The 56920-nt window shown below is 65.3% G+C and carries 53 protein-coding genes (1 of these 53 cut by a window edge); 38 read left to right on the forward strand and 15 right to left on the reverse strand.

Annotated features, from left to right (window positions below; genetic code table 11):
• From DY468_RS10800 to DY468_RS10815, 4 genes are all read left to right on the forward strand, one after another.
• Positions 1 to 887, forward strand: an 887-nt coding sequence (locus DY468_RS10800; RefSeq protein WP_164604815.1) for an NAD(P)/FAD-dependent oxidoreductase, incomplete at its 5' end; no start/stop codon positions are given.
• Positions 888 to 1027: 140 nt separating this feature from the next.
• Positions 1028 to 2242: an OpgC domain-containing protein gene (locus tag DY468_RS10805; protein WP_283808763.1), complete on the forward strand. Its 1215-nt coding sequence runs from the start codon at positions 1028 to 1030 to the stop codon at positions 2240 to 2242.
• Between the two features lie 57 nt (positions 2243 to 2299).
• A complete protein-coding gene (locus DY468_RS10810; RefSeq protein WP_164604816.1) occupies positions 2300 to 2767 on the forward strand; it encodes a nuclear transport factor 2 family protein in 468 nt (155 codons plus the stop codon).
• 18 nt (positions 2768 to 2785) lie between these two features.
• Positions 2786 to 3334 carry a TetR/AcrR family transcriptional regulator gene (locus DY468_RS10815; RefSeq protein WP_164604817.1) on the forward strand — a complete coding sequence of 183 codons (549 nt, stop codon included), beginning with the start codon at positions 2786 to 2788 and terminating at the stop codon, positions 3332 to 3334.
• 238 nt (positions 3335 to 3572) lie between these two features.
• Here DY468_RS10815 and DY468_RS10820 read toward each other — a convergent pair whose 3' ends face one another.
• On the reverse strand, positions 3573 to 4361 hold the full coding sequence (locus tag DY468_RS10820) for an SDR family NAD(P)-dependent oxidoreductase (RefSeq protein ID WP_164604818.1): 789 nt from the start codon (positions 4359 to 4361) through the stop codon (positions 3573 to 3575).
• A 214-nt stretch (positions 4362 to 4575) separates the two neighbouring features.
• Between DY468_RS10820 and DY468_RS10825 the strand changes: the two genes are divergently transcribed.
• Positions 4576 to 4752 (forward strand): DUF2934 domain-containing protein, encoded by a 177-nt coding sequence (locus tag DY468_RS10825; RefSeq protein WP_164604819.1) that lies wholly within the window; start codon positions 4576 to 4578, stop codon positions 4750 to 4752.
• A gap of 587 nt (positions 4753 to 5339) precedes the next feature.
• Here DY468_RS10825 and DY468_RS10830 read toward each other — a convergent pair.
• Entirely contained in the window at positions 5340 to 7139 is a 1800-nt protein-coding gene (locus tag DY468_RS10830) for a di-heme-cytochrome C peroxidase (RefSeq protein WP_246700946.1), read from the reverse strand.
• Between the two features lie 476 nt (positions 7140 to 7615).
• On the opposite strand from DY468_RS10830, the gene DY468_RS10835 reads away from it, so the two are divergent.
• From DY468_RS10835 to DY468_RS10945, 23 genes are all read left to right on the forward strand, one after another.
• On the forward strand, positions 7616 to 8320 hold the full coding sequence (locus DY468_RS10835) for a TetR/AcrR family transcriptional regulator (protein ID WP_164604820.1): 705 nt from the start codon (positions 7616 to 7618) through the stop codon (positions 8318 to 8320).
• Between the two features lie 142 nt (positions 8321 to 8462).
• A complete protein-coding gene (locus DY468_RS10840) occupies positions 8463 to 8930 on the forward strand; it encodes a DUF2852 domain-containing protein (protein ID WP_110788215.1) in 468 nt (155 codons plus the stop codon).
• Between the two features lie 146 nt (positions 8931 to 9076).
• Positions 9077 to 9544: a carboxymuconolactone decarboxylase family protein gene (locus tag DY468_RS10845; RefSeq protein WP_164604821.1), complete on the forward strand. Its 468-nt coding sequence runs from the start codon at positions 9077 to 9079 to the stop codon at positions 9542 to 9544.
• Complete coding sequence (locus DY468_RS10850; protein WP_164604822.1) at positions 9528 to 10433, forward strand: sigma-70 family RNA polymerase sigma factor; 906 nt, start codon at positions 9528 to 9530, stop codon at positions 10431 to 10433. Before DY468_RS10845 ends, DY468_RS10850 begins: the two co-directional genes overlap by 17 nt.
• 305 nt (positions 10434 to 10738) lie before the next feature.
• A complete protein-coding gene (tolQ, locus tag DY468_RS10855; RefSeq protein WP_107343274.1) occupies positions 10739 to 11449 on the forward strand; it encodes a protein TolQ in 711 nt (236 codons plus the stop codon).
• Positions 11450 to 11483: 34 nt separating this feature from the next.
• Positions 11484 to 11954 (forward strand): biopolymer transporter ExbD, encoded by a 471-nt coding sequence (locus DY468_RS10860; RefSeq protein WP_164604823.1) that lies wholly within the window; start codon positions 11484 to 11486, stop codon positions 11952 to 11954.
• A gap of 50 nt (positions 11955 to 12004) precedes the next feature.
• A complete protein-coding gene (gene tolA / locus DY468_RS10865; protein WP_164604824.1) occupies positions 12005 to 12988 on the forward strand; it encodes a cell envelope integrity protein TolA in 984 nt (327 codons plus the stop codon).
• A gap of 70 nt (positions 12989 to 13058) precedes the next feature.
• Entirely contained in the window at positions 13059 to 14393 is a 1335-nt protein-coding gene (gene tolB, locus DY468_RS10870; RefSeq protein ID WP_164604825.1) for a Tol-Pal system beta propeller repeat protein TolB, read from the forward strand.
• 173 nt (positions 14394 to 14566) lie between these two features.
• Positions 14567 to 16897, forward strand: a complete 2331-nt coding sequence (locus tag DY468_RS10875) for a putative bifunctional diguanylate cyclase/phosphodiesterase (RefSeq protein ID WP_164604826.1) — start codon at positions 14567 to 14569, stop codon at positions 16895 to 16897.
• A gap of 196 nt (positions 16898 to 17093) precedes the next feature.
• Complete coding sequence (locus DY468_RS10880) at positions 17094 to 17843, forward strand: N-acyl amino acid synthase FeeM domain-containing protein (protein ID WP_164604868.1); 750 nt, start codon at positions 17094 to 17096, stop codon at positions 17841 to 17843.
• 329 nt (positions 17844 to 18172) lie between these two features.
• Positions 18173 to 18670: a peptidoglycan-associated lipoprotein Pal gene (gene pal / locus DY468_RS10885; protein ID WP_164604827.1), complete on the forward strand. Its 498-nt coding sequence runs from the start codon at positions 18173 to 18175 to the stop codon at positions 18668 to 18670.
• A 155-nt stretch (positions 18671 to 18825) separates the two neighbouring features.
• Positions 18826 to 19863: a tol-pal system protein YbgF gene (ybgF, locus tag DY468_RS10890; protein WP_164604828.1), complete on the forward strand. Its 1038-nt coding sequence runs from the start codon at positions 18826 to 18828 to the stop codon at positions 19861 to 19863.
• 53 nt (positions 19864 to 19916) lie between these two features.
• Positions 19917 to 20954 (forward strand): tRNA lysidine(34) synthetase TilS, encoded by a 1038-nt coding sequence (gene tilS, locus DY468_RS10895; protein ID WP_164604829.1) that lies wholly within the window; start codon positions 19917 to 19919, stop codon positions 20952 to 20954.
• A gap of 230 nt (positions 20955 to 21184) precedes the next feature.
• Positions 21185 to 23101, forward strand: a complete 1917-nt coding sequence (ftsH, locus tag DY468_RS10900) for an ATP-dependent zinc metalloprotease FtsH (RefSeq protein ID WP_164604830.1) — start codon at positions 21185 to 21187, stop codon at positions 23099 to 23101.
• A 163-nt stretch (positions 23102 to 23264) separates the two neighbouring features.
• Positions 23265 to 24947, forward strand: a complete 1683-nt coding sequence (locus DY468_RS10905) for a glycosyltransferase family 39 protein (protein ID WP_164604831.1) — start codon at positions 23265 to 23267, stop codon at positions 24945 to 24947.
• Positions 24948 to 25048: 101 nt separating this feature from the next.
• Complete coding sequence (locus DY468_RS10910) at positions 25049 to 25801, forward strand: AzlC family ABC transporter permease (protein WP_164604832.1); 753 nt, start codon at positions 25049 to 25051, stop codon at positions 25799 to 25801.
• Entirely contained in the window at positions 25794 to 26111 is a 318-nt protein-coding gene (locus DY468_RS10915; RefSeq protein WP_164604869.1) for an AzlD family protein, read from the forward strand. Before DY468_RS10910 ends, DY468_RS10915 begins: the two co-directional genes overlap by 8 nt.
• Positions 26112 to 26297: 186 nt before the next feature.
• On the forward strand, positions 26298 to 26972 hold the full coding sequence (locus DY468_RS10920) for a TetR/AcrR family transcriptional regulator (RefSeq protein ID WP_164604833.1): 675 nt from the start codon (positions 26298 to 26300) through the stop codon (positions 26970 to 26972).
• 111 nt (positions 26973 to 27083) lie between these two features.
• The gene (locus DY468_RS10925; RefSeq protein ID WP_164604834.1) at positions 27084 to 28577 is read left to right on the forward strand and encodes an FAD-linked oxidase C-terminal domain-containing protein; all 1494 of its coding nucleotides are present in this window, start codon (positions 27084 to 27086) and stop codon (positions 28575 to 28577) included.
• A 168-nt stretch (positions 28578 to 28745) separates the two neighbouring features.
• A complete protein-coding gene (locus DY468_RS10930) occupies positions 28746 to 29987 on the forward strand; it encodes an FAD-binding protein (RefSeq protein WP_164604835.1) in 1242 nt (413 codons plus the stop codon).
• Positions 29984 to 31297, forward strand: a complete 1314-nt coding sequence (glcF, locus tag DY468_RS10935; RefSeq protein ID WP_164604836.1) for a glycolate oxidase subunit GlcF — start codon at positions 29984 to 29986, stop codon at positions 31295 to 31297. Before DY468_RS10930 ends, glcF begins: the two co-directional genes overlap by 4 nt.
• A 74-nt stretch (positions 31298 to 31371) precedes the next feature.
• Positions 31372 to 32295 (forward strand): hypothetical protein, encoded by a 924-nt coding sequence (locus DY468_RS10940; protein ID WP_164604837.1) that lies wholly within the window; start codon positions 31372 to 31374, stop codon positions 32293 to 32295.
• A gap of 465 nt (positions 32296 to 32760) precedes the next feature.
• A complete protein-coding gene (locus DY468_RS10945; protein ID WP_164604838.1) occupies positions 32761 to 33690 on the forward strand; it encodes a TorF family putative porin in 930 nt (309 codons plus the stop codon).
• A gap of 243 nt (positions 33691 to 33933) precedes the next feature.
• Here the strand turns inward: DY468_RS10945 and DY468_RS10950 are convergent, their stop codons facing one another.
• A complete protein-coding gene (locus DY468_RS10950; RefSeq protein ID WP_164604839.1) occupies positions 33934 to 35694 on the reverse strand; it encodes an ABC transporter ATP-binding protein/permease in 1761 nt (586 codons plus the stop codon).
• 332 nt (positions 35695 to 36026) lie between these two features.
• On the opposite strand from DY468_RS10950, the gene DY468_RS10955 reads away from it, so the two are divergent.
• The gene (locus DY468_RS10955; protein ID WP_164604840.1) at positions 36027 to 36440 is read left to right on the forward strand and encodes an META domain-containing protein; all 414 of its coding nucleotides are present in this window, start codon (positions 36027 to 36029) and stop codon (positions 36438 to 36440) included.
• On the opposite strand, the gene DY468_RS10960 is transcribed toward DY468_RS10955, so the two are convergent.
• The 4 genes from DY468_RS10960 to groES form a co-directional block, all read right to left on the reverse strand.
• The gene (locus DY468_RS10960; RefSeq protein ID WP_164604841.1) at positions 36437 to 37948 is read right to left on the reverse strand and encodes a phytoene desaturase family protein; all 1512 of its coding nucleotides are present in this window, start codon (positions 37946 to 37948) and stop codon (positions 36437 to 36439) included. The genes DY468_RS10955 and DY468_RS10960 overlap by 4 nt on opposite strands.
• A gap of 106 nt (positions 37949 to 38054) precedes the next feature.
• A complete protein-coding gene (locus DY468_RS10965; protein ID WP_164604842.1) occupies positions 38055 to 39245 on the reverse strand; it encodes a hypothetical protein in 1191 nt (396 codons plus the stop codon).
• Positions 39246 to 39622: 377 nt separating this feature from the next.
• Complete coding sequence (gene groL / locus DY468_RS10970; RefSeq protein ID WP_164604843.1) at positions 39623 to 41269, reverse strand: chaperonin GroEL; 1647 nt, start codon at positions 41267 to 41269, stop codon at positions 39623 to 39625.
• Positions 41270 to 41308: 39 nt separating this feature from the next.
• Entirely contained in the window at positions 41309 to 41605 is a 297-nt protein-coding gene (gene groES, locus DY468_RS10975; protein WP_013501087.1) for a co-chaperone GroES, read from the reverse strand.
• A 299-nt stretch (positions 41606 to 41904) separates the two neighbouring features.
• Here groES and DY468_RS10980 point away from each other — a divergent pair, with 299 nt between their 5' ends.
• Both DY468_RS10980 and DY468_RS10985 read left to right on the forward strand, forming a co-directional pair.
• Complete coding sequence (locus DY468_RS10980; protein WP_164604844.1) at positions 41905 to 42423, forward strand: hypothetical protein; 519 nt, start codon at positions 41905 to 41907, stop codon at positions 42421 to 42423.
• A 47-nt stretch (positions 42424 to 42470) separates the two neighbouring features.
• Positions 42471 to 43679 (forward strand): MFS transporter, encoded by a 1209-nt coding sequence (locus tag DY468_RS10985; protein ID WP_164604845.1) that lies wholly within the window; start codon positions 42471 to 42473, stop codon positions 43677 to 43679.
• A gap of 16 nt (positions 43680 to 43695) precedes the next feature.
• On the opposite strand, the gene DY468_RS10990 is transcribed toward DY468_RS10985, so the two are convergent.
• Positions 43696 to 44484, reverse strand: coding sequence for a protein phosphatase CheZ (locus DY468_RS10990; protein ID WP_164604846.1), 789 nt, complete (start codon positions 44482 to 44484; stop codon positions 43696 to 43698).
• A gap of 295 nt (positions 44485 to 44779) precedes the next feature.
• Here DY468_RS10990 and DY468_RS10995 point away from each other — a divergent pair, with 295 nt between their 5' ends.
• Positions 44780 to 45556: a L,D-transpeptidase gene (locus DY468_RS10995; protein WP_164604847.1), complete on the forward strand. Its 777-nt coding sequence runs from the start codon at positions 44780 to 44782 to the stop codon at positions 45554 to 45556.
• 83 nt (positions 45557 to 45639) lie between these two features.
• On the opposite strand, the gene DY468_RS11000 is transcribed toward DY468_RS10995, so the two are convergent.
• From DY468_RS11000 to DY468_RS11025, 6 genes are all read right to left on the reverse strand, one after another.
• The gene (locus DY468_RS11000) at positions 45640 to 46473 is read right to left on the reverse strand and encodes a DUF2076 domain-containing protein (RefSeq protein ID WP_164604848.1); all 834 of its coding nucleotides are present in this window, start codon (positions 46471 to 46473) and stop codon (positions 45640 to 45642) included.
• Between the two features lie 116 nt (positions 46474 to 46589).
• Positions 46590 to 47483 carry a ChbG/HpnK family deacetylase gene (locus DY468_RS11005; protein WP_164604849.1) on the reverse strand — a complete coding sequence of 298 codons (894 nt, stop codon included), beginning with the start codon at positions 47481 to 47483 and terminating at the stop codon, positions 46590 to 46592.
• Positions 47480 to 48526 (reverse strand): glycosyltransferase family 2 protein, encoded by a 1047-nt coding sequence (locus DY468_RS11010; RefSeq protein ID WP_164604850.1) that lies wholly within the window; start codon positions 48524 to 48526, stop codon positions 47480 to 47482. Before DY468_RS11010 ends, DY468_RS11005 begins: the two co-directional genes overlap by 4 nt.
• A 93-nt stretch (positions 48527 to 48619) precedes the next feature.
• On the reverse strand, positions 48620 to 49597 hold the full coding sequence (hisG, locus tag DY468_RS11015; RefSeq protein WP_164604851.1) for an ATP phosphoribosyltransferase: 978 nt from the start codon (positions 49595 to 49597) through the stop codon (positions 48620 to 48622).
• Complete coding sequence (locus DY468_RS11020) at positions 49594 to 50742, reverse strand: ATP phosphoribosyltransferase regulatory subunit (RefSeq protein WP_164604852.1); 1149 nt, start codon at positions 50740 to 50742, stop codon at positions 49594 to 49596. The genes hisG and DY468_RS11020 overlap by 4 nt, the downstream gene beginning before the upstream one ends.
• A gap of 142 nt (positions 50743 to 50884) precedes the next feature.
• Positions 50885 to 51640, reverse strand: a complete 756-nt coding sequence (locus DY468_RS11025) for a 16S rRNA (uracil(1498)-N(3))-methyltransferase (protein ID WP_164604853.1) — start codon at positions 51638 to 51640, stop codon at positions 50885 to 50887.
• 193 nt (positions 51641 to 51833) lie between these two features.
• Between DY468_RS11025 and DY468_RS11030 the strand changes: the two genes are divergently transcribed.
• Both DY468_RS11030 and ubiA read left to right on the forward strand, forming a co-directional pair.
• Complete coding sequence (locus DY468_RS11030; RefSeq protein WP_164604854.1) at positions 51834 to 52538, forward strand: hypothetical protein; 705 nt, start codon at positions 51834 to 51836, stop codon at positions 52536 to 52538.
• Positions 52535 to 53485, forward strand: coding sequence for a 4-hydroxybenzoate octaprenyltransferase (gene ubiA / locus DY468_RS11035; protein ID WP_164604855.1), 951 nt, complete (start codon positions 52535 to 52537; stop codon positions 53483 to 53485). The genes DY468_RS11030 and ubiA overlap by 4 nt, the downstream gene beginning before the upstream one ends.
• 36 nt (positions 53486 to 53521) lie before the next feature.
• On the opposite strand, the gene DY468_RS11040 is transcribed toward ubiA, so the two are convergent.
• On the reverse strand, positions 53522 to 54046 hold the full coding sequence (locus DY468_RS11040; RefSeq protein ID WP_164604856.1) for a DUF6101 family protein: 525 nt from the start codon (positions 54044 to 54046) through the stop codon (positions 53522 to 53524).
• A 299-nt stretch (positions 54047 to 54345) separates the two neighbouring features.
• Here DY468_RS11040 and DY468_RS11045 point away from each other — a divergent pair, with 299 nt between their 5' ends.
• The 4 genes from DY468_RS11045 to DY468_RS11060 form a co-directional block, all read left to right on the forward strand.
• On the forward strand, positions 54346 to 55743 hold the full coding sequence (locus DY468_RS11045; protein ID WP_164604857.1) for a TldD/PmbA family protein: 1398 nt from the start codon (positions 54346 to 54348) through the stop codon (positions 55741 to 55743).
• Entirely contained in the window at positions 55730 to 56539 is an 810-nt protein-coding gene (locus DY468_RS11050) for a 3'(2'),5'-bisphosphate nucleotidase CysQ (RefSeq protein WP_164604858.1), read from the forward strand. Before DY468_RS11045 ends, DY468_RS11050 begins: the two co-directional genes overlap by 14 nt.
• Positions 56540 to 56582: 43 nt before the next feature.
• Positions 56583 to 56831, forward strand: a complete 249-nt coding sequence (locus tag DY468_RS11055; RefSeq protein WP_164604859.1) for a DUF4170 domain-containing protein — start codon at positions 56583 to 56585, stop codon at positions 56829 to 56831.
• A gap of 69 nt (positions 56832 to 56900) precedes the next feature.
• A protein-coding gene (locus tag DY468_RS11060; protein WP_164604860.1) for a 3-deoxy-D-manno-octulosonic acid transferase crosses the window boundary here: on the forward strand, positions 56901 to 56920 show its 5' portion. It continues 1285 nt past the right edge of the window; only the first 20 of its 1305 coding nucleotides appear in the window; it begins with the start codon at positions 56901 to 56903; the stop codon falls past the right edge of the window.

Genomic DNA, 56920 nt, shown 5'->3' on the forward strand with positions numbered 1-56920 from the left:
GGCGGCCGGGGCAGGCGTCCCGCTTCAACAAGCGGATGGTCAATGCCTGCCTGCGAGCCCAGCATCAGCACACGCCGATCGAGCCGGGGCAGCTTCACGTCGCGATCATCGGAGCGGGTGCCACCGGCACCGAGCTCGCCGCCGAGCTGCATCACACCGCGCGCGAGATCATCGCCTACGGGCTCGACAAGATCGATCCGGAGCACGACCTCAAGATCGTGCTGATCGAAGCGGCGCCGCGGATTCTGCCGGCCCTGCCGCAGCGGATTTCGGACGCGACGCTCAAGCTGCTGCGCGAACTCGGTGTCGAGGTGCGCACCGGTGCCCGGGTCGCGGAGGTGCTCGACCACGCCGTGCGGCTCGCCGACGGCGAGGTGATCCCGTCCGAGCTGGTGGTATGGGCCGCCGGCGTGCGCGCCCCGGATTTCCTCGAGCAGATCGATGGGCTCGACACCAACCGTATCAACCAGCTCGTGGTCCGCCCAACGCTGCAAACCACACGAGACGACGACGTGTTCGGAATGGGGGACTGCGCTGCCTGCGCGATCCCCGGCTACGAGAACGGCGTTCCGCCGCGGGCGCAGGCGGCCCATCAGGAAGCGGAATTCATGCTGGAGCAGATCGAGAAGCGGCTGAAGGGCGAGCCGCTCGGCGAGTTCCGCTATCGCGATCTCGGCTCGCTGGTGTCGCTCGGCAAGTACTCGGCGGTCGGCAATCTGATGGGCTCGCTGGTCGGCAAGAGCTTTCTGATCGAGGGCTATTTCGCACGTTTCATGTACAGCTCGTTGTACAAGATGCACGAGGCGGCGCTCTACGGCCGTGGTCGCTCGCTGCTCAGCGTGCTGTCCGGCGCCACCCGACCGACCCCGACCGTGAAGCTGCATTAGCGGTTCGCTGGTTCCGCCCCGGCTTCTGCCGGACAGCCGAGTCCGCCCGTCATCGGTTAGATTGGCGGCGCAAAAGCTGATTCGAGCGCATGGGAGGGGGAGACGTGGCGAAGGGGGTGCGGTCTCGCGCGGTTGCGCTGATGGGGCAGGGCGAGCGCGACCTGCGACTCGACTTTCTGCGTGGCGTCGGTCAGTGGATGATCTTCGTCGATCACATTCCCTACAATTTTCTGAGCTGGTTCACGCTGCGCAACTACGGGTTCTGCGACGCCGCGGAATTCTTCGTCTACATCTCCGGCTATTCGATCGGCTTTGCCTACGGGCCGGCGGTTCGGTCCGGCGAAATGGTGGCCGCGGCCAAGCGGTTGTGGACCCGCGCAGCCCAGCTCTATGTCGCGCACATCTTCCTGTTCCTGTTCTTCACCGCGCAGATCGCCCGTGCGGCACGTCGGTTCGACAATCCGATGTACAAGGACGAGTTCAACGTCGCGCAGTTCCTCGCCAATCCCGACGTGATGATCCAGCAGGCGCTGCTATTGACCTACAAGCCGGTCAATCTCGACGTGTTGCCGCTGTATATCGTCCTGGTGGTCGCCGCGCCGCTGATCCTGTGGGGCCTGCTGCGCCGTCCGCATCTGACTCTGGTGTGTTCGGCGCTGTTGTATTTCGCCTCCCGGCACTTCGGCTGGAATCTGCCATCGTTCCCGGACGGCCATTGGTACTTCAATCCGTTCGCGTGGCAGTTCCTGTTCGTGTTCGGCATTTGGTGCGGCTTCGGCAACGGCCCGCAGATCCGTCCCTGGGTGAAGTCGCTGCCCAACCAGATTCTGAGCTGGACCATCGTGTTGGTGGCGCTGGTGATCGCGCTGTCGTGGAATTTCGAAGCGCTGTACGGCCTGGTGCCTGAATCGATCGGCAAGATTCTGTATCCGATCGATAAGACCAGCCTGGCGCCGGTGCGGCTGATCCACTTCCTGGCGCTGCTCGCGATCGTCGTGAAACTGCTGCCGCCGGATCTGCCGGCGCTGCGATCGGAGCGCCTGCGTCCGATCATCCTGTGCGGCCAACGCTCGCTGCCGGTGTTCTGCTTCGGCGTCATTCTGTCGTTCACCGCTCACTGGATCCTGGTGCAGGTGTCGAGCAGCATTGCGATGCAGATCCTGGTCAGCGTCGGCGGCATCGGGCTGATGACCGGCGTGGCTTGGGTGGCGACCTGGTATCGGACATTGCCGACGTTGGTGACCGTGCCTCCCACCGTGCCGGTCGAACACGGCGATGAGGGGCGGGTGAAAGTTGAAAAGCCGGCGGTGGGCGAGTCCCTCGTGACGGAGCAAGCGCCGGCCGACAGCGCTTGACTCGTTGTACCAATCGGTACAATCTCCCTGCGTTCCGTTCGCAGTGGAGAAGTCGTGATGTCGCGTCCGCCGTTGCCGCCGTTCACCCACGAGACCGCCGCCCAGAAAGTGCGGATGGCCGAAGACGCCTGGAATTCACGCGATCCGGTGCGGGTATCGCTGGCCTATACGCCCGACAGTCGCTGGCGGAACCGCGCCGAGTTTCTGCAAGGCCGAGACGCCATCGTGGAATTCCTGACCCGAAAATGGGCCAAGGAGCAGGATTATCGACTGATCAAAGACCTCTGGGCATTCGACGGACGGTTCATCGCGGTGCGCTTTCAATACGAGTGGCACGACGATGCCGGCCTCTGGTATCGCTCCTATGGCAACGAGCAGTGGGAGTTCGACGACGACGGTTTGATGCGTCGGCGAGAGGCCAGCATCAACGACGTCGCGATCAGTGAGAGTGACCGCCGCTTTCACTGGTCGGCGCCCGGTCCGCGACCCGACGATGTGCCGGGGCTGGCCGCGTCGCCGTTCTGAGACTGTGCCGGGAGACCGATGAAAGACCGTGCTGCCCTGCTACCGATCCTCGGCGAAGTATTCCGTACTCACGGCTACGAGGGCGCGTCGCTGGCGCTGATCACGGAGGCGACCGGGCTCGGCAAAGGCAGCCTGTATCATTTCTTCCCCGGCGGCAAAAAGCAGATGGCCGAAGAGGTGCTGGCCGAGATCGACGGCTGGTTCGAAGCGAACATCTTTGCGCCGCTGCGCGATCCGTCCGATCCGCGGATTGCAATTGCGGCGATGCTGTCCGGCGTCGACGACTACTTCCGCTCCGGTCATCGCGTCTGTCTGGTCGGCGTGATCGCGTTGGGGCACGCGCGCGATGAATTCGCCGTGCAGGTGAACGACTATTTTGCCCGCTGGCAGGACTCGCTGGCGGTGGCGCTGCGCTGCTGTGGCCTATCCGCGGTCGTCGCACGGCGCCGGGCCGAGGATGCGGTGCTGTCGATCCAGGGCGCTCTGGTGCTGGCCCGCGCGCGCGGCGATTCCGCGGTGTTCACCCGTACCTTGTCCGAACTGAAGACGCGGCTGCTCGCCGCATAACGCACCCGCTGCCGCGCCAGAGCGCTTCATCGATTGGTTGAAGTCGATTTGGCCCTTGCCACGGGTTCGAAGTCCTCATGCAGAGGAGCCCGGCAAAGCCGGGCGTCTCGAAGGATGAGGAGCTACATCGCGTGCGGCGCATGGTTCGAGACGGCGCTTCGCGCCTCCTCACCATGAGGTCTGGCAAGCTGCGACCGCCAGGAAGTGCGGTCCTGTTTCTGCCGAAAGCAGAAATGCGCTAGCTGTTCTTGCGCTCCCCGCGCAGCGACGGCAGGCCGATCCCGGCGGCGTCGAAGCCGCCATCGACGGCGAGGATCTGGCCGGTGATGTAGCTGGCGCGGTTGCTGCATAGGAAGAAGATCGCCTCCGCCAGTTCCTCCTCCAGCCCGTAGCGCGCCATCGGAATCGCGTCGCGATAGTCGGAGCGGATGTCCTGCGTGTGAACCTGCTTGGCCATTGCGGTGTCGACCGGCCCCGGCGCGATGCCGTTGACGCGGATGCCGAGCGCGGCCAGTTCGACCGCGCATTGCTTGGTGAAGTGTGCCAGCCCGGCTTTGCTCGATCCGTAGGCGACGCGCAGCGTTGAAGCGCGCAGCGACGAGATCGAGGTGATGTTGACGATCGCGCCGCCGCCGGAGTCGCGCATCAGCGGCACAGCAGCCTGCGTCATCAGGAACGGGCCGGTGAGGTTGACGTCCATCACCCGCTGCCACTCGTCGGGTGTCGTGTCCATCAATGGCTTGAACACGGCGATGCCGGCGTTGTTGACCAGCGCATCGAGCCGGCCGAACCGTTCGGTGACCGCCGCGATGTCGCGCGCGACCGAGCCGCGATCGGCGACGTCGCAATGCAGCGCAATCGTGCGATCGGGCAGCGCGAGCGCGTCCATCGCAACGCGCAGGCCCTCGTCGTCACGGTCGAGCAGCGCCACCGACCAGCCGTCCGCAAGAAAGCGTTTGGCCGTGGCGAACCCGATACCGCGAGCGGCGCCGGTTACCAGTGCGACGTGGGAAGAGGATGCGGTCATGGGCGTTCCAGTCATGCGAGTGTCATTGAGCGGAAAAGGAAACGAACGAGCGGTCGAGGCTCCACATGCCAGTGCCGTGGCTTTGCTGTCCAGCGCCGCGCCGAGGCGAGCGCGCTCGGGGAACGAGTCGGCGACATCTGGTTTACATCGACTCGAAATACAACTTCGTGTCCAGGCGGACACGCCGCCGCCATTGAGGTTTGGGAGGTCTGGTATGCAAGACGAAATCGAACAGCGAATTCGCCATCGCGCCCGCGAGCTGTGGGAGGCTCAAGGTCAACCGGAAGGCCGGAGCGAAGAATTCTGGCTGCAGGCGGAGCAGGAAGTCCGCGGCGAGAAGGAGACCTACGACCGGCTTCAGTCGGATCCGAGCATCACGACCAATAGCTGATCCCTACCAGCGCGAGAGCCGCCGACCTCGTGTGTCGGCGGCTCTCGCTATTGATGTTCGACCAAGTATCAACGCACGTAAAACACGACGCCTGCGATCGTGAGCAGCGCCGCGGCGGCGAGCAAATGCGCGAATGCGCGCGAGGCTACGAGTTTGGTCGTTTCGTTCATGCGGCTTTCTCCCCAGTCTGCAGAGCCGTAACTGCGGTCCGCGGGCATCACGATCGGAGACCGCCTGCATCGTGCAGGCCGAGTCCAGCCACGATTCGAGCCGGACATGATCGATGATGAGATACGCTGAACACCCCCGCGACGACCATTCGCACTTAGAGTCCCCACTCTGCGAATAGCGACCCATGAACGTTCGTCAATCAATGCGGCGGGAATTTGTTCGATTTTGTGTACGCTTGCGCGCCCTTGGATGTCGCGCTGCAGCACCGGTGTCGATCCAAAAGCGTAGCAATAACCTGATCCCGCGCCAGGGGTGACCGTCTTAAGCATCGTTCAGTCGACAGTCTGTAGCGGGCGAAAGGCCTGACCGCGACGCCGCCGTCGCCGCCACGTCGGCGACGGCGGGTGAAGCGATCCTCACAGTGTCTTCAAATACTCCAGCAGCGCGCGCTTGTCGTCGTCGGACAGATCGGTGCCGAAGCCCTTGCCTTCATGACCGCAGTTACTGTCACCGGAGTTCAGGTTACTGCAGTCGGTAGTCACTAGCGTGTAGTTGAACGCGGTCTGGTCGGCGGCAAGTCCGACATTGACGATGTCGTAGGCCGGCCCGACTTTGAACTGCTTGACGCGCTGCGCCGCCGGCTTCAGCAGTTCCGCAAGGCTCGGCACCGAGCCGTTGTGCAGATACGGTGCGGCGGCCCAGATGCCCTGCAGGACGCGCGCCTCGTAGGCGCCGTGCGGCGGAGCAGGCGGCGCTGCCGCCGGTGCCGGAATCTGCAGCCCCTGCACCGAGAAGTTCTTGAGCTGTGCCGGCGGCGGCGTGATGCCGTGGAAGGCGCCGCGCAGGTCGCGCAGCTCGGGCGGGAGAGGCAGAAGCTGCGGTGCGGGCTGCGACGTCTTGCGCTCAGCGAGGGCCTTGTCCGACAGCGGGGCCTGCGCGGTCGCGATCGGCGCCGACGTCGGCGTGCCGCCGGCGGCGCGCACCGCTTGTTCGGCGATCGAGCCGATCACCGATGTCGCGAGCACGTTGAACGCCAGATCGGTTTCCTTCAGCGGTGCGGTGACCAGCGGAATGAAGGCGCCCTGCAGTACGCCGGTCTTCGCCGTCCATGCCAGGATGTCGTATTCCTTGGTGTCGGTGCCGACATTCTGGATCGGCGTCTTCCAGGTCTTGTTGTTGAAGAACCGCACGACCCCGGGCTTGATGCCGTGGCAGTCGGCACAACTCCCTTGGGCGTTGTAGATCGCCATGCCCTTGGCGGCGAGCGTGTTGTCGATCAGCCATGGCCATTTCGGCGGACCGATCTTCTTGACCAGATTCTCGAGCTTGCCGAGGCCGTCGAAGTTCGCCGAATTGTTGTTGAGGAAGTTGACGTAGATGCCATTGTTGGTCGGCTGGAAGATGCCGAACACGCCGAACACTTCACCGAGATTGCGCGACAGCGCCAGCACGTCGTTGCCGTTGTCGGCGAATCCGGGCCATTGCGTCATATCCTGAATCGGTGCGTTCCACAGAAACGGGTAGCGCACCGGCGCGTCGGCGACTTTGATGTTGTCGGCGATCAGGAAGCTCGGCGGCGGCCCGAGGTCGAGACCGGTCAGCCGATTGAAGATCATGCCGACGGCGTCGAGCCGCGCCGGTCCCCATTGGTGCTTCGGCAGCGCCTTCTGCATCAGCGTGTGGAAGCGCAAGTACCAGAGGTCGAACGCCGTGCGCAGCGCCGCGACGTCGGCCGGTTCGGGCGTGGGGGTCTTCAGCACCCGGGAGGCGAACGCCTGGAAGTCGTTATCGCTGGCGACCGCGCTGCCGGCGGCAGCATCGAGATCGGTCAGATAGTTCTGGAAGTCGACGATCGCCGGTCCGCCGTCGATCCGATACGACTTCCCTTCGGCGGAGATCTGGCGGGTGTGGCAAGCCGAGCAGGTCATGCCGACGATCTCGGAGCCGCTGGCGCCGGACGTGGTGAAGCCGACCGGCAGACCGTCGGTGTTGGCGGGGTTCGGCAGATAGCCGTAACGCGACAGACTCGCATCGAGAAACGGCTGGCCATCGGGTTGTCGCAGAGCCTTCAGCCACGACAGCGGGATCATACGCGAGCCCTGGTCGCGCTCGTAGAAGTCCGCGCGGGTCGCGGCGGTCCATTCGCTGCCCTGGTCGGCGAAGATGGGAGTCTGTGTCTGGGCCTGCGCCGCGCCTGCGCCGAGCAGCGCGGTCATCATCGGTAACGCGCGGACTAATCGTCGAAACGGGACTCGCATCGTCATCCCCCCTGTGAAATGAATATCTGAAGTTGTTGTTCGTAAGTGCTGCAACTCTCCGGCCGATCGTTCCCCAGACGCAAGCGCGAAGTTTTTCGCGGTGGTCATCGGTCACGGCGGGCAGGTAATATGCGGTAGGAAAGTCGGTCTAAAATCTTCCGAGTCGCGGAATTTTGAATAGCCGCTACTGATCTGCCCGCAAGCAAGGTCGCGGTGCCACCGAGATGCCGCAGCGTGAGAGTGTCGGATGGCACGGCGCCTAGGCGGGCAGGTGCGCACGACGTTTGGCGTTACCGCGATTGCCACCGGTTGTGCCGCGTGGCTTCGGCGCCGGACATGCCGTCTCCCGCAAGGGACCGCCGGCGTGGAACAGGCGGGTGCGGACGCGCGATGTCCCGTGACCTTTCGCCCACCCTCATGTAAAACCCCTTCACATGAGCTGGCGCAAGGAAGAGCGCCGCGCCGAGCGCGGCTATCATCACGGCAATCTGAAAGAAGCGCTGCTGCAGGCGGCGCTCGGGCTGATCGCGGAGAAGGGCCCCGGCGGCTTCACCTTCGCTGACGCCGCGCGGATGGCCGGCGTCAGCCCCGCCGCGCCGTATCGCCATTTTCGTGATCGCGACGAGCTGCTGTCGAACATCGCCCAGCGCGGCTTCGAACTGTTCGAACAGGTGCTGGCAAAGGCCTGGGACGACGGCCGTCCAGATACCGTCACGGCCTTCATGCGGGTTGGACGAAGCTATCTGGCATTCGCCCGCAGCGAGCCTGCTTACTATTCGGCGATGTTCGAATCCGGCGTGCCGATCGACGTCAATCCGATGCTGCTGACCGCATCCGAACGCGCTTTCAACGTCATCCGCGCCGCCGCCGAGCGGCTGGCGGCACTGACCCCGCCGGGCGTGACACGGCCGCCGGCGCTGATGATGGCGCTGCACATCTGGTCGATGTCGCATGGCATCGCCTCGCTGTTCGGCCGCGGCGATGCCGCGCGGCGCAAACTGCCGATGGCGCCCGAGGAACTGCTGGAAGCCAGCGTGCTGATCTACCTGCGCGGTCTCGGGTTCTCGACCGACTCTGCGGCAGCGGCGGAAAAGCCCGCAGAACCAAAGCGCTCCGGCCCCTGGGGCCCGACCGCCTGATCGCTTCGCTCACCGGGAGGTGAGCCCTGCGGCGAAAAATCCACCAAACCCGCGACCGGTCTTTCTTGACAAACCGATAGAACGGCCCAAGTATGTAAATGTTATTTACATTCACAACGGCACCGAGCCGATGGAGAAGCAAATGGCCAACGCCGCTGACTACGATCGATGGGGTCCCCCGGGGGCGCGCTACCAGCCCGCGCTACGGTCGTCTTGGAGTCCGGGCTGGATCCTGCTGACGGTGGCCGGCTTCATCGTCTGGTGGCCGATCGGCCTCGCACTTCTCTTCTACACACTCTGGAGCAGAAACATGGGTTGCTGGGATCGCGATCGCTTCGCCAACAAGATGGAGCGGATGCAGTGGAAAATGGAGCGGATGCGCAACCGCATGGATCGCGGTGGCTTCGGCTTCGGCCCGCCGTCGAGCGGCAACCGTGCTTTCGATGAATACCGGATGGAGACGCTGCGCCGGCTCGAAGAAGAGCAGGTCCAGTTCAAGGAATTCCTCGAGCGTCTGCGCCACGCCAAGGACAAGGAAGAGTTCGACGCCTTCATGGCCCAGCACCGGACCAAGCCGAACCCGTCCGCCGACAATTCGGCGCAGGGCTGATCGCGCCTGATCTGCCCCTCCAGCGCCAACCGCCGCCCGCCTGTGCCCCCAGGCGGGCGGCTTGTTTTTTGCCGTGGCTTGCTCGCGGCAATGTCACACCGCGCGTCGCTGTCTCGTCCTATCCTCATCAACCAAGGGAGACGACCATGACACCGCGCCTCAATCCCTCCGCCGCCGCGCCCGACGCCTACAAGGCGATGGTTGCGCTGGAGACTTACATCCAGGCCAGCGGCCTGGAGCCGAGCCTGATCGAATTGGTCAAGATGCGCGCATCGCAGATCAATGGCTGCGCGTTCTGCCTCGACATGCATAGCAAGGATGCACGCGCCCACGGCGAGACCGAACAGCGCCTGTATCTGCTCGACGCGTGGCGGGAATCGCCGCTCTACACCGGTCGCGAGCGCGCCGCGCTCGGCTGGACCGAGGCGCTGACGCTGATCGCGCAGACCCGGGCGCCGGACGAGGACTACGCAGTCCTCAAACAGCACTTCAGCGATGCCGAGCAGGTCAAGCTGACGCTGCTGATCGGCGCTATCAACACCTGGAACAGGATCGCGATCGGCTTCCGCATGTTGCATCCGACCGCAGCCGTGGCGCATGCCAAGGCCTCCTGATCCAACACCTGCTGACGACGCCGCAGCGAGCTTTGCGCCGCTGCGGCCGCGGCTGTTGCGTGTCGCCTATCGCATGTTGGGTTCGATCAGCGAAGCCGAAGACGTCGTGCAGGACGCTTACTTGCGCTGGCATCGTGCCGATCGCAGCGACGTTCGCGACCCGGCCGGATTTCTCACGCGCACCATTACCCGCCTGTGTCTCGACGTCCTGAAGTCGGCGCGGCAGCAGCGCGAGACCTATGTCGGGCCTTGGCTGCCGGAGCCGATCGTCGCGCCGGAGCCCGAGCCCGACGGCGATGACATCACGCTGACCTTGATGCTGGCGCTGGAGCGACTGTCGCCGCTGGAGCGCGCCGCGTTCCTGCTCCACGACGTGTTCGGTGTCGGCTTCGACGAGGTTGCGACGACCCTCGGCCGTGATGCCGCAGCCTGCCGGCAATTGGCGGCACGGGCGCGGTCGCACGTCCGGGCCGAGCGGCCGCGATTTCCTGTTTCGGCTGAGCAGGGGCAGGCGATCGCCGCCGCGTTCTTCCAGGCCTCGCGGAGCGGCGATCTTGGCGCGCTGACGTCCTTACTCGCTGACGAGGTGGTGTTCGTCAGCGACGGCGGCGGCAAGCGACCCGCTGCACTCAATCCAGTGCGGGGCCACGATCGGGTGATGCGGTTGCTGGACGGGATCGCGCGCAAGACGGCTGCGGGGGCGAGTTCGCTGCTTGCCGTCCAGCGGATCGACGGCCTGCCTGGCTTCGTCTCACGCGAGCCGGACGGCCTGATCCAGACCACCGCGCTCGAAATAGTCGGTGGCCGGATCGCCGCGATCTATGTGGTTCGGAACCCCGACAAGCTCCGGCATCTGCTCTCGACGCCGACTTTCGCCGGCCTGCACTGAGCCGTTGGGCGGCCTCGCCTGGGCCGTCAGCAAGCCTCCCGGCTCCCGATCACTGGTATTTTCCCTGTTATAGTAACCCCTTATTAACCCTGATGAGGGTTTGGTGAGATCCGTCAAAACGCGGAATCAGCCCTTGTTTTGACACGTTGACAGGGGATTGAGGGGCCGGCTTCGCACAGGCCATCCCCTGCGACAACTGAAGGCTCCCATGGTGGCGCTTGGGCCAGATCGCGGCGCGTGGCCGCGGGGAGCCGGAGCCTTTGGCGGAATCGGCCGATGCCGAAACGTGTGAGAGGATTGCGACGATGAACCCGGCCGACGTGACACAGCTTGCTCCGGCGGTCTCTACGGACGTGTCGCTGCTGTCGTTGTTCTGGCACGCCCACTGGGTCGTCAAGTCGATCATGCTCGGGCTGCTCGGATGCTCGATCTGGGTCTGGGCGATCGCGATCGACAAATTGCTGCTGTTCTCGCGGACCAAGCGCGCGATGGATCGTTTCGAACAGGCGTTCTGGTCGGGCGAGTCGATCGACGAGCTGTACCGCGCGCTGTCGGCCAAGCCGACGCATTCGATGGCGGCCTGCTTCGTCGCCGCGATGCGTGAGTGGAAGCGCTCGTTCGAAAGTCATTCGCGCTCCTTCGCCGGCCTGCAGATGCGGATCGAGAAGGTGATGAACGTCTCGATCGCGCGCGAGGTGGAGCGGCTGGAGCGCCGTCTGCTGGTGCTGGCGACCGTCGGCTCGGCCGGCCCGTTCGTCGGCCTGTTCGGCACCGTCTGGGGCATCATGTCGAGCTTCCAGTCGATCGCCGCGTCGAAGAACACCTCGCTGGCGGTGGTCGCGCCCGGTATCGCCGAGGCGCTGTTCGCCACCGCGATCGGCCTGATCGCCGCAATTCCGGCGACAATTTTCTACAATAAGTTCACGTCGGAAGTGAACCGGCAGACGCAGCGGCTGGAAGGCTTCGCCGACGAGTTCTCGGCAATCCTGTCGCGGCAGATCGACGAGCGGACGTGAACGGAGGCCAGGTGAGCAGAACGGGCATTCGATCATGGGAATGAACGTAGCCGCTGGCGGTGGAGGCGGCCGGCGCCGCGGCGGCCGTCGCCCGGTGATGGCGGAGATCAACGTCACCCCGATGGTCGACGTGATGCTGGTGTTGCTGATCATCTTCATGGTCGCAGCACCGCTGCTCACAACCTCGATCGATATCGATCTGCCGGTCGCCCGTGGCGGCAATCAGATCGAGTCGAACTCGCCGCCGCTGACCCTGTCGGTGAAGCGCACCGGCGGCACCTGCAACTCGCAAGTCGAATTGTATCTGGGCGACAGCCCGATCGCCGCATCCGAGCTGGAAGCCAAGATGAAGGCGATCCGCGAGACCCGGTCGGAGACCGACAACGTGGTGTATCTGCGGGGCGACAAGGACGTTTGCTATACCGACATGATGAAGCTGCTCGGCAACATTCGGACCGCCGGCTTCAAGGCGAACATCGTCATCGTGCCTGAACAGGGGAGTTGAGCCGGCACCGCGCCGGCATCGGCCGCGAAGGTGGAGCAGGAATTCTGAAGGTGAAGATCGACAAGACATGGGCTGCGTCGGTGGCGTTGCACGTCCTCGTGCTCGGCTGGGCCATGCTGTCGTTCAGCTCCAAGGCGTTCGAGCTCGAGCCGCAGGACTCGGTCGCGGTCGATACCATCTCCGAAGATCAGCTCGCCAAGGTGATGGCCGGTATGCGCACCGGCAAGAAGGAAAACCCCAAACCGCTGGTCGAGAAGGTTGCCGAGGCCAAGCCGGTCGACGACACCGTCGGCAAGATCAGCGAGAAGGCGCCGGTGGTCACCGATACGTCGCCGCCGCCTCAGCCCAAGCCGAAGCCCGAGGAAAAGCCGGTCGAGAAGAAGCCTGATCCGCCCAAGCCGGTGGTGAAGGAAGAACCGAAGAAGGAAGAGCCGAAGAAGGTCGAAAAGAAGCCCGAGCCCAGCAAGGAGCCGGCCAAGGAGGCCGAGAAGAAGCCGGAGCCGAAGGTCGATCCGATCGCCGAAGCGCTGAAGAAGGAAGAGAAGAAGAAGCCGCCGCCGAAGCCGACCGAGACCGCGGCCAAGCCGCCGGCACCGACCAAGCCGAAGGCCGAGCGGGTGTTCGACCAGTCCAAGATTGCGGCGCTGCTCGACAAGCGCGATCCGACCCGCAACGCGGTCGCCGGCGACGTGTTGAACTCCAACGCGGCGCTTGGATTGTCGAAAGGCAAGTCCGCCGACAATTCGGCGACCTGGGGCGCGATGTTCCAGTCGCAGGTCGAGCGCTGCTGGAAGAAGCCGTATGGCGGCATCGAAGCGCAGCGCGCCGAGGCTTCCTTCGTGATCCGATTGAAGCGCGACGGAACCCTGGAAACCATGCCGCAGCCGGACGGGCATCCGTCGACGCCGTACTTGCGCGTGTATCAGGAGAGCGCGCTACGCGCGATCATCGAATGCCAGCCGTACAACCTGCCGGCCCAGTTCTTCGACGAATGGAAGTTCTTCGCACCCGTGTTCACCGATCGACGTCCGTAATGCGAATCTCCGCTCACCATTGCTCGCGCCGCCCGGCGCGGATCACCTGACCGACCGATGGATTGCCGCTATGTCGTTTGACCTCAATCGCCGCCAATTGATGATCTCCGCCGCGACGGCCGCAGGTGCACTCGCACTCGGCCCCGCCCGCGATGCGTTCGGTCAGGCCCGGGTGCAGATCACCGAAGGCAACGTGGCGCCGCTGCCGATTGCGATCCCGAATTTCGTCGCCGGTACGCCTTCCGACAACGAAGTCGGAGCGGGCGTCTCGCAGGTGATCACCAACAATCTGAAGCGTTCGGGATTGTTCGCGCCGATCGATCAGGCTGCGTATCTCGAAAAGATCACCAACATCGACGTGCCGCCGCAGTTCAAGAGCTGGGCGAGCATCAACGCACAGGCCTTGGTGACCGGGCGGATGACGCGCCAAGGCGACGGTCGGCTCAAGGCCGAATTCCGGCTGTGGGACGTGGCCACCGGTCAGCAGCTCGCCGGCCAGCAGTATTTCACCTCGCCGGAATACTGGCGGCGGATTGCCCACATCATCTCCGATCAGATTTACGAGCGTCTGACCGGCGAGAAGGGCTATTTCGACAGCCGGGTGGTGTTCATCGATGAAAGCGGACCGGCCGAGCGCCGGGTCAAGCGGCTGGCACTGATGGACCAGGACGGCGCCAACGTGCGCTATCTTACCCGCGGTAGCGATCTGGTGCTGACGCCGCGGTTCTCGCCCAGCACGCAGGAAATCACCTACATGGAATTCGGCCAGGGCGAGCCGCGGGTGTATCTGTTCAACGTCGAGACCGGCCAGCGCGAGATCGTCGGCAACTTCCCCGGCATGTCGTTTGCGCCGCGGTTCTCGCCGGACGGCCAGAAGATCATCATGAGCCTGCAGCAGGGCGGCAATTCCAACCTGTTCGTGATGGATCTGCGCTCCAAGGCGACGACGCGGCTGACCGATACGCCTGCGATCGACACCTCGCCGTCCTACGCGCCCGATGGCAGCCGGATCTGCTTCGAGAGCGATCGCGGCGGCAAGCCGCAGATCTACATCATGCCGGCCGGCGGCGGGCAGGCGCAGCGGATCTCGTTCGGCGACGGCAGCTATTCGACCCCGGTGTGGTCGCCGCGCGGCGACTACATCGCCTTCACCAAGCAGGGCGGAGGCCAGTTCGCGATCGGCATCATGAAGCCGGACGGCTCGGGCGAGCGAATTCTGACCTCCGGGTTCCACAACGAGGGGCCGACGTTCGCTCCGAACGGTCGGGTGCTGATGTTCTTCCGCGATCCCGGCGGCAATGCCGGGCCGTCGTTGTTCACGGTCGACGTGTCCGGCCGGAACGAATTGCGGGTTCCCACCCCCGGCTACGCCTCCGACCCGGCCTGGTCGCCGCTGTTGTCCTGATCCTCTCGGCCTGAGTCGCAACCTGCTGCTGGATCGTGTCCGCGGTCAGTTCCGCATGGATCTCGGATTCCATCCTCCACGCGGAACATGGCAATGTTCCGCTAAGCATGTTCGCTCAGAAAGACTTCATCTCGTGATGATACTGAGGTTTCGAAAGGACACGCTCGCGCCTGATGCAGCTTGCCAGCCACAAACGGGATTCTGAGCAAACGTCGCCTGCGATCCGCGCGGGCTTGGTCGATTCGTTGTTCATGAACCCGGCGCCGATGATTGTCGGAGCGTTCGGCCCTGCGATCGCCGGCTCCGTGATCGGGGTCGTCACCGGAAGCGTTCTGAATTGGCTGTGCGTCCCGTTGTTCGTCCTGATCGGGTTCGCTCGCGCGGTGCAGATGCAGCGCTATCGACAGCGCAACGCCCCGCTCACCGTTGAAGAGGCCGATGTCTGGGAACGGCGCTATCGTCTGGGGGCGATTGCTCACGGGATCTCGCTCGGCATCTGGTCGCTCGTGGTGCTGCTCGGCACCGACGACCCGGCCGCACATATGCTGTGCGTCGCCACGGTGGTGGCGTATACCTCTGCCGGTGTAGGGCGCACCTTTGGCCGACCACAAATTTTCCATCTACAGGTTCTGCTGAGCTGCGGTCCTCTGATCTTCGCGATGGTGAGAGTCGGAGGCGTCTATTATCTCACGCTCGCCGTACTCAGTGCCGTGTTCTTCATCTCGATCCGTCATCTGACATCGAGTCTGCAGCGGATCTATCTTGACGCGTGGGTCGGTCGGGAGCGCGAGGCGGCCCTGGCCAACCAGTTCGATACCGCGCTGAACAACATGCCGCACGGATTGTGCATGTTCCGCGCTGACGGTCGTCTCGCCGTGATGAACCATCGCTTCGCCGAGATGATGCGGCTTCGCAGCGAACTGGCAAAGGGCTCGCCGACCGCCACCGAGATCATTTCTGCCTGTGTGGCGATCGGCGCGATCTCTGCGGCCAACGGTCGATTGATCCTGTCCGAGATCGAGAACGGGCTTGCGGGCGAGATCGTCACGGTCGGAGACGAGACGGTTCCCCGATCTTTGTGCTGGACGTTCCAGCCGATGGTCAACGGTGGCGCCGTGGTGCTGATCGAAGACATCACCGAGCGCCGGAACGCAGAGGCGCGGATTGTTCATCTGGCGCGCTATGATGAGCTGACCGCGCTGCCGAACCGCGTCAGCTTCCGGGACGAAATCGCGCGGATTCTCGAATCCGAGCACGGACGCGGCAAGACACGGCTATCGGCGCTGCTGTTCATCGATCTCGATCAGTTCAAGCAGATCAACGACACGCTCGGCCATCCGTGCGGCGACCGGCTGCTGTGTTCGGTTGCCGAGCGGCTACGCGACATGTTGCGGCCGGACGACCTCGTGGCCCGATTCGGCGGCGACGAATTCGTGGTGTTTCAGCAGAACATCGCTTCGAACGAGGATGCTGCGGCGCTGGCGCGCCGGATCGTCGATCGGCTCAGCGATCGCTATCTGATCGATCATCACGTCGTCGAGATCGGCGCATCGATCGGTATTGCGATGACTTCCTCGGGCACCAAGGCCGACATTCTGCTCAAGAACGCAGATATGGCGTTGTATCGTGCAAAGGCCGACGGTCGTGGCAATTACTGCTTCTTCCGTGAAGAGATGGCGCAGACCGTCGAGGCGCGCCGCATTCTCGAGCTCGATCTGCGGAAGGCGCTCGCGAATGAAGAGTTCGAACTCTACTATCAGCCGCTCGTCAATCTGAAGACCGGCAAGATCGCCACTTGCGAGGCGCTGCTGCGTTGGAACCATCCTGTGCGCGGCACGGTCTCGCCCGTGGACATCATTCCGGTCGCGGAGGATATGGGGCTGATCGTCGATCTCGGCCGCTGGATCCTGCGCAAGGCGTGCATGGAGTGCATGCTGTGGCCGGAGCCGGTCAGCGTCGCGATCAACTTTTCGTCGCAGCAATTCCATCAGCGCGACATCCTCACCGAGGTTCGATACGCGCTCGAAGTGTCCGGTCTCCCGGCAAGAAGGCTGGAGATCGAAATCACCGAGACCTCGCTGCTGCGCAATACGCAATGGACCCACGATGCGCTGCATCAGCTCCACGCTGAGGGAGTGCGGATCTCACTCGACGATTTCGGGACCGGCTATTCCTCGCTCAGCTATCTGCACAGTTTCCCGTTGCAGAAGGTCAAGATTGATCGCTCGTTCCTCGAAGGCATCGATAGCGATCGGCCGCTGACATTGCTGCGCGGTGTCGCCCGGCTCAGCAGCGATCTTGGCATGTCGGTGGTGGTGGAAGGTATCGAAACCAACGAGCAGCTCGAATTGATCAGCGCTGATGGCACCGTCACAGAAGCTCAGGGCTATCTGTTCAGCCGCCCGGTGCCCGCCCAGCGCATCCGGCAGTTGCTGAACGCGTCGCAGGGCGCGCGCCAAAAGGATGGCAAGATTCTTTCTTTGCCAACGAGATCAATCGCCTAGTCTCAGGCTGGGCGCTTCACCGCGACAAAATTAGCCGCATTTGCAAGACGTCGCTGAAAATTCATGAATTCAGGATTATAACGATTAACCCTAATGATTCTAATGCTTTGATAGATTGTTAAGGTTTCGTTAAGATTCATTTTAGGGCCAGTCGGTGCTGGCTTTGGATGCTGTCGGATAGGTCGGGGTGATGGCGATGGGAGCCGTATCGCAAGCTGAACACCAAGGTCGCGTCGCAGCGCGCAGGCTCGAGTTGCTCGACAAGGTCGACTACCGGCTGGCTTCCACGGTCGCAGAACGCGAGGCGATCTACCGGTTGCGGTATCGCGCCTATCTCAAAGAGGGGGCCATCGACCCCAACGACACCGGTATCGTGACGGATCGATACGATGATCTTCCGAATTCATGGATATTCGGAGTGTTCTACGAGGGCACCCTGAGCAGTTCGCTGCGGATCACCGTGGCATCTCCGGCTCACAGTGCTTGTCCTTCGATGGACGTTTTTCCGGACTTCCTTCAGCCATGGCTTGCTGATGGCAGAATTATCGTCGACCCGACGCGGTTCGTCGCCGATCCGGCGAGCGCGAATCGATTGCCTGAGCTTCCCTACCTGACGCTTCGTCTGGCCTATGTGTCCTGCGAGTATTTCAAAGCGGATATCGGTCTCGCTTCGGTGCGGACAGAGCATCAGGCGTTCTATCGCCGGGTGATGATGCGTTCGATCTGTGCTTCTCGTCCTTATCCGGGATTGAAGAAGCCGATCGGGCTGATGGAAATCGATTTCCCTGCGATGCACGATAAGCTGTTCGCTCGCTACCCGTTCTTGCGCTCTACTGAATCCGAGCGGCGTCGCCTGTTCGAGCGACCCAAAAGCGTTCCAGAGCTGACCTTGTCCGAAGTCCCAAGTCTAGCTCCGATCTCGCTCGTCGGTCGGGACTATCCTTGAAAAGCACATCCCGTGTTTGGGGGCGTCGGGCAGAATCGCAGGCGTGCCAATTGCGCATTCGACCGACGCCTTGATTGCAGGCTCCTGGATGTCGGGGCCACAGGGCGAACAACCAAAGACAATCCGCCGAGATTGGCATCGGTTGAAATGCCGCGACTTCACTCTGGCGCCACATTTGCACCTCATTAACCATCGCGATTGCTTTTGGCCGACCGGGGGCATTTGATCGGTGTTGGCAACTCCTCGTCAAGGTTGACGGAACGTTCGCTTAACCATCGCCCTGTAGACCGAAATCACAGTCGGAATATCGCGAGCGTGGAGGCTCCGGAATGACCAATCACAAGCGAATCCTCCAGGGATTGAAGCTGGCCGCGGTGCTCGCGGTGGCCCTGTCTATGGGGGCTTGCGCCAACAAGAACGGGCTCGGCGGTGCCGATGGCGCGATGGCCGGTGCGGCGGCGCCGGGCAGCCAGCAGGATTTCGTCGTGAATGTCGGTGATCGCGTGTTCTTTGAGAGCGATCAGTCGGATCTGTCGCCGCAGGCGGTCGCGACCCTCGACAAGCAGGTGCAGTGGCTGCAGACCTACAGCCGCTATACCTTCACGATCGAAGGCCATGCCGACGAGCGCGGCACCCGCGAGTACAACATCGCGCTCGGCGCGCGTCGTGCGCAGTCGGTTCGCAACTATCTGGTGTCGCGCGGTATCGACGCGCAGCGGATGCGAACCATCTCCTACGGCAAGGAACGCCCGGTCGCGGTCTGCAACGACATCTCGTGCTGGTCGCAGAATCGCCGCGCCGTCACGGTGCTGAACGCCGGCGCCTGATCGTCCGCCCGCATCGAAGTCGCGAAACGGCGCCGCAGGGCGCCGTTTTTGTTTTCGACGGCGGCTTTGGCCGTCGCCTCAGTCACATTTTTGGCGTAGTACGGCGATCAATCCAGCGCCACTCGTTTGGCTGCCCTCGAACTCGTCGGACTGTCATGTCATCAGGTTTTGCCGTCTCCGCGCGCAGCCTCGCTCTGGTGGCGACGCTCGCTTTCGCCGCTCCCGCGCTGGCCCAGCAGTATGGTGGTGAGGTCGATCCCGAGATCCGCATTCAGCAGCTCGAGGACCGGCTGCGGACGCTGACCGGCCAGAACGAAGAGCTGCAATACCGCAACCGGCGGCTGGAAGATCAAGTCCGGCAGCTGCAGAGCGGCGGCGGCGCGCCCGGCGCGCAGCAGCCCGCTCCCAACCAGGCGGCGACCCCACCGGCCGCTCCGCAGCAGCCTTATGGTCAGCCCGCGCAGCAACCGGCTTATGGTCAGCAGCAGCCGGGATACGCTCAGCCGCAGGCGCCGATGGTCCAGCCGCAACCCACCGCGCCGCAGGGCGGCGGCCGGCGCGGCGACGCGTTCGATCCGTCGCGCGATCCCAACGCGCCCGGTGTGCCGCGCGCGCTGGGCGGCGGCCAACTCCCGATCGAGCAGGGCGGCGGTATGCCGGCCGGCCGCACCCCGGGCGCCCCGATCGATCTGTCGAACGGCAGCGGCGGCTATGTCCAGGGCGGCTATCCGCAGGGCGGCGCGCCGGCCGCGCCGCAACAGCCGCCGGCGGCGGCCCGTGCGGGAGGGCTGACGACGCAGCCGCCGTCGCAATCGCCGCGCGACGAGTTCGACCTCGGCATCGGCTACATGCAGCGCCGCGACTATGCGCTGGCAGAAGAGACGATGCGCAACTTCGCGCAGAAGTATCCGGACAATCCGCTGGCCGCCGATGCGCAATACTGGCTCGGCGAGAGCTTCTTCCAGCGCCAGATGTATCGCGATGCTGCCGAAGCGTTTCTCGCCGTGACCAGCAAGCACGAGAAATCCGGCAAGGCGCCCGACGCGCTGCTCCGACTCGGTCAGTCGCTGGCGGCGCTGAAGGAGAAGGAAGCCGCCTGCGCCGCGCTCGGCGAAGTCGGTCGTAAATTTCCGCAGGCGTCGTCCGGCGTGAAAAAGGCGGTCGAGCGCGAGCAGAAGAAGCTGAAGTGCTGAATCATGACGGCCTCGGCGTCGCCGAGGCGTGACAACCGGCAGGCGAGCGGCCGATGTCCGGGATCGATGACGAGCCGATCTTAGCGCGTGAAGCCAGCCGGTTGTTCGCCGACTGGAAAGCGGTGCCGGCGATTCTGCTGGCGGTCTCCGGCGGTCCTGATTCGCTGGCGCTGATGTGGCTGGCGGCGCGCTGGCGCAGAGCCTTGAAGTGCGGGCCGGCACTTGTTGTCGCCACCGTCGATCACGGCCTGCGCCCCGAGGCCGCTCAGGAAGCCCGCGCGGTCAAGCGGCTGGCGGCTTCGCTCGATCTGCCGCACCGCACGCTGCGTTGGCGCGGCGCCAAGCCGGCCTCCGGCATTCAGGCCGCCGCGCGCGCCGCCCGCTATCCGTTGCTGGCGGAGGCAGCCCTACGGGCCGGCGCGACCCACATTATGACTGCCCATACCCGCGACGATCAGGCCGAGACGGTGCTGATGCGGTTGTCGCGGGGCAGTGGCATCGCGGGCCTTGCAGCGATGGCGCGTGAAACCGAGCGCGACGGCGTGGTGCTGGCGCGGCCGTTGCTCGATGTCCCCAAGGCGCGGCTGCTTGCGACTTTGGCGAAGGCCGGAATCGGCTTCGCGACCGATCCGAGCAACGTCGATCCGCGGTTTGCCCGGCCGCGCTGGCGCGAGTTGATGCCGATGCTTGCGGCCGAAGGATGCGATGCGCGTTCATTGGCCCGGCTGGCGGCGCGTGCCGCGCGGGCCGACGCCGCGCTCGAACGGATGGCCGACGGCGCCGAGCAGTTTCTGGCGTCCTCGCGTGGCGTCTCGGACCGCCCCGGCATCGATGCGGTCGCGTTCTCGGGCCTTCCGGCGGAAATCAGGATTCGATTGTTGGTTCGGTCGCTGACCCAGCAGGGCTACGAGGGGCCGCCGGAGCTTGGCAAGGTCGAGGCGCTTGCATCTGCGTTGCAACTGGCCATGACTTCGGCAGCGCCGGCCGGCAAGATCCGGTTGAGACAGACGCTCGCCGGTGCGGTGGTGACGCTCACCAAGGATCGTCTGGTGATCGCTCCGGCGCCGCCCCGGCGTGGTCGCAGACCCTGAACCAGCCCTGCACGGACGCTTAACCACCCGCAACAACCCGCAGTGATCGCCACGATTTGAGCGGGAAACCGGTTAGAATGCGCCAAATAGTCCTGTGTGGTTCTCTTGGCACGGGGCCGGCACACACCTAGATTAGGCGGGCCGGCTCGCGGGAAGCACCCGCAGGGCCTTTCGTCTCGGCGCCGCAGGGCCCACTTGGTCGCGATCCGCGCGACCCATAAGGAAGACCGATGAACGCCAATCTGCGCAATTTCGCCCTCTGGGTCATCATCGTGCTGCTGTTGTTGGCGCTGTTCACCCTCTTCCAAAATCCGGGCCAGCGCACCGCGTCTCAGGAAATTCCGTTCTCGCAGCTCTTGAGCGAGATCGACCAGAACCACGTTCGCGACGTGGTGATCCAGGGCCAGGAAATCCGCGGCACCTTCACCAACGGCTCGACCTTCCAGACCTACGCGCCGAACGATCCGTCGCTCGTGACGCGGCTGTACAACGGCAAGGTCTCGATCACCGCCAAGCCGCCGGGCGACAACGTGCCGTGGTTCGTGTCGCTGCTGGTGTCGTGGCTGCCGTTCATCGCGCTGATCGGCGTCTGGATCTTCCTGTCGCGTCAGATGCAGGGCGGCGCCGGCAAGGCGATGGGCTTCGGCAAGTCGCGGGCCAAGATGCTCACGGAAGCGCATGGGCGCGTCACCTTCGAGGACGTCGCCGGCGTCGACGAGGCCAAGCAGGATCTGCAGGAGATCGTCGAGTTCTTGCGCGACCCGGGCAAATTCCAGCGTCTCGGCGGCCGGATTCCGCGCGGCGTGCTGCTGGTCGGCCCTCCCGGTACTGGTAAGACCCTGATCGCGCGCGCGGTCGCGGGTGAAGCCAACGTGCCGTTCTTCACCATCTCCGGTTCGGACTTCGTCGAAATGTTCGTCGGCGTCGGCGCCAGCCGCGTCCGCGACATGTTCGAGCAGGCCAAGAAGAACGCGCCGTGCATCATCTTCATCGACGAAATCGACGCGGTCGGCCGTCATCGCGGCGCCGGCCTCGGCGGTGGCAATGACGAGCGCGAGCAGACCCTCAACCAGCTGCTGGTCGAGATGGACGGCTTCGAGGCCAATGAGGGCGTGATCCTGATCGCTGCCACCAACCGGCCCGACGTGCTCGATCCGGCGCTGCTGCGTCCCGGCCGCTTCGACCGTCAGGTCGTGGTGCCGAATCCGGACGTCGTCGGCCGCGAGCAGATCCTCAAGGTTCACGTCCGCAAGGTGCCGCTGGCGCCGGATATCAACCTGAAGAACATCGCGCGCGGCACCCCGGGCTTCTCCGGCGCCGACCTGATGAACCTCGTCAACGAAGCGGCGCTGATGGCGGCCCGGCGCAACAAGCGCATGGTCACCCAGACCGAGTTCGAGGACGCCAAGGACAAGGTGATGATGGGCGCCGAGCGCAAGTCGCTGGTGATGACGGAGGAGGAGAAGCTCCTCACCGCCTATCACGAGGGCGGCCACGCCATCGTCGGCCTCAACGTTCCGGCCACCGACCCGATCCACAAGGCGACCATCATTCCGCGCGGCCGTGCGCTCGGCATGGTGATGCAGCTGCCCGAGCGCGACAAGCTGTCGATGTCGCTCGAACAGATGACCTCGCGCCTTGCCATCATGATGGGCGGCCGCGTCGCCGAAGAGATGATCTTCGGCCGCGAGAAGGTGACCTCGGGCGCGGCATCGGACATCGAGCAGGCCACCAAGCTGGCCCGCATGATGGTCACCCGCTGGGGTCTGTCGGAAGAGCTCGGCACCGTCGCCTACGGCGAGAACCAGGACGAGGTGTTCCTCGGCATGTCGGTGTCGCGCACCCAGAACGCCTCCGAGGCGACGATCCAGAAGATCGATGCCGAGATCAAGCGGCTGGTGGCCGAGGGCTATGACGAGGCCAAGCGCATCCTCACCGAACGCCGCGCCGATCTCGAAGCACTGGCCAAGGGGCTGCTGGAATACGAAACCCTGACCGGCGACGAGATCACCGACCTGATCAACGGCAAGAAGCCGAATCGTGAATCGGTGCTGGAGCCGTCGGGACCGCGCACCTCGGCCGTGCCGCCCGCCGGCAAGCCCCGGCCGCGGCCCGATCCGGGCCTGGAGCCGCAGCCCCAGGCGTAAGCCTGCCGGAAAGTGATGGTTGAAAAACGCGGCGGCGACGCCGCGTTTTTTTATGGCCTGTCGCGACCGAGAAGCGTAGGTCCTGATCCAAACAGGGCAGGATGTTCAGGGATGGCGTTCGGCGAGCTTCGGCTCAGACGCTGGCATTCGAGCGATGAATGATATGACGCCGGACTCGGCGCTCGGCCTGAACGCGCCGGGGCGTATTCTGCCCGATGGTGCGCTCGGACCCGGCAAGCTGGCTCGACCGTCGGCCGCGCGCGACCTCTACGATCTCGCTTCGATCGGTCTGCTCGGCGTTCTCGGCGTCCTGGTGCTGATGACGTTTCGATCCTACGGCGTCACCAATGACGAGTGGGTGCAACAGCGCTACGGCGAGCTGATCATCGATTACTACCGCAGCGGCCTGATCGATCGCGCGCTGTTCTCGTTCGACAATCTGTATCTGTACGGCGGCCTGTTCGACGTCGCCGCGACCTTGCTTCACAAGATCTCCTCGCTCGAGCTGTTCGAACTGCGGCATCTGCTCAGTGCGGCTTGCGGCGTTGCCGGAATCGGCGCGGCGATCGCGACAGCACGGCTGATTTCAGGGCCGCGCGCCGGGCTACTCGCCGGAGTGGCGCTCGCAGTGTGCGGGTTCTGGTACGGCGCCATGTTCCACCACACCAAGGACGTGCCGCTTGCCGCTGCAATGGCCGGCGCCCTGTATTTCCTCATTCGTGCCACGCGCGATTGTCCGAAGCCGCAGCTCCGCCATCTGATCGGGTTCGGCCTGCTGACCGGCTGCGCGCTCGGCATCAAGGTGCTGGGGCTGCTGCTGGTGTGCTACGTGCCGGTCGCGATCGTGCTGAACGGCCCGGTGCCGACGTCGGGCGCAGGCTGGCGGGACAGTGCCGCATTCGCCGGCCGCTCGCTACTGGCTTTCCTGCCGTCACTGCTGATTGCCTATGCGATCATGCTGATCACCTGGCCGTGGTCGGCGCTGGCGCCGCTCAATCCGATCCGCGGATTGGTGTCGTTCGGGGACTTCCACTACGCGATCCGCACCATGCTGGCCGGGCAGGTGTACGAGATGGCGACGGTGCCGCGCTGGTACATTCCGACTTATCTCCTGATCAAGACGCCCATCGTCGTGCTCGCAGGAGCGGCGATCTCGCTGCTTTGGCTGCTGTGGCCACGATTGCTCGGCGATGGCGACGCGCGCCGCCGGCGCGAGGCCGCGATCGTCGCATTGGCTGTCGTGTTTCCTGTCGCCTGCGAAATCACCGCGCATGGGCCGGCTTTCAGCGGCATGCGGCATTTCATATTCGTGTTGCCGCCGCTCTCGGTGCTGGCTGGTATCGGGCTCGATGGCCTGCTGCGCGCGACCACCCGCGTTTCGGCGGCGCTCGGTGCGGTGGCGCTGGCCGTGATCGTCGCGGCGCTGAGCTGGAACGCCGCGACGCTGATCCGGCTGCATCCGTATCAGTATCTGTTCTACAATCCGCTGGCCGGCGGGCTGCAAGGCGCCTCGCGCCGCTACGTCATGGATTATTGGTTTACGGCGATGCCGGAAGCGGTGACGCGGCTCGAAAGATACATCGCGCGAACCGATCCCCCCGATGCCCGTGGACGGATCTACACCGTCGCGGTGTGTGGTCCGCGCGACAGCTTCCTGCATCTTCGGCCGTCGAACCTGCGCTGGGCCCAGGTGTGGGAGACCGCAGATTTCTTCATCGCGCCGACTCACATGAATTGCGACCAGGACATCCAGGCCAAGGTCGCGGCGACAGTATCCCGGCTCGGCGTTCCGATCGCTTACGTCAAGGATCAACGCGCCAAGACCCGGCCGGGTGAAGCACCGTAGCGCCCGCTCTTCGGCCGCCCGCTGCATGGCTGCATGTGCTCGCGTTTGCTTGACGCCGCCGCACGCAGCGCGCAACGAAGGCTCGCAAGACGGACCCTGCGATGACCACTCACGTTTCCAAAGCCCCGGCCTATTGGTCGCGCGATGCGATCTGGCCCGGCATTGTCGCGATCGGCCCGATGCTGCCGGGCACGCTGGCGTTCGGCATGGCGTTCGGTGCGCTCTGCGCGCAGAAGAACTTCACGCTCGCCGAAGTCGAAGTGATGATGGCCACGGTTTATGGCGGGCTGTCGCAGTTCGTCGCGGTGCAGGCCTGGCCCGACGCGCTGACGCCGTCGTCGATCGCGGCGCTGGCGCTGCTGACCACCACCGTCAACATCCGCTTCTTCCTGATGACCGCATCGATGCGGCCGTGGTTCGGTACGCTGCCGCCGTGGCAGGCTTATCCGCCGCTGCTCCTGGTTACCGATGGCGGCTGGCTCGCGGCGATGCGCTATCGCGAGCACGGCGGCGCCAATGCCTGGTTCTATGTCGCCGGCGCGATCGTGCTGTATCTGGTGTGGCTGGTATCCGCCATTCCCGGATTCCTGCTCGCCGAGCAACTCGCCGATCCGAAGAAGTTCGGCGTCGACATCGCGATGCCGGCGTTCTTCGCGGCCCTGCTGGTGCCGGCCTGGAAGGGACCGCGGCGCGCGATTCCATGGTGCGTCTCGGGTGTCGTCGCTCTCACCGTACATTGGCTGGCGCCGGGCTATTGGTTCATCATCGCCGGCGCGCTGTCCGGCGCGATCACTGCAGGGCTGATGGACGAGCCGCCGCACAACGCCGCGCATGCAGGGCACCGTCATGACTGACATGCTTCGCAGCGATGTGATGATTGCCTTTGCGGTGATGACCGCGGTGACGGTGGCGTCGCGCCTCGGCGGCTACTTCATGATGCGCTATGTCGAGGTGACGCCGCGGGTGCGGCGGATGCTCGATGCACTGCCTGGGTCGATCATTGTTGCTGCTGCGTTGCCAGTGGCTGTCAATGGCGGGCCCATCGTCATGGTCGCACTCGCAGCGGCGATTGCCGTGAGCGTATTGCGTCGCAACGACTTCCTGGCGGTGATTACTGGTATGTTGGTAGCGGCGCTGGCGCGAGCGCTCGGATTGCCGGGCTAGTTTTCAGGAATGCTATTCATTTCATTGCCGTAAGGGCTTGCCTTCGGTTCTGAATAGGTGTTCACTTTTTTCACTGATTTGGCGCGGGCGATACGTCGGTTTCCCTCGCTAATCCAGCAACTTGGTGAGCGTTTCCGGTCCGATTGAACGGGCTGCGGACCTGCTCGTTTCCGGGGCAACAGCTTCATGGTTTACCGGCGGACCCATCAGGTGGTGAAGCGCTTGGCTGCGCGCCGCAGTGCGATCCTTGCGGCCGCACGCGAGACCGCCGCCGACGGTGGGATGGCGGCGGTGCAGATCGCGCCGGTCGCTGCGCGCGCGAAGGTCGCTGCCGGAACGGTGTATCGCTACTTCCCGTCCAAGGCCGACCTGATCTCCGAACTCATCGCCGATGTTTCGCGCGACGAACTCGCTGCGGTCCGCCGCGCGGCCGATGCGGCGCCGGGGCCGTCTTCTGCGCTCGCCGCCGCGGTGACGACCGTGGCGGTGCACGTCCTGTCGCATCGGAAGCTGGCCTGGGGAATCCTGGCCGAACCTGTCGATGTCGATGTCTCGGCATCGCGGCTGGCGAGCCGCCGGGAAATAGCAGGTGAGATCGAGTTGCGGATCGAAGCCGCGGTCCGCGCCGGTCATCTGCCGGCGCAAGATACGGCGCTGGCAGCGACCGCATTGCTCGGCGCAGTGCATGAATCGTTGGTCGGGCCGCTGGCGCCGGACAATCTCGACGATCCTGCGAAGCTGCGTGACGCAGTGCAAACCGTTACCTTGCTGGCGCTGCGCGCGGTCGGCGTGATGGATGCGCGGGCCCGCGGCCTGGTGGTGCAGGCGGTGGTGCCGCCGCGTAGTCTGGTCGGCGCCTGATCAGTTCCAGTTTGCTCCGGGCCAGCGCTCTGGCTATGACAAACCACGTCGTCTGATCCGATCCGTTCCGGCTCGCCGGATGCGCGGCCAGTTCGAGCGCAGGAGTCTCGCATGACCATTCTGATGCCGGAGCCGGATCAGTCCGTGCTGGCGCGCCGCGACGAGATCATTGCGGCCTTGCGCAAGATTGTGCCGGGCGAGGGGGTGATCTCCAGCGACGCCGAGATGAAGCCCTATGAGTCCGACGGGCTGATGGCCTATCGCCAGCCGCCGATGGTGGTGGTGTTGCCGAGCACCACCAAACAGGTCTCCGAGGTGCTGCGCTATTGCCACCAGAACGGCATCAAGGTGGTGCCGCGCGGCTCCGGGACTTCGCTGTCGGGGGGCGCGCTGCCGCTCGCCGACGGCGTGTTGCTGGGCCTCGGCAAGTTCAAACGGATCCGCGAGATCGACTTCGATAACCGCGCCGTCGTGGTCGAGCCGGGCGTCACCAATCTGGCGATCAGTCAGGCGGTCGATCATGCCGGCTTCTACTACGCGCCTGATCCGTCGTCACAGATCGCCTGTTCGATCGGCGGCAATATCGCGGAGAACTCCGGCGGCGTGCACTGCCTGAAATACGGCATGACCACCAACAACGTGCTCGGCTGCGAGATCGTGCTGATGACCGGCGAGATCCTCAAGATCGGCGGCAAGGCGGCCGAATGCGCCGGCTACGATCTGATGGGTGTCATCACCGGATCGGAGGGGTTGCTCGGCGTCATCACCGAAGTCACCGTGCGGATCCTGCGCAAACCCGAAACGGCGCGGGCGCTGATGATCGGCTTCACCAGCGTCGAGGCCGCCGGCCAGTGCGTTGCCGACGTGATCAGCGCCGGCATCATTCCCGGCGGCATGGAGATGATGGACAAGCCGGCGATCCACGCAGCCGAAGCCTTCGTCCATGCCGGCTATCCGCTCGACGTCGAGGCGCTGCTGATTATCGAGCTCGACGGTCCGCAGGTCGAAGTCGACGAGCTGATCGGAAGGGTCGAGGCGATCGCGCTCGGCTGCGGCTCGACCACCTGCCAGATTTCGACCAGTGAGCAGCAGCGGCTGCTGTTCTGGTCCGGCCGCAAGGCGGCGTTCCCCGCGGTGGGCCGGATCTCGCCCGACTATTTGTGCATGGACGGCACCATCCCGCGTGCACAGCTGCCGCTGGTGCTGCGGCGGATGAACGAGATGTCGGAGAAATACGGCCTGCGCGTCGCCAACGTGTTCCACGCCGGCGACGGCAATCTGCATCCGCTGATCCTGTACGACGCCAACAAGCCGGGCGAGCAGGACGCGGCTGAAGCCTTCGGCGCCGACATTCTCAAGCTGTGCGTCGAGGTCGGCGGGGTGCTGACCGGCGAGCACGGCGTCGGCATCGAGAAGCGCGACCTGATGCCCGAGATGTTCTCCGATATCGATCTCAACCAGCAGCAGCGGCTGAAATGCGCGTTCGATTCCGAAGGCCTGCTCAACCCCGGCAAAGTGTTCCCGACGCTGCATCGCTGTGCCGAACTCGGCCGCATGCACGTCCACAAAGGCCAGTTGCCGTTCCCGGATATTCCGCGGTTCTAGACTGGTCGGTAGTTGCAGATATGGCCCTCGACCCCACACTCCGCCGTCATTGCGAGGAGCGAAGCGACGAAGCAATCCAGCGTCTTGCTTTTGAACTGGATTGCTTCGCTTCGCTCGCAATGACGAAGCAAAGCTTGTTGACCCGGACCTGAAGGACGAATTTCGCCCGTGGACACGCTGAAAGTACGCGACGCGCAGGAGGTCGAGGACGCGGTGCGCGCCGCGATCGCCAATGAGCAGCCGATCGAGATCGTCGGCCATGGCAGCAAGCGTACGGTCGGCCAGCCGATGGCGACCAATGCGGTGCTGGAGCTGTCGGCGCTCAACGCCGTCACCGCCTACGAACCGAACGAGCTGATCATCACCGTCCAGGCCGGCGCGCCGCTCGCCGACGTGCTGTCGCTGATCGATTCCAAGAATCAGCATTTCGCGTTCGAGCCGATGGATACTGCGGCGCTGCTCGGCACTGCGCCGGGGGCAGGGACGGTGGCCGGCATGATCGGCGCCGGCCTCGCCGGTCCGCGGCGGATCAAGGCGGGCGGGGCGCGCGATCATCTGCTCGGCGCCAACGCGGTGTCGGGCTTCGGCGAGAGCTTCAAGGCCGGCGGCAAGGTGGTGAAGAACGTCACCGGCTACGACCTCTGCAAGCTGCTCGCCGGCTCCTGGGGCACGCTGGCGGTGATGACCGAGGTCACCCTGAAGGTGACGCCCCGGCCCGAGAGCGAGCGCACCCTGGTGCTGCGCGGCCTCGGCGACGTCGCGGCCAACAAGGCCATGACCGCGGCGCTGGGCTCGCCCTACGACGTCACCGGCGCCGCGCATCTGCCCGGCTCGGCGCTGCGCACCACGGCCGGTGCATTGGCGGAGATCGCACAGCCGGATCAATCGCTCACTCTGCTGCGGCTCGAAGGCATCACCTCGTCGGCGAGTCATCGCGCCCAGTCGCTGCGCACGGCGCTGAAGAGTTTTGGCGATGCCGAACTGATCGAGGACGATGCTTCGGCTGCGCTGTGGCGCGGGGTGCGCGACGTCGAGCCGTTTGCGGCTTCGGGGCCGCGGGCGCTGTGGCCGGTGTGGCGGATCGTCTGCCCGCCGGCGGCCGGAGGTGCTCTCGGCGAGCAGCTCAGCCGCGAGAGCGGCGGTGAGGTGATCTATGATTGGGGTGGCGGCCTGATCTGGGCGGCGCTGCCGCCTGCGGCGGACGGCCATGCCAAGGCGCTGCGCCAGCGCGTCGAAAAGATCGCCGGCCATGCCAGCCTGATCCGCGGCAGCGATGCGGTGCGGGCGGCGATCGACGTGTTCCATCCGCAGCCGGCCGGGCTCGCCGCGCTCGGCAGCCGCGTCAAGCGCAGCTTCGATCCCAGCAACATTCTCAATCGCGGCCGGATGTCGCGAGGATCCGCGACATGAAGACCGAATTCAGCCTGACCCAGCTCGCCGATCCCGACATCGCCGAGGCCGACAAGATCCTGCGCGCCTGCGTGCATTGCGGCTTCTGCACCGCGACCTGTCCGACCTATGTGCTGCTCGGCGACGAGCTCGACAGCCCGCGCGGCCGCATCTACCTGATCAAGGAGATGCTGCAGAGCAACGCCCCGCCGACCGCGGACGTCGTCAAGCACATCGACCGCTGCCTGTCGTGCCTCGCCTGTATGACGACCTGCCCCTCGGGCGTGAACTACATGCATCTGGTCGATCAGGCCCGCGCCAGGATCGAGAAGCAGTACAAGCGGCCGTTCTGGGATCGGATCGTGCGCGAGGCGCTGTCGTGGATGATGCCGCATCCGGGCATGTTCCGGCTCGGGATGTGGGCAGCGCGGATCGTGCGGCCGGTGGCGGCGCTGCTGCCCGGCTCCCGCGACCTTGCGCATCCGACGGTGCTGAGCCGGATCAAGGCGATGCTGGCGCTGGCGCCGAAACATCTGCCTGAGCCGGGGCCGGACTCCGGAACGACCTTTCCGGCGGTCGGGCCGAAACGGGGGCGGGTCGCGCTGCTGCACGGCTGCGCCCAGCAGGTGCTGGCCCCGCGGATCAATCGGGCCGCGATCAATCTGCTCACCCGGCACGGCATCGAAGTGGTGCTGGCCGCGGATGAAGCCTGCTGCGGCGCCCTGATCCATCATCTCGGCCGCGACGTTCGCACGCTCGACTATGCCCGCACCAACATCAGGGCGTGGCTGACGGAGATCGAGCGTGGCGGTCTCGACGCGATCCTGGTGACCACTTCCGGCTGCGGTACGGTGATCAAGGACTACGGCTACATGCTGCGAGAAGATCCGGAGTATGCGGCGGCGGCTGCGAAGGTTTCGGCACTCGCCAAAGACATCAGCGAATATGTCGCCGGCCTCGAACTGTCATCACCGCGTCAGCGCGATGATGTCGTGGTCGCTTATCACTCGGCCTGTTCGCTTCAACACGGCCAGAAAATCACGCAGCTCCCCAAAGAATTGCTTTCCAAGACTGGATTCGTGGTGAAAGATATTCCCGAGAGTCATTTGTGTTGTGGTTCGGCGGGCACGTACAACATTCTCCAGCCTGACATCGCGACCAGATTGCGCGATCGGAAGGTCGCCAACATCGCTTCCGTCAAGCCGGACATGATCGCCGCGGGCAATATCGGCTGCATGGTGCAGATCGCCAGCGGAACGGAAGTCCCTGTGGTGCACACGATTGAACTTCTCGATTGGGCGACAGGCGGGCCCCGTCCTGCTCCGCACTGATCGGAGCCTGGAACGCCGGTCGCGGGGCGCGTGATTGCTGGCCGAGCAGCGATCCGCACAACTGGAGGACGACCATGGCGAAAGACAAGAAGTCGAAGAAGAAGGACAAGGCCGACAAGAAGGCCGAGAAGTCCAAGACTAAGAACAAGGCCAAGAAGAAGTCCAAGCTGCTGCTGGCCAAGAAGGCCGGCAAGAAGGACGGCAAATCCGCCAAGGCGTCGGCCGCCAAGTCGAAGTCGAAGGCCAAATCCAAGCCGAAGTCCGCAGCCGGCAAATCCGCAAAGAAGCCGGCCGCCAAGACCGCCGGCAAAAAGCCGGCGACCAACGCGAAGAAGACCGCCAAGACAGCCTCCGGCCGTTCTGCTGGCGTGCAGAAGGCGGCTCCCAAGCCAGGCGCTGGCAAGACATCGCCAGCGAAGAAGTCCGCCGCGAAGGTCCCCGCCGCCAGCAAAACCGCTGCGAAACGCGCTGCCGGTGCCAAGCCGGCGGCCAAAGCCAAGGCTAAGCCGGTCGCGAAGTCGACTCCCAAATCCGCACCCAAGCCCGCCGCGCCGCCAGCGCCCAAGAAGGCTTCGACCAAGCCTGCGAAGAAGGCCAAACCGGTTTCCAGTGCCGTAGAGCCTGCTGTCGAGCCGGTCGCGGAGGTGACGCCGCCTCCGGCTCCGCCCGCCCCAGCCAAGCCGCGCAAGCCCCGCGTCAAGAAGCCGGCGCCGCCCGCCGAACCCGAGGCATCTGTCCCGGAACCCGAACCCTCCCCGGCACCCGAGGCCGATCACGCGGCCGATTCGGTCGAGGCTGCGCCAGCCGATCCGTTTCCCGCCGATGACGTCGCTGCAGCCGAGGACAACGAACCGGTGGAAACGCCGGCGTCGAACGACTCGGTCGAAGCTGCGGGTGAGCCGCCAGCTCACAGCGTGGAATCGGCCGGCGAGGAAACTGCCGGAGACGAGGAGTTCGATCGGGCGGAGCGGGGCGAGCCGCGGTCCGATCCGGCCTAACCGAACTCCGAAGCTCTCACGCGAGACGTTCTCTCGCGAGATAGGTATTTCCGAAGGCCGCGGTCCCTGCCGCGGCCTTCGTCGTTGGGGGGCACCCAGCCCTCATGGCCGAGCGGCCGACGGGCACCTTGGGTGGTGAGTTACCTCGTGGGCCGGACCGCTGGGGTCCCGTCCTGGCGATTCGATTCCTGCGTAGTTCGAATCGAGTTAGTCGAAAGTGTTGCTCGCGCGGCCGAAAACCTGGCTCTTCGTTAGGATCCGTTCGCAATCAAGTGATCAAATTGCAACACCCCGCAACTACGAGTGGTTAGATGTGCCGGATTGCACAAAAAGTCGGCATCTGCATGTGTTTTTTGCTTCACGGTTTGCGCATCCCGCCCCACATTGCCGTCACATTTGGTTTTGGCAGGTCGATGTCGTGTCCTTGAACCTCGGTCCGGCTGACTTGAAACGATGGGGATCACAATGAAGAAGACAATCTTGTCGGTCGCGGCAGTGCTCGCAGTCGGCGTTGGTTCGGCCTCGGCCGCCGATCTGCCCGCCAAGGTCTACACCAAGGCGCCGCCGGTTGTGGCGTTCAATCCGTGGGACGTCGCGTTCGGCACCTCGGTTTCGAGCGACTATGTGTTCCGCGGCATCACCCAGTCGAACCACCAGCCGTCGGTCAGCGGCTACATCGAGCCGCGCTACAACATCACTCCGGACCTGCAGATCTATGCCGGCGTGTCGGGCTCGAGCATCTCGTTCGCCAACCGCGCCGCTGCTGAGATCGACGGCTACGTCGGTATCCGCCCGACCTTCGGTCCGGCCGCGTTCGACTTCGGCTTCTGGTACTACGGTTATCCGGGCGGCCAGTGCATCGACACCGTTCAGGGCGGCGGCAACCTGTGCCCGCTCGGCTCCAGCGCGATCGCCAACGGCAACGTGATGAAGAAGGACGTGTCCTTCTACGAGTTCTACGGCAAGTTCAACTACACCTTCAACGACGTGTTCACTGCCGGCGCCGCCGTGAACTACTCGCCGGACTTCCTGCGCTTCGGCACCTCGGGCACCTACGCTGCGGTGAACGCGAAGATCACCATGCCGGGCACCTTCTTCGGCTCCACCGGCATCGGCTCCTACATCTCGGGTGAATACGGCCATCAGTGGCTGGGCACCACCGACGCGTTCTACGCCTTCACCGCTCTGCCGGACTACAACACCTGGAACGTCGGCGTGGGCTTCACCTACAAGGTGTTCACCCTCGATCTGCGCTACACCGACAGCGACCTGACCAAGGCCGGCTGCCAGGCGATCACCTCCGACTTCACCTCGAACGGTGTGACCTCGGGCTGGTGCGGTGCTCGCTTCATCGCCAAGCTCTCGGCTGACGTGACGCTGGGCGCGCTGAAGTAAAGACAATCCCTTCCAAGGGGCTTAGGGCGGCAGAGCGATCTGCCGCCCTTTTTGTTTGTCCCACGCTGAGGCGTGAGAAAGGATGAAAGGCGAGCCACCCGTCGGTGGCCCGCCTTTTGTCGTGAGGCGTCAATCGTTCGGGGCGCTCCCTGCCAACGGCCTTGCGGCGCATCATCCCGCCGCCGCTTGCTGGATGCGCCTGGAGCTGACCTTTCGGTCTTCCCGTGCTTTGCGGCGTCTCCGTCAGCTCCCCGCCAGCCCCACGGCCGGCTCGGCTGGCTTGACCCGGTTCTGCAAGGTGAAGCCGCTGCCGGTGCGCGCCAGCGATGCGCCTTGCTGATGAAACGCTTCCAGCGTCGAGCGGTGGCCGATCGAGACGATCGTGGTGCCCGGCAGCTTACGGTCGAGCAACTCGTACAGCGCCGCTTCCGACGGCTCGTCCAGCGAAGCGGTCGCCTCGTCCAGGAACAGGTATTGCGGGGCGTGCAGCAGTGCGCGGGCGATGCCGAGCCGTTGTTGCTCGCCGAGCGACAACGTTCGATTCCAATGGCCATGCTGATCCAGCCGCTCCGCCAGCGCCGGCAGGCCGACCTCCCGCAACACGTCGGCCACCTGTGTATCGCTGAACGAACCGGCCTCCGCCGGATAGACGATCGCAGCGCGCAGCTCGCCGACCGGGAAGTACGGCCGCTGCGGCAGCATCATCAGCGTCGCATTGGCGGGAATTGAGATCGAGCCCGAGCCGAACGGCCAGATTCCGGCGATCGCCCGGAACAGCGTCGACTTGCCGGCGCCCGAGGGACCGACGATCAGGGTGCGATCGCTGCCGCCGAGCGTAAAGCCATCGGCGCTCATCAGCGGCGATCCGGTCGGCAGCGTCAGACTCAGATCCTTCAGCTCGATCGCGTTCGCGGAGGAGGGCGTCCGCACCACCCCGGGATTGTCGCGCCGTGCCGCAGCCGCCTCGATCGCGCGTTCAAAGCCTTCGAGCCGCTGCATGATGGACTGCCACTCCGCCAAGGTGCGGTAGGCCGAGATGAAGAACGACAGTGAATCCTGCACGCTGCTGAACGCGGAGACGGTCTGCATCATGCCGCCGAGCTGCACTTTCTGGGCGAAATACGCAGGCGCCACCAGAATGTAAGGGAAGATCACCGATGCCTGCGAGTAGCTGGCGGTGAATGCGGTCAGTCGCTTGGTGCGGATCATGATCCGCATGTAGTTGCCGACGATGTGGCCGAACCGTTCGGACAGTTTGCCGCGCTCGGCGGGTTCGCCGCGCAGCAGGGCGATCTGCTCGGCGTTCTCGCGCGCCCGGACCAGATTGAAGCGAAAGTCGGCTTCGTAACGTTGTTGTTCGAAGTTGAGGCCGACCAGCGGCGAGCCGATCCAATGCGTCAGGGCGGTGCCGACCACGGCGTAGATCAACGCGCCCCACACCAGATAGCCGGGGATCGGAATGCTATGGCCGAACAGATGCATCGGCGCTTCATCCGACAGGCCCCATAGAATCACCACGAACGACGCTAGCGTCACCACCGCATTGAGCAGGCCGATCCCGAGCGCCAATGTGCGGTCAATGAAGAGCTGCGTATCTTCGGCGATACGCTGGTCGGGGTTGTCGGCGGCATCGCCGGTAAGCTGCATCTGGTAGTGGTTGGCGTCGTGCAGCCATCCGCCGAGATAGCGCTCGGTCATCCATTTGCGCCAGCGAATCTGGAGCCACTGGTTGAGGTAGAGTTGGTACACCTTGAGGGCGATCCAGATCGTCGCCAGAACGCAGAAGTAGATGATCTGGTAAGTGAAGACGTCGTAGTTGCGCTCCTGCAGCGCGTTGTAGAACACGTTGTTCCAGCGGTTGAACATCACCGTGAGGCCGACGACGGCGAGTTCGATGACGACGACCGCCGCGAGCAGTCCGCGGCCCATCCATTTGTCTTCGGCATTGAAATACGGCACGGCGATCCGCCAGGCGGTCGCCAAGGTGGTTCGAATAGCGTTCACTGGAAAGGGTCTCCGGGTAGGAGGCTCCGCCGTGCGGAGGCCTTGGACGGAACTTGCAGGTCAATCACCCACGGTTAGATGTCGCGCCCTCTTGTCGCACCCTAGCACCGCGCTCGGTGCGAGCGAGTCGCAGGTAAGCGAGTTCGCGTGTTTGTGAGCGGGCGATACGAGCTGTGATCGGGCGCAAGGCCGTCTGGTCAAGGCGGGGTGGTTCGCACTATAGCCTGCGGGCCAGAGGCGGGGCGGGCGGCGTTCGGTCCGCTCGTCCGCCACCTTCAGCGTCGCGCGCGCAAGCCCGAGCGCGGCGCGCCCCGAGCCATCGCCGAGGTATGATGCGAACCCTTTCCCTGATGCGAGTTGCCGTGCTCGGCGCGGCGATCCTGTCCGCCGCGACCTCTCCGGCGCCGGCGCAATCCGACCAGGAATTCCCGTTCGGCCTGGAGGTGACGCTGGACGCGCCGCCGAAGCCGGGGTCGAAACGGATTCCGAATCTGGAAATCGACGACAAGGGCAGCGTGCGGCTGGAGCTGTGGTGCAAAGGCGGCACCGGGCAGTTCTCGGTCGCGGGCAACACCGTGATCTTCGTGCCGGGGACGATTGAGGATCGCAATTGTCCGCCGGATCGCGCTCAGGCGGACGACGCGCTGGTCGCGGCGCTTGCGGCGGCGACGACCTGGAGCCGGCAGGGGGATGTGGTCAACTTCGCCGGTCCGCAGCCGCTGCGGTTCCGGCTCAACACGAATTAACGCTGCGGCTGATCCTGCAGGATCAGCTCGGCGCATTCCGCCGCCGCCTGCACCACGCCGCTGTAGCCGCCGATCCCCGCATAGGCGGAGGCGAGATACAGGCCGGGCAAAGCGGTGCGCGGCGAGCGGTAGGGCGCATCGGACTGCGGCAGCAGCGGCGCGAAGCCGTAGACCGCGCCCTGCGGGGCGCCGAGATATTGCTGCACCGAGAAGGCGGTGTTGAACGCTGCGGCGGTCACCGCACCGGCAAGGCCGGGATAGCTGCGATCGAGATGGGCCAGCAGCGCCTGCTGCCAGCGTCCGCGCTTGGCCCGATAGGTGTCCTGGTCGAGGCCATCCCAGTTCGTTACCCGATCCGGACCGACCACCGACAGCACGTAAGGCGGCGACGGCACGCCGGAATCGATCGCCGTGTAGTCGGCGATCGCCAGCGGCGGCATCCGCGCGCCCGGCTCGTCGGCCATCAGCATCTTGGCCTCGGCATAGGATGCCAGCGTCGTCATCCAGTCCGGGAGCAATTGGGTCGCGTAGCTGCTGACGCCGAATTCGCGCGGCGGCTTCGACAGGCCGAGGGTGAGCGCGAACAGTGACAGCGACGGTGCGCGCTCCGCATAGCTGGCCGTGAGGAGCTGCGCCTGGTGTTCGGGCAGTTGGCTCGCCAGCGTTGCCGGTGCGGCATTGCCGATCACGATGCTCGCTTCGACGGTCTGCGGGTCGCTGCCGTCGCGCATGGTGTGGGTCACGCGATGGGCTGCGCCGGGATCTTGCATCACGACGCCGGAGACGGTGCGACGGAGTAAGACTTCGCCGCCGGCCTTGCGCACCGCCCGCGCCAGCGCGCTCGACAGCCTTTGCGAGCCGCCCTGAACGAAGCGTGCGCCGCTGAGCAGGAAGCTTCCCTGCACCATCGCGAACGGCACCCACCACAGCGCGGCGATATCGTCGTGCACATAGGACAGATTGCCCGCGAGCGCGAACTTCACGGCTTCGTTGTCGCCGAACAGCGCCTGGAGTTTTTCACCGAGCGAGGCCCGCCAATCCGGGAATGACGGCGCGAGTGCCATCACCGCATCGAGTCCGCCATCGCCGAGCGTGCCGGCGAGCCGTTCCAGGTCGCCGAGCCACTGCGTTATTCCGGCGCTCGCGTTCGGAAACCGGCGGATCAATGCGTCGCGGGCGGCAGCGAATTCGTCGGGGAGCGTGAACGGATCGCCGACCGGGCCGCCGCGCATTTCATACAGCGCGCCGGCCGGAATCCACTGTACCGCGTCGAGCACGCCGGCGCGGAGCAAGGCGCGGTGCTTCGGATCGCGGACGTGCTGAGGGTTGCCGGTAATATGCAGTGAGCCTTCGACGAACAATTCGCCGGCCTTGTAGCTCGACGCCGCGCCGCCCACCGAGTTGCCGCGCTCGATCACCAGCACCTTGTGCCCTTCGCGGGCCAGGATCGCGCCCGCAGTCAGGCCGCCGAGCCCGGCGCCAATTACCACTGCATCAAAGCGCGTCATTCAGTCGATCATCCTGCCGTCAACGGGAAGCGCTTCATTGCCGCATTGCAGCGGCATGTCAAATCGCGGTTCCAGCACTCGGACGGATGGGCCGATCGCGATGACGCTATTGCCAGGTCGAGCTCTCGGAATCCCAACGCTGGCCCTTGAGTTCCTTTGCCAGTGCCGGGACTGCGCCGCCGTCGCTGCGCGGTTCGGATTCTTCCTCGCCGGTGGCGTCGTCGTTCAGGTTGAGCCGGGGCGGAGTGTTTTCGTCGACGGTGGTGTCGCTCGGGCTGCTGAGCCACAGCATCAGCTTGTCGCTACCGCCCGGCTTGTCGGCGCTCACGAGCGCTTCGACGGTAATGACCTCGGTGAGCTGCAGCGCCGGGAAGGTGTCGCTCGGCCGCTTGAACGTCATCTTCAGCCGGCCGGTGACCTCGTCCCAATTGGCCGAGGCCAGCTTGGCCTCCAGTGTCTGCGCCAGCGTTGCGGTGACCGTGGACGCGATCTTGGCGCGATCGATCTTGCCACCCTCGCGCCAGCCGGCGGCCGGGAACAGGATGGCTCGGTCCATGTCGACGACGCCGTTGGTCCAGCCTGCAGCCGAAACGCCGGGAAACGCCTTGGCCTTGGCGATCACCGCGGCCGCGCGTTCCGGGTCGACGCTGAGATTGATCACCAACTTGCCGGCCCGCAGCGCGTCGCAGCCGATGCTGAGGCTGGACAGAGACACTTCGACGTTCTCGGTCTTCAGCGTCTTGAGGAAGTCCGACGCGGCCTCGAGCGCGACCCGAACGCCGACCGCTTCCGGAGAGACTGCGGTGAAGTCCTTCGGCGCCTGAGCGATGCTCTCATCGGCCGATTGGGTTTCCTCGAATTCCTTTTCGCTGAGGTCGGAATTGTCGGTCGAATTGATCTCGTGGGTCGCGGTTCCGATGCCGACCACGCCCTTGAAGTCGAAGGTCTCGCCGTTCGGCTTCTGCTGCAGGTTGACCGAAACCGGGGTCTTGCTGCCGAGCGTCTGGCTGGTACCGGTCAGGCTCTGGCCGTTCGCCGTCAGGTTGACGACGAAGCGCTCCTTGCGATCGGAATCCTTGGTCGGCGAGAAGCACACGTCGAGCACGGCCGATGTCGCGCTTTTGCCCTGCCTCGTCTCCTTCAGCACCACATCGGCTCCGTCGATGAAGCCGTCGAGATTGGCGAAGTAGCGGGTCTCGGTCGCCGTCGGCGTCGCTTTCGCGGCAGACTTGCCCTGGGCCAAGGCAAGGTCGGTCGCTGGCAGCAGCGCCAGCAGGCTGATCAGGAGCGCGCGCATCGGATGATTCCTCGCAGGATGTCAGGTCTTGAGTGTTGTTTGATTCGAACTGGACCGAACGATGGCCTGAGTAGCAGATCGCCTGCGCTTCGCCAAAAGTCATGCGGGGAGGGGGCGGAGGCGGCAATCTGCCGCCGTGCCGCACACACAGCCGTCATCCCCGCGCATGCCGGGATCCAGTATCGCAGAGAGCTCGTTGGTCATCGGAGGCGCTCTGGAATACTGGGGCACCCGCTTTCGTGGGCGATGACGGGAGAGGGGGATAGTGGCGCCGTGCTCTGCCGTCCTGTGAATTGGAACGCCGACGTTAGGCCAAAAAAACAAGGCCGCCCGGAGGCGGCCTTGCGTGATCGATACTGCGTGCGAGAGAGCCGGGCTTAGAAGCCCATGCCGCCCATTCCGCCCATGCCACCGCCCGGCGGCATCGCCATCGGGGCTTCGGCCTTCGGCAGCTCGGCGACCATCGCTTCGGTGGTGACCAGCAGCGAGGCGACCGAGGAGGCGTCCTGCAGCGCGGTGCGCACGACCTTGGCCGGATCGACGATGCCCTTGGCGAGCATGTCGACATACTCTTCGCTCTGGGCGTCGAAACCGAAGGTCTCGGTCTTGTTCTCGAGGATCTTGCCGACCACGATCGAGCCTTCGACACCGGCGTTCTCGGAGATCTGGCGGATCGGAGCTTCGAGCGCCTTCAGCACGATGTTGATGCCGGCCTGGACGTCCGGATTGTCGTTGCTGATGCGGCCGACGGCCTTCTTGGCGCGCAGCAGAGCGACGCCGCCGCCCGGCACGATGCCTTCCTGCACCGCGGCGCGGGTCGCGTTGAGCGCGTCCTCGACACGGTCCTTCTTTTCCTTGACCTCGACCTCGGTCGCGCCGCCGACGCGGATCACCGCGACGCCGCCGGCGAGCTTGGCCAGACGCTCCTGGAGCTTCTCACGGTCGTAGTCCGAGGAGGTCTCCTCGATCTGCGCCTTGATCTGCGACACGCGGGCTTCGATCTCCGGCTTCTTGCCGGCGCCGCCGACGATGGTGGTGTTCTCCTTGTCGATCACCACCTTCTTGGCGCGGCCGAGCATCTTCAGCGTGACGGTCTCGAGCTTGATGCCGAGGTCTTCCGAGATCAGCTGACCGCCGGTCAGGATCGCGATGTCTTCCAGCATCGCCTTGCGGCGATCGCCGAAGCCCGGCGCCTTGACGGCCGAAACCTTGAGGCCGCCGCGCAGGCGGTTGACTACCAGGGTCGCCAGCGCTTCGCCTTCGACGTCCTCGGCGATGATCAGCAGCGGCTTGCCCGACTGCACCACCGCTTCGAGCACCGGCAGCATCGACTGCAGGCCCGAGAGCTTCTTCTCGTGCAGCAGGATGTAGGCGTCGTCGAGTTCGACGGTCATCTTCTCGGCGTTGGTCACGAAGTAGGGCGACAGGTAGCCGCGGTCGAACTTCATGCCTTCGACGATGTCGACTTCGGTATCGAGCGACTTGTTCTCTTCGACCGTGATGACGCCTTCGTTGCCGACCTTCTGCATCGCCTGGGCGATCATCTTGCCGATCGGCGCGTCGCCGTTGGCCGAGATGGTGCCGACCTGGGCGATTTCAGCCGAAGAGGCGACCGGCTTGGCGCGCTTCTGGATGTCCTTGACCACGGCCGCGACCGCGATCTCGATGCCGCGCTTCAGGTCCATCGGGTTCATGCCGGCCGCAACGGCCTTGGCGCCTTCACGGACGATCGCCTGGGCCAGCACGGTGGCGGTGGTGGTGCCGTCGCCGGCGAGGTCGTTGGTCTTCGAGGCCACCTCGCGCACCATCTGCGCGCCCATGTTCTCGAACTTGTCCTCGAGCTCCACTTCCTTGGCGACGGTAACGCCGTCCTTGGTGATGCGCGGCGCGCCGAAGCTCTTCTCGATCAGCACGTTCCGGCCCTTCGGGCCGAGCGTGACCTTGACGGCGTTGGCGAGCACGTCGACACCGCGCAGCATGCGGTCGCGGGCATCGCCGGAGAATTTAACGTCTTTAGCAGCCATTCATTCGCTCCTGATGTCTCGATACTGTCGCGATGCGGCTCAGCCGACCACGCCCATGATGTCCGACTCCTTCATGATCAGGAGTTCTTCGCCGTCGAGCTTGATCTCGGTGCCCGACCACTTCCCGAACAGCACGCGGTCGCCGACCTTGACGTCGATCGGGGTCAGCTTGCCGGTTTCGTCGCGGCCGCCCGGGCCCACGGCGACGACCTGACCTTCCTGCGGCTTCTCCTTGGCGGAGTCCGGGATGATGATGCCACCCTTGGTCTTGGTTTCGGCGTCGATGCGCTTCACCACCACGCGGTCATGGAGAGGACGAAAATTGAGCTTAGCCATGGGCTGTCCTGTGCTGTTACTGAAGGGGCTCGGTGTTCGAGTGCCTGTTCGTGATCCGCGGCTCGGGTTGCGTCCGCGTGTTGGCAGTCGTGCTTCGAGAGTGCTAATTGTGGGCTCGGAATATGGCTTGATGCTTGTTCTGTCAAGCTGAGGGCTTAAGAGCTTGGTGATGTCGCTGTAAGATGCTCCGGCCGCCAGACCGGGGCACCGACATGAACGGTGTGACCGCATTGCCTGCTGGGGCGTTTTGCGGTTGTCTGGCGCAAGGGGCACGCGGGGCGTTCGCTCGGGGAGAAATCATGTTCAATTCACGCAACGCACGCGCGTCGCTCAATCTGGGTATGGCGTCGCTGATGGCGCTCGGTCTCGGCGCGTGCGGCAGCATGGGAGGCGGCTTCAGCCTCGGCGGTTCGCAGCCGGCCGCGGTGCAGGAACCGGCGCCCCCGCCGGACCTGCCGGCCACCATTCGTTCGGAAGAGATTGTCGGCCGCTGGGGCCTGGCGTCGTATCTCAATCCGTCCGATCGCGCCCGCACTGAGAAGGCTGCGCTGGCACAGTGCAAGAACCCTTACGTCATCGGCGCCGGTCCGACCGGGGGCGTGATCATGCATCTGGCCGACCAGGCGACCCCGCAGGAACTGCGGTTGAAGGGCTCGCAGAGCGGCAAGAACTATATCGGTCCGGCTGGCCCGATCACCGACCAGGATCGCGAGGTGATCTCGTTCGACGGCCGGGTGATGATCACCCGCTTCGTCGACAAGGACGCCGCCACCCGCTACGGCAACATGGTCTATGTCCGCTGCGCCCCGCGCGCCTGACCCTGCCGCAACCAACAAGATCGGGTCGAACCTGACGCCATGACGACATGACCGCGCTGCGGAGACTTGCGCTCGGACCGGAACGCGCGGTCGGCGTTCTCGCGGTCACCCAGATCCTGTGCTGGGGCATGCTGATCTATCCGCCGGTGCTGACCATGCCGTACCTCGCCAAGGCGCACGGCTGGTCGCTGGCGTTCGGCATGTCGGGGTTTTCGCTGGCGCTGGTGATTTCCGGGATCCTGTCTCCGATCATCGGCGGCTTGATCGATCGTCACGGCGGCAATCTGGTGATGGCGCCCGGCGCGCTCGCTGGCGCTCTCGGCATGGTGCTGGTCGCCAGCACCGACCTGTGGCCGGTGTACTTCATCGCCTGGGCGCTTCTCGGCGTTGCGATGGCGACCAACCTGTACGATCCGGCCTTCGCGACGCTCGCCCGTCTGTTCGGCGCCACCGCTCGCCGGCAGATCACGTTCGTCACCTTTGCCGGCGGCTTCGCCTCGACGGTGGGGTGGCCGGCGACGCATCTGCTGCTCGACACCGTCGGCTGGCGCGGCACGTATTTTACTTTTGCCGCCGTGCTCGCCTGCGTGGTCGCGCCGCTGCATGGGTTGGCGCTGCCCCGCAAGGCCGCGCTGGCGGCCACGGCACCGAGCCCGACCCCGCATCTGATGCCGGCCGAACCGCTGCGCCCGGAAGGGCGGCCGTTCGTGCTGATCGCGACCGCGTTCGCGATCTACGCCTTGATGCTGTCGGGGGTGACGTCGAATTTGCTGGCGATGTTCCAGCGCGGCGGACTGGACGCCGGAACCGTGGTGACGCTCGGCGCGCTGTTCGGCCCGTCACAGGTCGTCGCACGGCTCGCCGACTTCCTGCTCGCCGGTCGCACCCATCCATTATGGATCGCGCGCGGGGCGGTGGGGCTGATGGCGTGCTCGTTTGCGATGCTGGCGTTCGCCGGACCGTCGGTGCTGGTCGCGGGGATATTCTGCGTCGCGTTCGGCGCCGCGAACGGGGTGATGACGATCGCGCGGGGCAGTCTGCCGTTGCTGATGTTCGGACCGCAGGGCTACGGACGGGTGATCGGCCGAATCGCTCGGCCGGCGCTGTTTGTCCAGGCGTCGGCGCCGTTCATCGTGGCGGCGGCCGTCGAGCGATTTTCGGACGCCACCGTGGTCGAGGTCGGGATGGTCTGCGCGCTCGCGGCGCTCGGCTGTTTCCTGGCGCTGCAGCCGCCCCGCGCCGCGGAACGGCGCTGAGGCGTCAGCCTAAAGATCAGTTGAACAGCGCGTCGATGTCGTCCTGCGAGGCATGGCCGCTCTCGCCCAGCGCGCGCGGGCCGTTGAGCAGCTTGGCATCGTCGTCGCGGGTGTCGACCACCGGCGGCGCGTGCGACTTGATCTCGTCGACGCCGCCCCAGATCTCCATCATCGCCACGATGTGATGCTCGATGAACTTCATCGTATTCATCACTTTGCTGATGCGCTGGCCGGTGAGGTCCTGGAAGTTGCAGGCCTCGAAGATCGAGATCACCCGTTCCTGGATCTCGTCGCTCAGCGCCTGCTGCTGATCGGCCGAGTTCACCTTGCCGAGCGCGGTCGCCGCCTGGTCGATCGCTTCGGCGGCTTCGAGAATCTGCTGAGTGGCTTCTTCGGTGCCGCCGACGACGGCGCCGAGTTCGCCGTTGACCTTGGCCATCTCTTCGCCGCTGAAGCTCTTGGAGTGCAGCACCGCGATTTCGCGCTTGGTCTGGTCGATCGCATTGTGGATCAGGTCGAGCTCGACCTTCAGCTTCTCGCACTGCTCGACTTGCGCCTTGTAGCTGGCGAGCAGCGCCTTGGCTTCCGCGGCCTCCGCGGCGAGCGACGCGTCGATTTCCTGCTTGCTGCCGGATTCACCGGCTACGACCGGCTGTACGCCGTTGACGATCTGAGCACGGATCGCCCGCAGCTCCGCCATCAGGTCACGGTTGGTCGGGCCAGCCTCGAATTCGATCGGTGCGAGCATCGGCGCTGCTCCGAGCGTCAGTTCTTCAATGCGAAAGCGCTTACGTGGAAGTGACATCGGCTGATCCCGTGAGTTGCTACCAATTCCTCGTACAGCGATCTCTTTAACGACGGGTTGAACGCCGGAACCGGCTTCGTCTCAACTAACAGCCGCGCACATACGCCGCGTTAACCATGAGCCTGTGCCGTTCATCGAAAATAAACGCTGACGACGGGAATTGCCGTCCGGCGACGACGTGGTGAATCGAAACCTGCTCCGCGTTTACCAAACCGATCCAGTTTTGGTTTCTGATCCGTTGCGTTCACCGCCGCATCTTCGGCGCATCCACGACGAAACAGTGCAGAGTACGTCGATGTTCAACAAAACCACCCTCGCATTGCTGACCAGCGTGTCCTGTCTCGCCGCCGGTTATCATCCTGCCGTCGCACAGGAATTCTCTTCCGAACCGGAGCCCGCGGTGATCTATTCGTCGCCGCGGCCGGCGCCGGTGCGCGCCGCCTATGCCGAGCGGTCGAACCTCGGCGGCGGCTTCATCGAATTCCTGTTCAGCGATGGCGCGCCGCCGCCGTCCTCGCGCTACTACCGGCGGGAACCGGCCTACGAGGCGCGTCCCGAGTACTTGCCGGCCGCCCCGCAATCGATGCCGGAGCAGGAGGCGGCGATCGAGCCGGCTCGCCCCGAGTTCGACCCGCGCTATGAAAAGCAACTGGTTGATTACCATGGCGCCGAAAAAGCCGGCACGATCGTGATCGATACCCCGAACAAGTTTCTCTATCTGGTGCAGGGCGACGGCAAGGCGCTGCGCTACGGCGTCGGCGTCGGCCGCCCCGGCTTCACCTGGTCGGGGGTGAAGACGATCACCGCCAAGCGGGAATGGCCGGCCTGGACGCCGCCGAAGGAAATGCTGGCGCGCCGTCCCGATCTGCCGCGCCACATGGAAGGCGGGCCCGCCAATCCGCTCGGCGCCCGGGCGATGTATCTCGGCTCATCGCTGTACCGTATCCATGGTTCGAACGAGCCGTGGACGATCGGCACCAACGTCTCCTCCGGCTGCATCCGGATGCGCAATCAGGACGTCATCGACCTGTACGGCCGCGTCGGCGTCGGCACCAAGGTGGTGGTGATCTGAGCGCAGCGCGCGGTTCGCTGAGTAATCAACGACAACGGCCGCCCACGGGGCGGCCGTTGCATATTGCGGGATACCGGCAGGCGTCAGGCGAAGTCGCTGTCGCCACCGCCGCCAAAGTCGTCGGAATCCATGTCCATGTCGTCATGGTCGTAGCCGGCATCGGCGACCTGATCGTAGTCGTTGTTGTTCTGATCCATCATGCCGTAGCGCGAGCTGTCGTCGACGCCGCCGCGCTGCGAGCCGATGTCGCCGAGGCCGGCCTGCTGCGCCAGGTTGCCGCCGGACGAGTCGCCGCTGCCCCACGGACTCTGCAGGCCACCGCTCAATCCGCTCTGGTCGGCGAGGCTCTGATGCGATCCGCCGCCCATCATGCCGCGGATGCTGGAAAGCAGCAGCGAGCCGCCGACCATGCCGGCCGCCGCAGCCGCCGCGGTGCCGAGAAACGATCCGCCGCCGCCGCCGATCGGCGATCCGCCGCCGAACGGTCCGCTTTGCGGCGGTTGTCCGTAGGGGGCTTGCTGCACCTGAGAGTACGGCGGCGCCGAGGATTGCTGGCCGATCACCTGTCCGGTGTTCCAGGCCGGCCGGCTGCCGGCGCCGGGCGGCGGAACGTTGGGCACCGAGCCGCGCGACGGTTGGCTCTGGCCGAAGAAAGTGTCGCGCATCGAATCCAGAAAACCGCCGCGCTCCTGCGGTTGCGGCGCTTGATCGGCTTCGAGTTCCTGAATGCGTTCATGCGCCCGCTTCAGCGCCTCGTCCTGCAGCAGCACCGTCTGGACCAGCCCGTAGATCGCATTCGGCGCGATTCGCAGTCCTTGCGAGATCGCTGCGGCCGCTTCGGGATCGCGTGGAGTGGCTTCGAGGCGGGCGAGCCGTTCGAACAGATCGTCCACAAGCTGGCGTTCCTGCGGTGTCATCATGACCTCCCTGAGCATCGCTCGAACCGGCGCCCCGGCGCTCGCCGGCGGCGATCGCAGGCGCGGGTGTGGTCAAATTTAAGGAACCTTTGGGCGGCAGTAAGTCCGTGACCGGATTAAATTTCCGTAGGAGACAAAGCGGCTCCGGTCGCGGCCTGCGGCGGCGCGGCGGTCAGGCTGACCTGACGCATTGCCAGTAGTTCGGCGAAGCGATCCGAGCCCAGATAGGCGTATTCGCGCTCGCGCTGATCGGTAAACGGGTCGAGCGCGATCAGCGTTTCGTCGACGATCCCCGGATGACACATCACCAAGCCGCCGTCCGACAGGCCATCGAGGAACGACCCCATCAGTTTGTCGAAGTCGGTCTCGCGCAGGAAATCGTAGGCGCCGGCGAAGCTCGGATTGTAGCCGATCCCGGCGGCCCGCGCGCGCGCGCGGAAGGTCGCGCTGAGCGCGTCGAGCAGCAGCGGCTTCGGATTGCCGAGCCGCCGCGCCAGCGGCACGCTGCGCCCGCACTGCCGCACCCAGGCTTGCGGCGCCAGCGCCTTCACCGCACCGAGAAACGCGTCGCGCACCTGCGGAAACAACTGCACATGCTGGTGGCCGTCGACGTAGTCGGGCGTGCGGCCGAACCGTTCGGTGAAGGCTTCGATCTGTGCGCTCAGTTCGGTGGCTATCACTTGGCGGTCGTGCCGGCGCAGCAGCGCACCGCGCAGCTTACGCCCGAGCGGCAGAAACTGGCCGCCGTGTAGCGGTTGATAGTGCATCGTCAGCGGCGCGAACGGCGCAGTCAGCGTCGCATGCAGTCCGATCGCGGCGTTGGGATTGGCCGCAGCCGCGTTCATCAGCGCGACGGCGTCGTCGCGACTGATCGCGGGGCCGACCATCATCACCGAGGTGGCGTTGATGCGGCCGCGTTCGATCAGATCGCAGATCGCGCGGTTGACCCCGGGGCTGATGCCGTAATCGTCGGCGACCAGCCAGATCCGGCGCTGGGCAGTTTCGCTCATTCGGCCGCGGACCGCTTCGCCGGATCGGCGCCGGCATCGGGCTCGGCCTGCTTCACGGTGTGCTCGGCGACGAAGTAGATCGGCCGCGCCTTCATCTCGGACAGGATCTTGCCGATGTACTCGCCGACGATGCCGATCATCAGAAGCTGCACGCCGCCGATCGTCATCATCCCGACGATGATCGACGGATAGCCGGGCACCGATTTTCCATCGATCCAGGTCTCCCAGAGGATCGACAGCCCGAATAGGAAGGCGCTGATCGCCAGTGCGACGCCGAGCAGGCTGGCGATCCGCAGCGGTGCCACCGAGAACGAGGTCAGTCCCTCGATCGACAGTCCGATCAGCCGCGCGGTGGAGAAGGTGCTGAAGCCGTGCGCGCGCGGCTCGGGTTCGTAATCGACCCGCTTCTGCCGGAACCCGATCCAGCTCGCCAGCCCCTTGAAGAAGCGGTTGCGTTCGGGGAGCTGCCGCAGCGCCTGCGCGGCGCGCGGCGACAGCAGACGGAAGTCGCCGGCGTCTTCCGGGATCTTTTGCCGCGCGCCCCAATTGATCAGCGCGTAGAATCCGCGCACCGCGGTGCGGCGCAGCGCCGGTTCGTTGTCGCGATGCGCCTTGGCGGTGTAGACGACATCGTAGCCGTCGTCGATCCAATGCGCCACCAGCGTCTCGACCAGTTCGGGGGCGTGCTGGCCGTCGCCGTCCATGAACAGCACGGCGCCGCGGCGGGCGTGGTCGAGCCCGGCCATCAGCGCGGCTTCCTTGCCGAAATTGCGCGACAGCGACACCACCTGGACGTCGAGCATGGTGGCCGGAAGAGTGCGGGCGACGCTCAGAGTCGAGTCGGCGCTGCCGTCGTCGACATACACCACCTCGCAGGCGAGGCCGTAGCGCTGCCGCAGCGTGGCGGCGAGCGTGATCAGCCGGCCGTGCAGCGCCTGCAGCCCGCCCGCCTCGTTGTAGGCAGGAACCACGATGGACAGGCCTTGCGCCGCAGCGGCTCCCGCTTCGGTGGACAGACCCGAGACGTCACTCCCAAGCATCATCGATCGCTTTCGGCCCGCACGCGCCTTGTTTGTCTGCTGCTGATTATATGGTGGTTCCACGCGCCGACGCCACCATGGCGCGGCGCGCCGGTCTTATGGCTGCAGGAACGCTGCAAGCTTGCTGAACAGCGGATTTTCCTTGTCGAACACGTAGTCCAGCGCAGCCACCGACACGGTGTCTGCGCCATGCTGCCGCAGGAAGCTGCCCAGCGCGTAGATCTGCGCCGGCGGACAGTGCAGCGTCAGCATCCCGGACGAGGTCGGGCCGCCGAACGGCGACACCACGCCGAACCGGCTGTGCGCTTCGGCCAGCAACGCGTCGTTGCAGCCTTTGAAGCGGGTGCGGACTTCCTTGTACTTGCCGGCGCGGGCACGCGAAGCGATGTGATCGAGGATGACGCGCGCGGTTTCGCGGTTCGCCTCGCTCCAGTCGGCTTCGCGCGAGGCCACGAGATTGGCTTGGCTGCGCAGTATCACGCCGTCGTCGAGCACCTTCAGGCCGTTGGCGGCGAGGGTCGCCCCGGTGGTGGTGATATCGACGATCATCTCGGCGGTGCCGACCGCAGGCGCGCCCTCGGTGGCACCGGCGCTTTCGACGATGCGGTAGTCGACGACGTTGTGGGCCGCGAAGAAGCCGCGCGTCAGATTGATGTATTTGGTGGCGACCCGCATCCGCCGGTTGTGCTGGGCGCGGAAGCCGGTGGTGACGTCGTCGAGGTCGGCCATGGTGCGGACGTCGATCCACGCCTGCGGCACCGCGACCACCACATTGGCGTAGCCGAAGCCGAGGCCGTCGATCAGCAGGACCCGCTTGTCGGCATCGGTGATGCTCTCGCGGACCAGATCTTCGCCGGTGACGCCGAAATGCACCGAGCCGCGGGCGAGATTGGCGGCGATCTCGCTGGCCGAGAGATACGCGACCTCGACATTGTCGAGGCCCGCGATGGTGCCGCGATAATCGCGCGCGCCGCCGGACTTGCTCAGCGCCAGCCCGGCACGGGCGAAGAACGCTTCGGCATTTTCCTGCAGGCGGCCCTTGGACGGGACCGCCAGAACGAACGGCGCGCTCATGCGGCACCTCCGGCGCTGGTCTGTTTCATCGCCTCGATCCAGATCGAGAAGCCGACCGCGGGGATCGGCGAGGCGGCGCCGAGCTGGCTCATCAGCCCGTCATAGCGGCCGCCCGCGACCAGCGGTTCGTCGCCGTTGCCGGCGCGGTGCACCTCGAATTCGAAGCCGGTGTAGTAATCGACGCCGCGGCCGAAGGCGGTGGAGAACCGGACCTTGCCGAGGTCGATGCCGCGGTCGGCCATGAAGCCGATCCGCGCTTCGAACTGATCGATCGCGGAATCGATCGCCAGCTTGGCGTCGGCGGCGAGCGCGCGCAGCGCCTTCAGCGCCTCGTTCGGGGCGCCGCTGATAGCCAGGAATCGCTTGATCTTGTCGAGCGCGTCGCGCGGCAGCGCGCCGCCCTTCAAGGTCGATTGTTCGAGGAAGCGGTCGGCGATCTCGGCGACCGAGCGGCCTCCGAGGGTGGTTGCGCCGGCGATCGACATCAGGTCGGTGACCAGCGCCAGCGCCGCCTTGCGGTCGGAGCCGGCGAGCGCGGCGAGCACGCCCTCGTATTCGTTGCTGGTCGAGGGCGCGAGCGTCAGCCGCTCCAGATCCTGCGCCAGGCTGGCCTTGCGATGGAAGTCCTTCATCAGCCTGCGCCGCCACACCGGCATCAGGTCGAGCGCGTCGATCAGCGCCGCGAACAATGCGACGTCGCCGGTCCGGACATCGACCTCACCGGCGCCGAGCGCGACGGTGGCGCCGAGCGCCAGCGCCAGCATTTCGGCATCGGCCGCGGCGCGGTCCTGCCGGCCGAACAGCTCGATCCCGGCCTGCATGAACTCACTCGGCTTGCCGCCGCGCTGGCGGAACACCGGCCCGAGATAGCAGAAGCCGAGCGGTTGCCCGGCGGCCTGTGACGCGAGGTAGTCGCGTGCCACCGGGATCGTCAGATCGGGGCGCAGGCACAGCTCCTCGCCACTGGCGTCGGTGGTCAGGTAGAGGCTCTTGCGGATGTCCTCGCCCGACAGGTCGAGGAACGGTTCGGCGGGCTGCAGGATCGGCGGCGTGGCCTGGGCATAGCCGGCCTCGGCGAAGGATTGCAGCAGCGCCTCCGCCCACGCGGCGGATCCGGTCGCGCGAGCGGCGGCGGTCTTGGTCATGATCGGTCAGTCCTGCGGTCCCGGGCAGGGAGGTGGAACAGAAAACGTTGGTCGGCGCAGCCCTTAACACGGGTGGATGACAGATTCGACCGTCATCCGCCGGGGCGCCGGCGAGGCGGGGGTGCCAATGGTCGAATATTACCTAATTACCTTTCCAGTCCCCCATCACCGCTTGAACCAGGGTTAGCGCGGCGACTGCTGCGGTGTCGGCCCGCATGATCCGCGGGCCGAGGGCTAGGCGCAGGATGTTGGGCTGTTTCAGAAGCAGGGCGCGCTCTTCGGTGGAAAACCCGCCCTCGGGCCCGACCAGCAGGTCGACGCCCTTGGCCGCCGCATCCTGCGCGGCCCGCAGCGCCGCGACCGGATCGGCGATTTCGGCGTCCTCGTCACAGAATACCAGCAGACGTTCGCCGCCGGCACGGCCGGCCAGGAACCGGTCCAGCCCGATCGGCTCGCCGACCTCGGCGAGGCTGAGAATGCCGCATTGCTCGGCGGCCTCGACGACGTTGGCGCGCATCCGGTCGGTGTTGAGGCGGTGCACCTGGGTGTGCTGGGTGAGCACCGGCTGCAGCCGGCCGGCGCCCATTTCCACTGCCTTCTGAGCCATATAGTCGAGCCGGGCATGTTTCAGCGGGGCGAACACATAGGCAACGTCCGGCAACCGATCCTGCGGCCGGGTCTGGTCTGCCACCTCGAGCGCCTCGGGCCGCTTGCGACCGAGGATGGTGGCGCGCCACTCGCCGTCGCGGCCATTGAATGCCAGCACCGCGGCACCGGCGCCGAGCCGCAGCACGTTGCCGAGGTAATTGCCCTGGTCGCGATCGAGCGGCACCTGCGTACCGGACGCGAGGGCGGCATCGACGAAAAGGCGGGGGCTGCGGAAGTCGTATCGGCTCATGGACTGGCTCTCACGCGCCGCTTCTAGCTCAATTTTTCAAGAATATCAGCCGCCTGTGGGGCGAAGCGCCGCGCTGCCGCCCTAATCGGCGGGTTGTTAAGGGCGATCCGGAATCGTACAAGGCCCGCATGTCTGTCTTTTCGACGTGCTATTGGGCCAACGGGGACCATCGAACCTTGCCGGAGGAGCAGCCTTGATCATCCGACATTTGATCGTGCCAGCAGTTGCCGCCGCTTTCGCTTTCGAAGCCGTGCCGTCGCTGGCCCAGAGCGCGTTTCCCGCGCCGTTGCCGAACCAGTCGGCGGCATCGCCGTTTCCGGCGCCGCTGCCCAACCAGTCGGCGGCCGGCACCGTGAACGATCCGGCTTTTCCCCCGGTCAATGGTTCGGGCGGCGCGTTCCCGTCCGGCGGGGCGGCCCCGCTCGCCGGTGGTGGTGGTGGGTTCGGCCCGCCGCCTGGTGCTGCGCCGATGGGACAGCAGGCCGGTGGCGAAGCCTGCATGAACGACTTCCTCAAGCTGCGGAAGGAAGCCGAAAAGCGCGGTCAGGCGATTCAGGCCGCCGGCAAACGCAAGGCGCCTGCGGCCGAGGCGTGCAAGCTGATCGGCGCGTTCTCCAATTCCGAAGCGGCGATGATCAAATACGTCGTCGGCAACGCCAAGCGCTGCGGCATCCCGGGTGAGATCGCCGAGCAGCTCAAGACCGGCCACAAGAAGACCGAGCAGATGCAGAAGCAGGTCTGCAACATTGCCGAGCAGCAGCAACAGCGCGGCCCGGCCGGACCGAGCTTCGCCGACGTGCTCGGCTCGTCGACCGCTGCGCCGGAGGCCAACACCTCGGCCAAGAAGTTCGGCGGCACCACCTTCGATACGCTCAACGGCAACGTGCTGTCGCGATGAGCGGAATTCCGGCCAGCGGCGCGGCCGGGCGGGTCGCCGATTCCACGGGCAACTGGGTCGACAACCACGCGCCGCTGTGGACGCGGCCTTATCTGAGGCTGGCGCGGTTCGATCGTCCGATCGGCTCCTGGCTGCTGCTGATGCCCTGCCTGTGGTCGGCGGCGCTCGCCGCCGGCATGGCCCACGACCTCAGCCGCCTGCCGCTGTTCTGCGCGTTGTTCTTCATCGGCTCGTTCGTGATGCGCGGCGCCGGCTGCACCTGGAACGACATCACCGACCGCGATCTCGACGACAAGGTCGAGCGTACCCGGTCGCGGCCGATCCCGGCCGGGCAGGTCACCGCCAAGCAGGCCGCCGTGTTCATGGTGCTGCTGTGCCTGATCGGCCTCGTGGTGCTGCTGCAATTCAACAGGTTCGCGATTCTCACCGGCATCGCGTCGCTGATCATCGTGGCGGCCTATCCGTTCATGAAGCGGATCACCTACTGGCCGCAATTCGTGCTCGGCCTCGCGTTCTCATGGGGCGCGCTGATGGGCTTTGCCGGCACGTTCGAGCGGCTCGATCCGGTGGCGTTCGTGCTCTACGCCGGATCGATCGCGTGGGTGATCGGCTACGATACGGTGTATGCGCATCAGGACGCCGAAGACGATCTGATGGTCGGAATCAAGTCGACCGCGCTGCTGTTCGGTGAAAACACCAAGCTGGCGCTGGTGCTGCTGTTCGGCCTTGCGGTGAGTCTGATCGGCGTGGCGCTGAAGCTGGCCGATGCCGGCTGGTTCGCCTGGATCGGCCTCGCCGCCTTCGCGGCGCATCTGGTGCAGCAGATCGTGCGGCTCGACATCCACGACAGCCCGATGTGCCTGAAGCTGTTCAAGTCGAACCGCGATGCCGGCCTGCTGCTGTTCGGCGGTCTGGTGGCCGACGCGGTCTCGCGCAGTATGGCGTGAGGCCGGGCGAGGCCCGGCTCTCTCATCCAATCGTGATTAGTTGCGCGCGATGATCTCACGTTCGCCGGCGAAGCTCTTCGGTGTGTCGAGCAGGCGACCGACGCGCCGGCGCGTCAGAAACCGCGGGCGCCGCTTGCTGATCACATGACAGCGGCGGCGGCGCTGGGCCGGCTCGCGCTGCTTGTCTTCGGGAAGCTGCGGCAATCCGAAGATCTCGCTCCACAGTGCCCACATCCGGTCGATCTCCTCGGCATCGTCGCTGATCCCGAGCGGGATCGACAGCGACGGATCGCGGTGCACCAGCATCAGCATGCGGCCGTCGTCCAGACCCCGGCAGCCGATGCCGCGGAAGTCGCTGACGCTGACGTTCACCGCCATTCGCATGCCGGCGACCGCGCGGCGTAGCACCACCCGCTCGCGATGTAGTTCGACTTGCCGGATGCCACCGTCGGCGCGCACATCGTGTGCGTCGAAGCGGATCGGCAGTGAGAGAGGGTCGAGCCGCAAGTTGCGGCTCGACCCGGCGAGGTTGGCCCCGCCTGTTGCTGTTTGACGCCTCACGGCTTTGATCTCCCCGCCGGAATTATGTTCCCGGTCGATGCGAGAGAGCTTGCCAGAGCCCGGTCCGAATTCGCTTAATAAGGCTGGTTAATCGAAACTGACCCCGGCTCCTTCGCGGCTCATGATTGACAGAACCTTGGCCGACATGATTGACGCAATCTTGCACTCGGCTGCGAAATTGATTTGTTCCGGTGTGGTGCAAAGTGCTTGAAGTCCGCGCCGAACAAGCACATCTGTGATGTTCGTAGCGAAGATCGCTGCCCCCCGCGTCGTTACTTCCAGCCTTAGGAATTGTATTTGTGAACTCTTCACCAAGTGCACGCTCGCCGGCTTCGCCCCCTGTGGATTCCGCTTTGTTCGATCAGTCGGCACTGAGCGATCTGGCACAGCGTCTGGTCGAGGCGGCGCGGCGCGCCGGCGCCGATCAGGCCGACGCGGTGGCGGTGCGCGGCGTGTCGCACGGCGTCGAAGTGCGCGACGGGCGGATGCAGGAATCCGAACGCTCCGAAGGCGACGATGTCGGGCTGCGGGTGATCGTCGGTCGCCGTCAGGCGGTGGTGTCGACCAACGACATCGGCGGCGATGCGGTCGCCAAACTGGCCGAGCGGGCGGTGGCGATGGCCCGCGTGGCGCCGGACGACAAATATGTCGGTTTGGCCGATCCGGAATTGCTTGCCCGTGATTTTCCGAATCTCGATCTACTCGATCCGCAGGCCCCGTCGACGGCCGAGCTGGAGCGTCGTGCCCGCGCTGCCGAGGCGGCGGCGCTCCAGGTTCCTGGCATTTCTAAATCGGGTGGCGCTTCGGCCTCGTCGGGGATCGGCGGCATGGTGCTGGTGACGTCCACCGGCTTCCACGGTGCGTTCCTGCGCTCCAGCCAGAGCATCTCGATGACCGCGATTGCGGGCGATGGCACCGGCATGGAGCGGGACTACGAATATACGACGGCGCCGCACGCCGCCGACCTGATGTCGCCCGAGGAGGTCGGCCGTGTCGCCGGCGAGCGCACCGCGGCGAGGGTGGGGCCGCGAAAGGTTGAAACCTGCAAGGTGCCGGTGGTGTTCGATCCGCGCGTCGCCGGCTCGCTGGTCGGCCATCTGGTCGGGGCCGCCAATGGCGCTTCGATCGCGCGCAAGACCTCGTTCCTCAAGGATCGTCTCGGCCAGAAGCTTTTCAAGGACGGCATCCGCATCGTCGACGATCCGCTGCGCAAACGCGGGCTGCGTTCGCAGGCGTTCGACGCCGAAGGCGTGGCGGTCAAGCCGCTGTCGATCGTCGACGACGGCGTGCTGACCTCGTGGCTGCTGGATTGCGCCACGGCGCGCGAGCTCGGTCTGACGACCACGGGGCATGCGCATCGCGGCGTGTCGTCGTCGCCGTCGCCGGGACCTTACAACCTGCATCTCGAAGCCGGTCCGCTCAGCCCGACCGAGCTGATGGCCGACATCAAGCAGGGCTTCTACGTCACCGACCTGATCGGTTCCGGCGTCAACGGCGTGACCGGCGACTACAGCCGCGGCGCCGCCGGGTTCTGGATCGAAAACGGTGAACGAACCTACGCGGTGAGCGAAGTCACCATCGCGGGACACCTGCTCGACATGTACAAGACGCTGACGCCGGCCAGCGACCTGACCTTCCGCTACGGCGTCAACGCGCCGACACTGCGGATCGAGGGGCTGACGATTGCCGGACGCTAGTCCAGATACCAAGCACAGTACCGTCGCGCCGCAGGATGCGGCGCTGCTCGCCGATACGGTGCGCGAGGCCGGCGCGCTGGCGCTGTCGATGTTCCGCACCGAGCTCAAGACCTGGACCAAAGGCGCGTCCTCGCCGGTGTCCGAAGCCGATATCGCCGTCGACGAATTGATTCGTGCGCGGCTGCAGGCAGCGACGCCGCACTACGGCTGGTTGTCGGAAGAGAGCGCCGATGATCTCAGCAGGCTCGACAAGGACCGAGTGTGGATCGTTGATCCGATCGACGGCACCCGGGCCTATCTGGCCGGGCGCGAAGATTGGTGCGTTTCGGTGGCGCTGGTTGCAGGCAGCAAGCCGGTGCTGGCCGCGGTGTTCGCGCCCGTATCCGGCGAATTGTTTCTCGCGGCGCGCCACGCAGGTGCCACGCTGAACGGTGCCGCACTGCGGGCAAGTCCCGGCACCACGATGGAAGGCGCAAAGGTCGCCGGGCCGAAGCCACTGATCGAGCGATTAGCGCTGCCGACGAGTGCGCAGATCCTGCCGCGGATCGGGTCGCTGGCGTTGCGGCTGTGCCGGGTTGCCGATCGTCAGGTCGATGTTGCACTCGCAGGCGGCCAAAGTCGCGATTGGGATCTTGCCGCGGCCGATTTGATCGTGCACGAAGCGGGTGGTACAATGACAACTCTCACGGGTGAGGCGATCGTGTACAACCGTCCCGAGGTCACGCATGGCGTGCTGGTGGCTGCCGGGTCTGATCGTCACGCTCGTATCGTCGAGTATTTTCGCGTCTCTCCATGAACCCGAGCGTGCGCAGAGCTGTTCGCTGCAGTGAGGAAGTTTGATGTCGGACAATGCGCAACAATTGCTCCACCTCGTAATTGGGGGTGAGTTGGAAGACCTCGAGAACGTGACCTTTCGCGATCTCGACAAGGTCGACATCGTCGGGGTGTACCCGAACTACGCAGCGGCTTACGCGGCATGGAAGGCCCGGGCGCATCAGACGGTCGATAATGCGCATATGCGGTACTTCATCGTTCATCTGCATCGACTGCTCGACCCCGAAAAAGAAGCCAAGTCCGCGCAGCACTGACCTCGCAAGGTTGACGATGCCGCTTCGCGACAATGCGCGTCACCTTCGCGGTGACAGACGGGGCCGTTGATGGGCGATCCGGTTCCGGT

The organism is Rhodopseudomonas sp. BR0M22 (assembly GCF_010907035.1).
Classification (GTDB): domain Bacteria; phylum Pseudomonadota; class Alphaproteobacteria; order Rhizobiales; family Xanthobacteraceae; genus Rhodopseudomonas.

What these genes read in the sequence shown, in the direction of transcription:
- DY468_RS10915 (WP_164604869.1), top strand. Translation starts at nt 25,794, where the DNA reads ATGACTGACATGCTTCGCAGCGATGTGATGATTGCCTTTGCGGTGATG.
- DY468_RS10910 (WP_164604832.1), top strand. Translation starts at nt 25,049, where the DNA reads ATGACCACTCACGTTTCCAAAGCCCCGGCCTATTGGTCGCGCGATGCG.
- DY468_RS10985 (WP_164604845.1), top strand. Translation starts at nt 42,471, where the DNA reads ATGACCGCGCTGCGGAGACTTGCGCTCGGACCGGAACGCGCGGTCGGC.
- DY468_RS10830 (WP_246700946.1), bottom strand. Translation starts at nt 7,139, where the DNA reads ATGACCGCGCTGCTCGGCGCAGGCGCGGCGCAGGCCCAGACACAGACT.
- DY468_RS10880 (WP_164604868.1), top strand. Translation starts at nt 17,094, where the DNA reads ATGGGAGCCGTATCGCAAGCTGAACACCAAGGTCGCGTCGCAGCGCGC.
- DY468_RS11025 (WP_164604853.1), bottom strand. Translation starts at nt 51,640, where the DNA reads ATGAGCCGATACGACTTCCGCAGCCCCCGCCTTTTCGTCGATGCCGCC.
- DY468_RS10925 (WP_164604834.1), top strand. Translation starts at nt 27,084, where the DNA reads ATGACCATTCTGATGCCGGAGCCGGATCAGTCCGTGCTGGCGCGCCGC.
- DY468_RS10860 (WP_164604823.1), top strand. Translation starts at nt 11,484, where the DNA reads ATGGGAATGAACGTAGCCGCTGGCGGTGGAGGCGGCCGGCGCCGCGGC.
- pal (WP_164604827.1), top strand. Translation starts at nt 18,173, where the DNA reads ATGACCAATCACAAGCGAATCCTCCAGGGATTGAAGCTGGCCGCGGTG.
- groL (WP_164604843.1), bottom strand. Translation starts at nt 41,269, where the DNA reads ATGGCTGCTAAAGACGTTAAATTCTCCGGCGATGCCCGCGACCGCATG.
- DY468_RS11000 (WP_164604848.1), bottom strand. Translation starts at nt 46,473, where the DNA reads ATGACACCGCAGGAACGCCAGCTTGTGGACGATCTGTTCGAACGGCTC.
- ftsH (WP_164604830.1), top strand. Translation starts at nt 21,185, where the DNA reads ATGAACGCCAATCTGCGCAATTTCGCCCTCTGGGTCATCATCGTGCTG.
- hisG (WP_164604851.1), bottom strand. Translation starts at nt 49,597, where the DNA reads ATGAGCGCGCCGTTCGTTCTGGCGGTCCCGTCCAAGGGCCGCCTGCAG.
- DY468_RS10835 (WP_164604820.1), top strand. Translation starts at nt 7,616, where the DNA reads ATGAGCTGGCGCAAGGAAGAGCGCCGCGCCGAGCGCGGCTATCATCAC.
- DY468_RS10810 (WP_164604816.1), top strand. Translation starts at nt 2,300, where the DNA reads ATGTCGCGTCCGCCGTTGCCGCCGTTCACCCACGAGACCGCCGCCCAG.
- groES (WP_013501087.1), bottom strand. Translation starts at nt 41,605, where the DNA reads ATGGCTAAGCTCAATTTTCGTCCTCTCCATGACCGCGTGGTGGTGAAG.
- DY468_RS10980 (WP_164604844.1), top strand. Translation starts at nt 41,905, where the DNA reads ATGTTCAATTCACGCAACGCACGCGCGTCGCTCAATCTGGGTATGGCG.
- tilS (WP_164604829.1), top strand. Translation starts at nt 19,917, where the DNA reads ATGTCCGGGATCGATGACGAGCCGATCTTAGCGCGTGAAGCCAGCCGG.
- DY468_RS11005 (WP_164604849.1), bottom strand. Translation starts at nt 47,483, where the DNA reads ATGAGCGAAACTGCCCAGCGCCGGATCTGGCTGGTCGCCGACGATTAC.
- DY468_RS11055 (WP_164604859.1), top strand. Translation starts at nt 56,583, where the DNA reads ATGTCGGACAATGCGCAACAATTGCTCCACCTCGTAATTGGGGGTGAG.
- DY468_RS10850 (WP_164604822.1), top strand. Translation starts at nt 9,528, where the DNA reads ATGCCAAGGCCTCCTGATCCAACACCTGCTGACGACGCCGCAGCGAGC.
- tolB (WP_164604825.1), top strand. Translation starts at nt 13,059, where the DNA reads ATGTCGTTTGACCTCAATCGCCGCCAATTGATGATCTCCGCCGCGACG.
- DY468_RS10905 (WP_164604831.1), top strand. Translation starts at nt 23,265, where the DNA reads ATGACGCCGGACTCGGCGCTCGGCCTGAACGCGCCGGGGCGTATTCTG.
- DY468_RS10820 (WP_164604818.1), bottom strand. Translation starts at nt 4,361, where the DNA reads ATGACCGCATCCTCTTCCCACGTCGCACTGGTAACCGGCGCCGCTCGC.
- ubiA (WP_164604855.1), top strand. Translation starts at nt 52,535, where the DNA reads ATGAGCGGAATTCCGGCCAGCGGCGCGGCCGGGCGGGTCGCCGATTCC.
- DY468_RS10990 (WP_164604846.1), bottom strand. Translation starts at nt 44,484, where the DNA reads ATGTCACTTCCACGTAAGCGCTTTCGCATTGAAGAACTGACGCTCGGA.
- DY468_RS10960 (WP_164604841.1), bottom strand. Translation starts at nt 37,948, where the DNA reads ATGACGCGCTTTGATGCAGTGGTAATTGGCGCCGGGCTCGGCGGCCTG.
- DY468_RS10965 (WP_164604842.1), bottom strand. Translation starts at nt 39,245, where the DNA reads ATGCGCGCGCTCCTGATCAGCCTGCTGGCGCTGCTGCCAGCGACCGAC.
- DY468_RS10845 (WP_164604821.1), top strand. Translation starts at nt 9,077, where the DNA reads ATGACACCGCGCCTCAATCCCTCCGCCGCCGCGCCCGACGCCTACAAG.
- DY468_RS10825 (WP_164604819.1), top strand. Translation starts at nt 4,576, where the DNA reads ATGCAAGACGAAATCGAACAGCGAATTCGCCATCGCGCCCGCGAGCTG.
- tolQ (WP_107343274.1), top strand. Translation starts at nt 10,739, where the DNA reads ATGAACCCGGCCGACGTGACACAGCTTGCTCCGGCGGTCTCTACGGAC.
- DY468_RS10840 (WP_110788215.1), top strand. Translation starts at nt 8,463, where the DNA reads ATGGCCAACGCCGCTGACTACGATCGATGGGGTCCCCCGGGGGCGCGC.
- DY468_RS10875 (WP_164604826.1), top strand. Translation starts at nt 14,567, where the DNA reads ATGCAGCTTGCCAGCCACAAACGGGATTCTGAGCAAACGTCGCCTGCG.
- ybgF (WP_164604828.1), top strand. Translation starts at nt 18,826, where the DNA reads ATGTCATCAGGTTTTGCCGTCTCCGCGCGCAGCCTCGCTCTGGTGGCG.
- glcF (WP_164604836.1), top strand. Translation starts at nt 29,984, where the DNA reads ATGAAGACCGAATTCAGCCTGACCCAGCTCGCCGATCCCGACATCGCC.
- DY468_RS11020 (WP_164604852.1), bottom strand. Translation starts at nt 50,742, where the DNA reads ATGACCAAGACCGCCGCCGCTCGCGCGACCGGATCCGCCGCGTGGGCG.
- DY468_RS10995 (WP_164604847.1), top strand. Translation starts at nt 44,780, where the DNA reads ATGTTCAACAAAACCACCCTCGCATTGCTGACCAGCGTGTCCTGTCTC.
- DY468_RS10955 (WP_164604840.1), top strand. Translation starts at nt 36,027, where the DNA reads ATGCGAACCCTTTCCCTGATGCGAGTTGCCGTGCTCGGCGCGGCGATC.
- DY468_RS10940 (WP_164604837.1), top strand. Translation starts at nt 31,372, where the DNA reads ATGGCGAAAGACAAGAAGTCGAAGAAGAAGGACAAGGCCGACAAGAAG.
- DY468_RS10815 (WP_164604817.1), top strand. Translation starts at nt 2,786, where the DNA reads ATGAAAGACCGTGCTGCCCTGCTACCGATCCTCGGCGAAGTATTCCGT.
- DY468_RS10920 (WP_164604833.1), top strand. Translation starts at nt 26,298, where the DNA reads ATGGTTTACCGGCGGACCCATCAGGTGGTGAAGCGCTTGGCTGCGCGC.
- DY468_RS11010 (WP_164604850.1), bottom strand. Translation starts at nt 48,526, where the DNA reads ATGATGCTTGGGAGTGACGTCTCGGGTCTGTCCACCGAAGCGGGAGCC.
- DY468_RS10805 (WP_283808763.1), top strand. Translation starts at nt 1,028, where the DNA reads ATGGGGCAGGGCGAGCGCGACCTGCGACTCGACTTTCTGCGTGGCGTC.
- DY468_RS10945 (WP_164604838.1), top strand. Translation starts at nt 32,761, where the DNA reads ATGAAGAAGACAATCTTGTCGGTCGCGGCAGTGCTCGCAGTCGGCGTT.